The following is a 56,194-nucleotide window of genomic DNA, read 5'->3' on the forward strand; positions in this document are numbered from 1 at the left end:
CCCTGATCGACGGCGGCCGCAACCGCAACAACGTGATTCGCAGCGAAGCGGCGCTCGAGGAGTCGGTCGGTACCTACCGCCAGAACGTGCTGAGCGCCTTCGCCGAGGTCGAAGACAATCTGGCCGGCCTGCGCATCCTGGCGGGGCAGGGCGAGCAGATCGACGCCGCCCTGGTCTCGGCGCGCCGCTCGGCCGACCTGGCGCAGAAGCTGTACGACGCCGGCCGCTCCAGCTACCTGGAACTGCTGGACGCCCAGCGTAACCTGGCCGCGGTCGAGCGCACGGCGGTCCAGCTGCGCGGCAACCGGGCGGTGACGACGGTGGCCCTGATCCGCTCGCTGGGCGGTGGCTGGGATGGCGCGGGCGTGGAAGGGAAGACCCTGGCCCAGCACTGATCCAATCTCTCTCCCCAAGGCAAATCCGATTTGCCCTTTGCGGCGGTGCGCGCAGGCGCCCGCCGCTTTTTTATTGCCGTGCCAGATTCGGACGTTGGTGCAGAAGTAGCGAAACTACATAAAACTGTGAAATTCGTTTGACATGCGTATGCCGTAAACGCCAGAATCGCCCTGCATTCCAGCCCGTATTGACGGGATGCGAGTAGTTTAGCTACCTCATGTTCGTGTAATAAAGAAACTTGCAGTTTCTGCTTTTTTGAAGGAAACGACACCAACCGCTCTACACTCTCGGAGGAGACATGCAGAAAAAAGTGCGCATCAGCGCCATGCTTGCAACGATCACCCTGGCCTTCTCGGTCCAGGCCCATGCCGCCACCCCTGCGGCCCAATCCGGCAACAGCCAGGCCGTCCTGCTGCAGGGCTTCCATTGGAACTCTGCCAATTACAGCAATCCGAACTGGTATAACACCGTCCTGAACAACGTGGCCGACCTGAAGGGCATGGGCTTCACCCACGTGTGGTTCCCGCCGCCTTCCGACTCCGCCGCGGCGGAAGGCTACCTGCCGCGCCAGCTGAACAACCTGAACTCGAAATACGGCAGCTCGGCCGAACTGACCAACGTGGTGCGCGCCTTCACCAACAACGGCATCAAGGCGGTGGCCGACATCGTGGTGAACCACCGCGTCGGCAGCACCGGCTGGTCCGATCTCACCAACCCCAACTGGACCACCCACGCGATCGTCAACAACGACGAGTGCAACTGCGGCCTGGGCAACGGCGACACCGGCGACGGCTTCGGCGCCGCGCGCGACATCGACCACCGCAACGTGGGCGAGGTCCAGAACGGCATCACCACCTGGCTGAATTCCACCCTCAAGCCGGTGGGCTTCAGCGGCCTGCGCTTCGACTACGTGAAGGGCTTTGGCGCCAGCTACGCCGGGCAGTACGCGAACGCCTTCGGCGCCGAGTTCTGCGTGGGTGAACTGTGGACGGATTTGAACCTGAACGACGTCAATCCGCACCGCCAGGCGATCATGAACTGGATCAACGGCACCAACAACAGCTGCGGCGCCTTCGACTTCACCACCAAGGGCTTACTGAACGACGCGCTCGCGAACGGGAACTACTGGCGCCTGAAGGATTCGCAGGGCAAGCCGCAAGGGGCGGTCGGCTGGTGGCCGGCGATGTCGGTGACCTTCGTCGACAACCACGACACGGGGCCGTCCGAGAGCTGCGGCAATGGGCAGAACCACTGGCCGGTGCCCTGCGGCGCGGTGATGCAGGGCTACGCCTATATCCTCAGCCACCCGGGCATCCCGACGGTCTACTACCCGCACATCTACAACTGGAATCTGAAAACGCCAATCAAGGCGCTGATGGCGGCGCGCAAGGCGGCCGGGGTGCATTCGACCTCGGCGGTGGCGATCCAGCAGGCGACCCAGGGACTGTATGCGGCGATCGTCACGGGGTCGACGAAGCAGCTGGCGATGAAGATCGGGCCGAACAGCTGGAGCCCGGGGGCGGGGTGGACCTTGCAGACGTCGGGGACGAACTACGCGGTGTGGATGAAGTGAGAGTTTAGCTAGTCCAAAAACCGTCATCCCCGCGAAGGCGGGGATGACGGTTTTAAGGCTAACTAAACTGTTTTAGAAGCTCGCCTTGAACTGCACACCATACGTGCGCGGTTCGTTGACGATACCGGTCAGGTTGTTGAAGTCGATCGCGCCCAGCGACTGGATACGGTTGGTGATGTTGCGGCCATAGGCTGCCAGCTCGTACTTGCCGTCGTTCCAGCGGTAACCCACGCGCACGCCGCCTTCCAGCAGTTCCTTGGCCTTGTACTCGGCCGCTTCGTACAGGAAGAAGTTGTACGAGGTGCGGTAAGCCCAGTCGGTGAAGGCGTAGATCTCGCCATTGCCCAGCGGCTGGCTGAAGCGCAGGGTGAAGTTATGCTGCCACTTCGGTGCGCGCGGCAGCGGGTTGCCGTCGATGATGGCGGCGGAGCCGATCACGTTGCCGTTCGCGTCCGTGAAGTTGCGGCGCGGGTCCAGGGTGGTGCAGCCGCTGCCGCAGGACTGCACGAACAGGTTCGGGTCCTTGATCTCGGTATCGTTGTAGCTGGTGCCGAAGGTCATGCTCCAGGCGTCGCTCAGGTTGGCCTGGAAGTCCAGTTCCACGCCGCGGCCGGTGACCTTGTCGGCGTTGACCAGCTGGTTCATGTTGACGGTGCCCGAACCCGCGGTCAGCTGCTTGTCCTTCATGCGGTAGTCGAACACGGTGGCCGACATGCGCGCACGGCGGTCGAACAGGTCCTGCTTGACGCCGAATTCCACCGACACGATCTTCTCGGCGTCAGCCTGCGACGGCAGCGAGGTCAGGTCGAACAGGCGGCCCTGCATCGACGCGGCGCGGTAGCCGGTTGCGATACGGCCGAACAGGTTGGTGTCCTTGTTGAGGGTGTAGGTACCGCTCAGGTCCCAGCTCACGTTGCTCGACGAGTCGTGCAGCGGCAGGAAGGTCGAGCCGCCGGTCTCGATGCGGCGCGCCACGAAGTCCTTCTTGTCCTTGGTGTAGCGCAGGCCGGCGCGCAGCTTGAAAGCGTCGGTCACGGTGTAGTTCACGGTGCCGAACACCGCCCACGACTTGGAATCCTGCTCCTGGGTGGCGTAGTTGAAGTTCTGCGGGTTGCCCGGGGCCAGCGAGTCGAAGGAGATCGAATCGATCTGGATCTGCTCGTCGAAGTAGAACAGGCCGGCGATCCACTGCAGCGGGCCGGTGTTGTTGGACTCGACGCGGAATTCCTGGGTCAGCTGCTTGTGGTCGGGAACCAGGTCGGCGGTTTCGACGACGAAGGGGATGAAGCCCGGGCCCATCGGCTGCGCGTAGACCGCGCCGTAGCCGCCATCGACGTCGGCGCGGCTGAAGAACTCCAGCGACTCGTAGCCGGTGATCGAGTGGAAGGTCATGCCCGGGGTATCCCAGCGCAGGCGCAGGTTGCCGCCCTTGTTCTTCAGGCTCTGGGTATTCAGGCCGTCGGTCGGGTAGGAGTCGTAGTCGAAGTTGTCGACCAGCTCGTTGGTGCCCTTCTTGAGGATGTTGGCGCGGAACAGGGTCGCGTTGCCGTCCATGTCGCGCGCGTGCAGGTTCAGCAGGGCGCTGAAGTCCTTGTTCGGCTTGAGCAGGAACTGGATGCGGCCGGCGTTGTCCTTGTAGCCTTCGAAGTCGCGGGTCGGCGCGTTCGGACGGTCGTTGTGCACGCGGTCGCCGCGGTGCTGCGACTGCACCGAGATGCGGGTCGCGAAGACGTCGTTGGCCGGCAGGTTGATGGCGCCTTCGACGTTGCGCACGCGGTCCTTGCCGAAGCCGACGTTGACGTAGCCTTCCTTGCGGAACACCGGCTTGGCCGAGTCGAACTTGATCACGCCGGCCGGGGAGTTACGGCCGAACAGGGTGCCCTGCGGGCCGCGCAGCACTTCGATCTGGTCCACGTCGAACACCGGGAAGCCCTTCAGCATCGGGTTTTCCTGCACGATGTCGTCCATCACCAGGCCCACCGGCTGCGAGGCGTTCAGGTCGAAATCGGTGTTGCCCAGGCCGCGGATGTAGAAGCGCGGGAAGGTACGGCCGTAGTCCGATTCCACGGACACGGACGGCGAACGGCCGCTCAGGAAGCGGATGTCCTGGCCGCCGGAGGTCAGCACGTCCAGCTTCTCGCCCTTCACGGTGGCCACCGACATCGGCACGTCCTTGATGTTTTCCGCGCGGCGCTGCGCGGTCACGATCACGGTCTCCAGTTGGCCGGGCTTCTTCGCCTCTTCGGCCGGCTGGGTTTCTTGCGCCTGGGCGGCGTGCAGGGGGAAGGCGCTGGCGACGGCCAGGGCGAGCAGGGAGTGCTTGAAGCGGATATCCATACCTGAGGGTCCTATCAATAAAAAATCCGGTTGTCGCAAGGTGGGCGGCCGGACATGTCGTGTCCGCGCTCTCGGCCGTTGCATAGACAAGATGGGCAATATTGCAGTTTGACCAATCGGTAAGGGGTTGATCAAGCGTAAATATGAAAAAGCCATGGTTGCGTTGTGGGAATGCAACGATCTGGCCGGCGTGCATAGGGGAGAAAGCGGCGTCGCGGACCGCGTCTGCATGGCCGGCGCCGCTAGAATGGCGCCATGCCGACCGCTCCCTCTTCCATTCTCACGGGCCTGGCGCCCGTCATCGACGCCGGCGTGCGCATCCTCGTGCTGGGCAGTTTCCCCGGCGCCGCCTCGCTCGCCGCGCAGCAGTACTATGCGCATCCGCGCAAGATAGGGTGCTCAGTTTGACACCTCGTCGAGGTATAATCTGTACCTTAGATTCCCAGCCTGACGACTTGTGCCAACTGCTTATTCTTACGTTCGTTTCTCGACACCTGACCAAATAAAAGGCGACTCTCTTCGGCGCCAACTTGACGCGTCAAGACGATATGCAGCCGAGCACGGGTTAGTTCTTGACGAAAGCTTAACAGTCCGTGACCTTGGTGTCTCAGCGTTCAAGGGAAAGAACTTCGAAGTTGGCGCGTTAGGTCAATTTATGGATGCGATTGATAAAGGTCGCATTGCTAGTGATTCGTATTTGCTCGTGGAATCGCTTGACCGGATATCTCGACTACCTCCATATGACGCGATGTCCATATTGCAGAGCATCATCAATCGCGGTGTAACAGTGGTTACGCTTACCGACTCCGCTGTCTACAGTCGTGAACGGTTGACGACGGATTGGGTGAGGTTGGTTGTAGCGTTGGCATCCATGTCACGGGCCCACGAAGAATCGGCAGTGAAGTCCGAACGTGTGCGTGCAGCATGGGCAGCGAAGAAGCTTCGCGTGAAAGAGAGCAAGGAGGTCATGCCAGGACGAAGCCATTGGTGGCTTCGAATTGGCGATGATGGTACTAGCTATGAAGTGATCGAAGAGAAAGCCGAGATTGTACGTTTGATCTTTTCGCTGGCAAAAGATGGGATGGGAAACACGGTGTTAGCTAAGTACCTAAATCATCGAGGAATTCCTACTCCTTTTAGTGCGAAACTCTGGCAGAACAGTACGCTACAGTACATGCTACGTAACGTAGCAGTGATTGGCGTTCTCCAGCTCGACCAAGACAACAGCGGGAGAACGACGACCGATACGTTTGTCGAAGACTACTACCCGGCCGTGGTCGACAAAGCCTTGTTCTATGAAGTTCAGCAAATTCGGACATCGCGGAAGCGACAAGGGCTAGCGTCGAGTGGCGGAAGAAAAGGGATGTGCTACAACATCTTTCAAGGGACGGCGAGGTGTGGTTACTGTGGCGGACCGGTTCATATACGGCGCAAACCAGGCATAAACTCAGGCTTTTTATACTGCGCGAAGTCGCTGATGGGAGGTGGCTGCGTATCGGTGTCATACAACTTACGCAACCTCGAAGCAGAGTTCCTCAGCTTTACATCCGAAATCGACATCGCAATGGTGTTAGGCGACATGACGTCTTACGAAAAACTCGGATCGAAGAAAGCTGAGCTTGCACTGTGTACCGCCGAGACGGAAGATCGTGAGCAAAAGCTGTCAAACTTGATGAAAGCGTTGGAGCTGGGCGGCGATATTGCTGTGCTAGTTCAGCGTCTGCGAGACCTCCAGGACGAGGTCAGCGCTCTCAAAAGAAAGCGCTTGGAGCTTCAGTCAGATGTCCAAACACTTGGCAATATTGCACCGAATGATCAGGCATTCCTCGACAACATGTCCCGTCTTCTTGCCGATCTAAACTCAAAGGACATCGATCTTGACGAGAAATTTAGAATTCGGTTCAGGCTGTTATCTGAAGTCCAAAAAGTAGTAAAGCGACTTGATCTGTTCCCTGGAGGGCTATGGGATTCGCCGGAAAAACTAGCCGTTCTCGCTACCGAACTTCGAAGCGATGGGTACAGCGAAGAACGAATTAGTTCGTTCATTCAAAGTGCGTCCACCAAGCCGAATCGGGATGAGCGATTCTTCATCGCCTACCTTCGCAACGGTATCGAACGAGTGGTAAGAGGAGGAAGAGTGCTGCTAGAAACTGATCGGTCACTTGGGACTAGGGCCCGGGCTTTGATTGACGAGGCGAAGCGCAGAACGGTCATAGAGGAAGTGGCAAAAAGCTAATATGCGTAAAAAGTGCTTCGCTCCCGTCGTTGATGAGCGTACTCGTCTGCTGGTTCTAGGCAGTCTCCCCGGCGAAAAATCGCTAGCTCAGGGCGAGTATTACGCGAACCGTCAGAACTGCTTTTGGCACCTTATGTCTTCGGTGATTGATGCCGATTTGGTAACGATGTCCTATGGCCATAAGCTAGATGAACTGCGTCGCTGTGGTATTGGTCTTTGGGATGTAGTCGCTGAGGCGACGCGCGAAGGAAGCCTGGACAGCCGGATTAGAGCCCACGAAAAAAACGATCTGTTAGGCCTGATACAATCTCTACCGGAGCTTAAAGCTATCGCTTTCAATGGAGCAAAGGCACTTAAGCTAGGTCTCAAAGTCATCGGTTCCAATGCAGAACAGTTCAGCCTATTAGCTCTTCCATCGTCGAGTGCTGCGTATACGCTAGCGGTTTCGACGAAAGTCGAACGATGGCGTGCACTGCGCGACGTACTGATCGTCCCGACATAGCTCATTTTAAGAAACCTTCTACATCGGAGTGAGAGATTCACTACCGAAATTCAGTGCCAAAAATGAGTCAGAATGCCACGGGCCTGTGCGCCCATCTTCGTATTCGCGCTGAGCAACCTGCCAAAGAACGCAGCTGATCGGGTTGGTCTCGAGTAGATTCTCCAACATGCGAAGCGCATTTGCTTGACGAATTAGTACGTCAAGCGGGCCAGGCGATGAGTCATCCGAGACAGATTTGTCGACTACGATCAAAGTTGGTTTGAACGACGATACGAACGCAAGAAAGTGTTGCTCGACCTCAGCATCTCCGCAATCATCAAGGTTACAGACGTCGATCCACATCTTCCCGACCTGCTCGTGTGCGTACTTCATCTTGCACAGCGCGGCTGCGTCCAATGCTATCTGATTACCAGCTTCAACAATCTCAAGCCCAGCTGACCTAAAGACCAATTTTCTACACAGCGCGTGCATGTCGCTTGTCATGCCTACCCAGACGACATGGCCACCGTCGGCACAAAAGCGCTCGACCAGCGTCAACGTCTCGGCATCCGTATCCCGGGGCATGTTGCGTTGGATGTAATAGCTGGCGCCGAGTTGCAAATCTAGCAAGTATTTCGCGTGTTGGTTGGTATGTGAGCTTGACAATGGAAGTCCATCTAGCCACTCCCGGGCAAGGTTTCCAATCGATTCTTGTGAGGATGAGGAGTGGGACGTTGTTGCGAATTTGACCATTTTTTTTGCTGCCTTTCGATCTGCGGTTGAGTGATTTTTTTTGTGTTGACGTATTTATCAGCGGTCTTCGCGGCGATTTTCGGTGGTAAACATTAATTTTTTCCGAACCCATTGACGAGGCAGATTGGCGTCGGATATTCTCTGCGCAGCGTTAGAACTTCAACCCATCTACGCTGCCAGATTTTGCGGGCAAACCCCGCACCCCTTGGGTAACTCGGCCGACGAAACTGATCGGTACCATCCTTCAATGTGGATGGGGGGGCAGGCTCGAAATTCCTACATTCGGTATTCCGGATGCAGGCGTTCGGCTGCGAATCTGACAGAGTTTACGAAGATGGTATCTATCACCCTTCCGCTTCTCCTCACGTTCACTGGCGTTCTGCCTGCTGTTACACCGGTTTCCTGATTGAATCGTCAACGTTGGCTTCGTTCGCGCGAATGCATAGTGGCGATGGAATTTCATTTTTAATTTACTTATTAAATCTGAAAAAGGCAGGAATATCATGTCAAATTGTCATCAAATTGACCAGGAAATTGCGAACTACGACGCTGAGATCACTCGGTTGAAGAATGAGCGTCAACTCCTAATCGCCAAACGAGTAAGCGTTATGGAGACCGAACTCGCGGAAGCCGTCGCGAAGGTCATTGCCCTGGGCGGCTCTGCATCAACTAGTCTTTCGCTCGAACAGAAAAAAACTGCACGCAAAATCCGACATCGGAAATATCGTGACCCCGAAACCGGAACTGAATGGTCTGGACAGGGAACGATGCCAAGTTGGATCGAAGATGGTCGCAAAGAGCAGTTCTTAAACCCGGCCTGGATTGCAGATAATCCAGGTAAAGCAGCCAAGTCGGCCGTTAAAGCTAGTCAAATCTCTGCAGTCATTGCAAGCGTTCCCGGTTCGGAACGGGAAGAGGCAACTCAGCCAACCGTTCTCCCGCAAAAGATGCAAGACGTTGATCGAGCGGCAGAGCACATTCGAGAACAGATCTTCCTAGCAGCAGATTCACTGAACTCGCATATTTCCGTCGTTCCCGCTAAACGTCTAAGACATTCAGCGTCGGTTGGCCTATCAACGCCGTCAGTCAGTTTCGCTAGCAGAAATCCTTCGGGTTATACGCTCGCCAACCAGAGCACGGCGAGTCCTGCCTGGGACTCGGTCACAGTGCAGGGCGCTTAAACGGCGTACCTAAGACGACGGTAGAAACAATTTAAAGCACGGCAGCCTTCATTTGAGCAGGTAGAAGTATGCGCGAAAGCGTATCGACCTGCCTCAGCGTGGCATCGTCGTGCGCCCCCCCTGTCCGCAAGCAAAGAACACATATGGAACAACTGCTTAAACTCGCCATCAATCGGCACATTATTGGAAAAATCGAATGTGACTCGGAACAAAATCAAGAACCAGACCCGCGTTGGGAAATTTTCACTTCGATGTGTGAGAACGTTGAAGTGACGCCAGCAGAGTTCGCCGATTATATTAATAAAGGCTATGCATTTTGCGCTCAGCACAAGAAACGCAAACGCAACGCCAATTTCACCGGAACGAACATCCTAACCGTAGACATAGATAAAGGCATGACGACTGAGCATGCTCTCGCCGATCCATTCGTTCAGAGGTACGGGACCATCCTGTACGTAACGGCATCGCATACACCTGAGCGTCATCGGTTTCGAATCATCTTTGCTCTTGAACGAACCATCACTGATGCAGAAGAGATGCGAATGGCGTATCAAGGAATTATCCGAAAGTTTGGGGGGGACGAGTCGTGCAGCGATGCATGCCGCGGGTTTTTTGGATCGCTAGGATGTAATCCGATCCTTCTAGGGAACGCTCTGCCTAACGAAGAGTTGTCGAAAATTATCACTCGGGGTGCAGACAGGCGAGTTTCCGACCGGGTTTGCGGTGACAAAGGAGGAGAGATCGGTGGAAAAGCGACACAGACTTCGCATGAGCCGCTAGAGAAGAACCAAATGGTGCGATTAGCCCGAGAGGGTGGACGTATGACCCCATTGGCTGGCTTGCCAAAATGGACGGCTATCCATTGCCCGATGCATACCGATCATAGGCCGAGTGCATTCGTGGTTACCAATAAGAATGGCGTAAACGGCGTTCGTTGCCAGAGTTGTGCCGCCAGCTTCTGGCCAGAAACTGAGATACGGGAAAAGCGAAAGCCTTACAATTTTTACGAAATCGAGTCGTTCATCTACGACGAGGACTATCATCAAACACCCGCAAATTTCTATGATATGGATGCCGCAGATGCAGACCCAACCCTGCTGGATGAGCTGCCAGGTGAACGCACAAGTCACATCTTGAACTCGAAGTATTTGCCGAGCATTCCGCTACAGGATGGAGTGACCTTCGTGCGCAGCCCGAAGGGTTCTGGTAAAACAGAATGGCTAAAAAAAATTGTAGATCGCTGCCGACAACTTAATCAATCCGTGCTATTGATTGGCCATCGTCAAACACTGATCCAAGGAATCGCACAGCGTCTTGGCCTAATCTGCTATTTCTACATCGAGGGCGACAGAATTAAAAATAATCGTTCAGAGGAATATTACGCGATTTGCGTCGATAGTATCGGGAAGCTCTTACGCCCAAATCTTGATCATTACGACATCGTGATTATTGATGAGTCTGAGCAAGTATTCTCCCACTTGACGGCCGACACATTGCGCAGCAAACGTCGGACTTGCTATCAAAAACTGATCTACTTTCTACGGTCGGCAAAATCCATCATTGTCACAGATGCGGATCTCGGCCCAATAACGGTAGTAGCAGTATGTGAGGCTGTGAAGAGGGAAACACCGTATCAGTTCTACTTGAACAGATACAAAGAAAGCCGGTGCGCTTTCTACTACTTTCAGAGCGACGACCACCTTATACATGACATGATCGAGGCAATCAGGGCAGGCGGGCGGCACTATGTTGCCACCAACTCAAAAATCAAGGCTGAAAATTTGCTTGAGATGATTCGCTATGAATTCGGCGACCACCGCCGGACCATGTTGGTCACGTCCGATACTACTGGCGACGCGAACGTAAAGAATTTCGTCAACAACATCAAGAAAGAGATCTTAAATTACGACGTGATAATTGCTTCACCGACGCTTGGCACCGGCGTTGATATTACGTTTGACGATCAGGCTCAACTCATCGATACAGTGTATGGATTTTTTGTGGCCCGAGTGAACACCCATTTCGACATCGACCAACAACTTGCGCGCGTTAGACATCCCAAGTTGATTAAGGCATGGGTTGCACCGGAACGGTTCGGATTTGAAACGGAAGCGGAGGTCATTCGGAGTGAGATATTGGACAGTGCCGCGCTCAACGACGTGCTCATCGGCTACGAGAATGATGGAACGCCGAAAATGGATGAGGGATATCTCAGTGTCTATGCCAGCGTCACCGCAATGTCGAGAGCATCGAAGAACAATCTGCGCGCAAACCTGCTGAATCTCCGGATACGCAATGGTTGGACCGTCGAACATGTGGCAGCTGACGAACAATCTGCGAAGAACGGCCAGCAACGGACGAAGGAGGCGAAGGCTGTCTTGGCTGAAGAGCGGATGCGACAAATCTGCCAAGCCGAACAGATCACACCGGAGGCATACGAGGAGCTCCGCGCTATCGCTCAGCAAGGCACCAAGCTGACCAAGTCCGAAGAATACTCAATGCGCCGGCAGGAAATCGAATCGTTTTACCGTGAAGAGATTTCACCTGAATTAATCGATCTCGACAATCACGGCAAGTACCGGGAACAGGTCAGGATGATGCAAATTTACCTTTCTCCGTGGCAAGATTTGGCTGAAAGATCGGTGGCAGAACGTAGAGCTGATCGCTTCCTCACGGATATGGGTTCCGAGCCTTTGAAAAAAGCGATGATGTTTGATTTGCTCGCTGCTGCCGGACTCGCTGATGAGAGCACGCCTATCAAAACTGGCGTCGTCGTTTCGAAGCACTCGCTGGCCGCGTTTGCTGAAATTTGCCAAGCGAGGAGCTCGAAAATTCAGGAGCTGTTTGGTCTAAACGTTCGTACTAAGGACTTGCACTCTAAAGCGGTTCAAAAGCTTAGCAAGGTTCTAGAGCTGATTGGCCTAAATAACCTGCCAGCGGTGCGAAGGAAAGCGGAGGGCGACTCAACCCATTACTACACGCTAGACACAAGCTCACTCGACCAAATTCGTAGCATTATCGCAAAGCGTGTAGGTACTTCTACAAACGCTGCTCCGATCCTAACCGATACACGATATCCCAAAGTTCGTGAACTGAAGCGGATGTGGGGTAAGCGAAAGACAGAGAAGGAGGGCGTTCGGAACTAGCAAGGTCAGGTGCTAACCCAAGTTCAGAATAGTTAAATACTAGACTGCTCGCGTTAGCACTCCAGCAGAGACTTTTCCAAAAAGTAGAACTCACCAGCTAGGCTAGGGGGGGCAGCTAGTACTCTATTCAGGACATTCACATGAAGATACGATTTGCCGAAACTACGTGGCATACGCTCCAAGATCTCGTGCGTAGCCCCGCCGAATATCCGGTGGGACGACCAGTGGTCAAACCGGCTCGGAAGGATATGATAGAAAAGGCAATGTCTGGTATCTATCGTGCAATAGAGGCTGAACTCACGCGTATGCACATGAACGGAGAAACGCCGGACGGGAGTGTTGTCTTGTCAATGGACATCGAGATCGAGACCACGCCATACGGCGGCCATTCGCCAAAGAAGCCCAAAAGCTTGATAGCAGAACTAGATGACGTTCTCAACAAGCGTGCACCAAGGAAAAAGCTGGTCGAATACTAATCGCACAAATATAGCATAAATGCATTTCTGGTCGAGAGGCAGACTCTTCAGAAGATGTCCGTACAAATTTGCTTGAGCCGCAGTGGGTTATCCTCAACATATTGTGCGGTCATCGCGATAGACGAATGTCCCATCAATGTCGATACCGCCTTTATATCCACGCCTTTTTCGATGAGCATCGTGGCGAACGTGCGTCGCCCGCTGTGGCTCGACGCGCCCTGCAATTTTGCTTCCGAGTACATGCGGTGAAAAAGTTGCTGTAAGCTGTTTGCCGAAAATGCGCTCCCTTTCTGCGACTTGAATAGTGGAGCTTCTAGAGTGAACAGAATGCCCTCGTGCTTCTGTCGATCGTTGATGAAGTCGCGAAGTGCATTTACTACTTTGGGGTTGGTCAAGTAAGCGTGTCGCTGCTTATTCCCCTTAGTCATTGTCCCGACAAGGTTGATTTCTTCGAGCAGAGACCCTTCAGTACCAAGTACATGCTTGATGCGTAGGGCTGCCATTTCTTTAGCGCGTAAACCAAGTCCGAACGAACAGTAGAGTAGTGCAATATTTCGCTTCGCGTGTGCTTTCCTCTTTACAACATTGATGACGCGGGATAGCTCCCGTTCATTCAGTACTTTGGCTTTACCTTCCCGCATAACTGTTCCAGAATGTTTAATTGTTGCAAATATGCAATATTTTCAAACTATTCTAACTAGTCTTCAAGGCCTCGTACATCTCAAGAGTGGCTCAGGCAGCCACTTCATTTACTAATTGCATTTAGTAAACATTCCTTCCGTGCTTGCGTAACTGCCATCTCTCTAGCTCATGACCGCCCAGAACGGCGCTAGGGAGATCCGGGCGGCGTGGCTTATATCACTAGACCTCACTGATCCTGGGGCCAACTCTGAATCTTATTGCTCCTAGGGAAGGGATTTGTGTTAGCGTTTAGGCTCGGCCGAGAGGCAACACCAGCGGTGGCTCTGTAAGCTAGCTCATCACACCCCGGAATTTAAAGCTAAGTGACGTGAGTCACATGCGTTATGAATAATCTCGCGAATTCGCTCTTGATTGGATATGTATGGAAATCGATTCGGTAACTCTTAAAGGATATCGTAACTTCAAAGACGCTGTCGTTAGACTGAACCGTCAAACACTAATTATTGGGGGTAACGATGTCGGGAAGACTAATTTTCTGTATTCTTTAAGGTTACTTTTGGACAAAGGTCTGTCGGACCTTGATATTGAACCTTCAGAGCTGGATTTTCATATTAACGAAGACGGTAGCTTCGAGAAGAATTTAGAAATCACGATCAAGTTCATAGACGTGAAAGAAGATGCGGTTCTGTCTCAACTGGCAGGGAAAGTCGATGATGACGGCACCACGTACTTTCGGTACTCAGCCTCGCGAGATAGTCTCGAATACAAACTACATGTCGGCCGCGATCTAAGCAGCATGGAAGAAATCACTTCGCGGTTTTACCTCAAGCATCTGAACCTAAAATATGTAAACTCCCAACGTGACCTTACCAAATTCATTCAGACTGAGAAGAAGCATCTACTGCGCCTTTCTCAGGAAAAGCGTACCCTTCCTGAGCAGGAAAACGACAACTTAATCTTGTCACGGGTTAGCGCATCTTTGCTCCGTATTAACAAGAGAATACGTAAGTTAAATTATGTGACAGCTGCAACGGATGATGTGAATGCTGAGTTGAAAGCAATGGCTTATCACAATTCTCCATATACGGTGCAGTTGGATACCGGTGCAATTGAAATCGAACAGTTCGTAGAAAAGCTAGAGCTGGCCGCGAGTGCAAACGGTGCGAAGATGATGCTCGGTGGCGATGGAAGGAATAACCAAATACTTCTCGCGCTCTGGAAAGCAAAGAGCGCGCGGGAACACGATACGGATAACGAAGTAGTTATCTACTGCGTTGAAGAGCCTGAGGCTCATTTACATCCACACCAGCAGCGGAAGCTCGCTTCCTATTTAAGCGAAAACCTTCCTGGGCAATCGATCGTAACTACGCACTCCCCTCAAATCGCATCTATTTTCTCTCCAAATTCTATTGTTCGCTTGTTCGCTAAAAAAGGCGTAACCGTTGCCGCTAGCCAAGGTTGCTCTGATTGTATTAGCGACGCATGGGATGATATGGGTTATAGAATTAGCATCCTACCGGCCGAAGCATTCTTCTCTTCTGTCGTCTTTCTCGTCGAAGGCCCGTCCGAGCTACTGTTCTATCGAACGTTGGCAAAGAAGCTAAAAATCGATTTAGATTTTTATAATATATCGATTCTATCTGTCGATGGTGTTCAGTTCGAGGTATATTCATCAATTCTGAACGCCATGGAAATTCCTTGGGCAATCCGAACCGATAACGACATTTCAAATATATCTACAGGGCCTCGAACCGCCCCAATCATACTTCGACAACTAGCCGGCTTTAACCGCTGCTTATATTTGTCGAAGCAGGAAAAATTAGATCACAAGCCGACTCCGTACGCGCAAATCGACAGCGTTGCTGACGGTACTTGGAAAGTGGTTTCCGATCTCGTGAACCCTCACGGTTTGTTCTTGTCGAAAATTGATCTGGAAACAGATTTGGCAGACGAGCTTCCGGCAGAGATGGTTGCGTTTAAGGGGCCAACTGTAAAAGATGCAATTAGCTACCTTCAAGATCAAAAAGCAGTGCGAATGAGGGAGTTTTTAGTTAACCATGCCTCTGCTCTAGAGAGTAAAGGTGCAGGCGAATTAGCGCGTCCATTACATTACTGTGTCGCAAAAGCCATTTCGGTGGTTGCATGAAAAAATTTATACCCACTCCCGAGCAGCAAGCGGTCCTTGACTATCCTTCGCACATGGTTGTTACAGCCTGTCCAGGAAGTGGAAAGACGGCCGTCATCGCAGCCAAAGTGCGACAGATTTTGCCATCCCTTCCATCGTATCGCGGGATTATTGCGATTTCGTACACTAGAAAAGCTAGCGCAGAGTTGAAGCGGCGCTGTGAGTTCGATGGCGTTGATACGAAAAAATCATTTTTCGGAACAATCGATGCGTTCTCGATATCAGAAATTATTGCTCCGTTTTTCGGTCATGTTTGTGGAAAAAATCCTAAAAAGCTGGAGGTAAAATATTTTTCGTCGTTCACCGAAGGCGAAAAAGCGGCGTTTGACGATGTCTCAATCCATGCGTTAACCACAGGTCATGCTGAGTCGCTCAAAGATAGACTGACGGTGTTGTATGAAAACGGCGTAATATTGATGGAGTCGGTTGGCGTCTTGGCCCATTATGTCCTTGAGAATTCTCCGGCATGCAGACGCTATTTGAAGTCAAAATATTCTGCTATTTTCATAGATGAGTACCAGGACTCGGGGGAACCTCAGCATAAATTGTTCGTTAGGTTCCGAGATCTGGGAATTCTTTCTATTGCCGTTGGAGATGTAAATCAATCGATCTTCGCTTTCGCCCATCGAGATCCGGTCTATCTAAAATCGCTTTGTTTGAGTAATAGCGGGTATCAACATCTTGAGTTGACCATCAATCATCGCTGTCATCCTTCGATAATAAATTATGCAAATAGATTGCTTGATCAGTCATGTGCTCTACAGCCGGCGCAGAGCATACAGGTCTTTCGGCGACAAATCACCGGAACTCAAGTAGAAGTAGTAGCTTGGATAAACTCAATTCTTGAGCAAGTGAAGGTTCATTTCGGAGTTGTGCACAACCGGGAAATAGGGATTCTAGTTCGTAATTCAAGCACTGGGGTTATAGTAAAGAGCAATTTATCTTTTCCCTCCAGGCTATTTAATGATAACGTGCTGACTCAGTCAACTGCGCTTTGCTCGACAATCTTTTGCGCGCTGCTGAGTTTTCGAAGGGACATTCGCCTAACTGCACAATCGATTATTGATGAGTTCTGCTTGCGAAGTATCAAAAGAAGTGAGCTAGTTAGTCTGAGAAAATTTGTCATTGCTTGCCGAAAGTGCAATGACGAGGGGCTGGCCGCTGCGCTGATCCAAGCGGCAGAAGCATTAGTAGCCGAGGCAGTACCTGCGAAGTCATTAGAGGAACTCACGGCAGTCTTGGCTCAGCCGTCCGAGATGCAAATTTTCGATGCGATTTCCGATCACGAAGTTCAAATATTAACTCTCCATAAAGCAAAAGGATTAGAGTTCAAAGTGGTATTCCACTTGGACTTGTATGATTGGATTATTCCTAGGCGCGTTTTCATACAGGGATGCTACGACGAAGTCTTCGAGAACGAGCAAGAATGTCTTAATTTACATTACGTAGGCATTACCAGAGCTCAAGCAGCTTGTGTTCTACTCACCTCCACTCAGCGGTATAATTTTGCTAATCAGGTTAAAAACGCTCGCTCTTCGCAATTTTTCGACAAGCCTGGCTTAGCAGGCCTTTATCAGTAATGCCGCGATAAAGGCGATTAGATAGTGTATTAATCGGGCCAGGTTATCTCTAAACTTCCGGCGCTGGCCGCGTGATCAAAAGCGGCTAGACCGCGAAGAGTTTGCAAAAATCAGAGTGTTGCCCTATAGTATTGAGATTCACATATAGGAGCACAGACAATGAGATGGCTGCGAACGTTGGTAGTTTTTAATGAAGGCGACGTTATGTCTTCGGACGGTTGGAGAACGGTTCACAACAGCTATAAAAATGCGATCGAGAATATCCATCATCCTTTGAATAGTGGTGCACTTACGATCAGGAGTAAGGCTCTTCGCCCTGACAGCACTCAATTCAACCGGAACGGTGTCGGCTACTTACGTAGTCACTTTTTACGCAATATGGTCGATGTTGAGGGGTGGCGTTCAGAAGGTGACGTAGACTTGGGACGGGATCGACAACAACCGGCGATAATGCTATATCCGTCCGGCGAGGATTATCGCGAACCTATTTCGTCTGGCTTCGGTGGCTTCGATTTCGTGACCACCACTGAAGATGGATTAAAAGTAGCTATCGAGTGGGAGACTGGGAATATCTCTTCCTCCCACCGTTCAATGAATAAACTTGCAATTGCATTGAAAACCGGGATTATTCAGGCGGGCGTGCTTATTCTTCCAAGTCGAGATCTCTATCTTCATTTGACGGATAGGATTGGTAACATCGCTGAGCTCTCAGGTTATCTAGAGATGTGGGAGAGCCTGAGGCAAACAGTTCAGCGAGGGTTGCTGGCGATTACTGTCGTAGAGCACGATGCATTGTCTAACGACCAGAATCTACCGTACTTGCCTACCGGTAATGACGGAAGAGCTGCGCAAGGTAGAGCCAGAGGGTGATTAAATCGCGTTGCAGTTGAAGATTATTTGTTCCCGCAGACACAGGTATCGTCGCTCTGTTCGATGCGATAATCTTTAGACAGTTTCTTTCCAGTCTTCCGCTGCTTCGCGAGATCTTCTTCTCGAAAGAGAATGTTTTTTGCACCGTGAATTTCTTCAAGGTGATCTTTATCGCCTTGGATAGTTTCAAAACGTTCGGTGATTGCTGAGCAATCAAGTTCTGCCCCAATCCAGCGTCGCCCGTTCAGCTCTGCTGCAACAAAAGTAGTTCCCGATCCTCCGAATGGATCAAGGACCAATGAGCCCGGATCGCTGGCCATAGATATGATTCGATCCATTAATTTTAACGGGAGAGCATTCGCCTCCCGCTTTTTATATTTTGCATGGCGTACTGGCGGGATATCAGTCCAAACATCAGCTAAACTGACGCCTTTGGGGTTCATTTTATTCTTATAGCCGCCGTAGTCCCGAAGTTCGCCGCCACAATGTCGGCAACACGTAATTGGTGTGCGATCCGGATGGAAGATTGCTGGCTTATCGCCTTTCACATAATACAGAAGTGAGTAATGCGACGGGTACAATCTATTAGCTATAGGAAGTGAATATTTGATATCAACGGATATCCAGTGGCGGAAATTCAAAGATTGACTAAGATGCATTCCAAGCGGGATGTTCCACTTAGGCAAATTCCACAGAAACAACGAGCCTCCGGGCTTTAAAACCCGAATCATTTCGTCAAGCCAATCCTTGCACCATTCAAGGTAATCAGCTTCAGACTTTTGATCGTTTATCTTTGAACTATATTTTTTGCCTAAGTTGAATGGCGGATCTGCGAAAGCGAGGTCAACAGTGTTTGCTGGCATTGATTGCATCATTGTTATGCAATCGTCCTCAAACAGCTGCCCAAGAGCAGTTTGTAAAATTGGTTTAGATGTCGAAGTAGCGTCGCCTACGATTGGTCGCTCTACATCAGGGGAGATTTTTTCTTTAAGCAACTTCACTTGCAAGCTTTCAATCTAATATTCTTTGAGGCGCCTTAGTAGTGAGGTATCTCGTCTGGCTTTTCGACCGATACATGAGCTAAGGTGGTTCGTTGGTGCTGCCGTAGTGGGTAGTAATACGTCAGCAATTTCGCACTCATTATAAACCTCGATCACACGTCACGACCGTCACTAGGTTTGATACTAGCGTGAAATGTGAGTGTGATCGCTGTCTGTTGACGGCTCGCGACGCTCTTTAGTCAGAGCTCGATAATTTGGTGAATAATCGCTTGGATGTCGCTTGGATTTTTCATAAGAAGTGCGAAAAGAGTGACAATCATCCGGTTCTTCTTCGTCTCCAGTTTGTTGATCTCTCGCACAACACTAGAATCGAATGGCCGCCCTGGCCTAATATTTTCGATAGTCTTCGTAACTAGTTCGGTTCGCTCAGCGTCGAGAGCCTTGATTGCCTTACGAAGTTCGTCTGCTGACTTTTTCTGAGAAGAGGGTACAGGCAGCAGATTGTCCGACATTGCAATGTCGGTAACATTTGTGATGGCTTTTTTATCAGAGGCAGATAGGGACTTCTTGTCGGAAGGAAGGTTCATCGCATTCTCCTGTGTTGTAAAAATAACAAGAGAATCATATCTTGCTTCTTGGGAAGCGTACATGATTTTTGATGCCTCAGTGCAACATTTCTCCTGGGTTACGCGGTGCTAACTCATGCTCGAGACAGTCTAATACTAGAGATGTACGGGTTAGCACCTCTTCCTCAGCAAAGCACGTTCGCATCAGGCAGGGTGTCAAAATGAGTACACACGCCATGCCTTTAATAGTTCGAACTAGCAAACAGAAGGATTTTAACGGATTGGGTCGTCTGCGAGAATGTCTTGGATGAAGACTTGATTAAGGGCAAACTGAAGTGCCGCGGTTGGATAATAAACGCGCGACTAACTGAATCGAATGAAGACTCGTTCCGATATTGATTTAGAAAGGCGGGGAGATGTCAATTAGCATTTGACTGCTTTCAGCCAATGGCTTGGCTGAAAGCGTTCCGCATAAAGCAGCGATAACCTGGATTATTTTTTCTTTATGATTCCAAGATTGGAAAGCCGAAATTCCATAGCTTTGTTCGATGCGCCCAACCGTTTGGCTAGCAGATCAGTAAAGACTGAGGTTGACACATCGTCGCCGTGCTCCTCTTTATAAGAGCTGATGATCTTATTTCCTTCGGATATGATCAGCTGCTTTGGCATAAGCAGTTCGGCTGCAAAGTTGTTTGCTTCGGATTCATAAACGTCCCAATATGATTCGGTACGGTTCATAGTCGTCTTTGTATCAACAAAAGATTTCCTCGACTCGGACAAATGCAAACAATAATGGCCTAATTCATGTGCCAGAGTAAAGCGACGGCGTGGAGTGTAGCTGTTTTCAAGCGGATTGATCCAAATTTTCGGGCCATTCTCAGTCAACGAGATTTTACCAACTGAGGACATGTTCCCGAGGTCGACGAATTCCTCCACTTCAACTCCAACAAGCGCAGCAATCGCGTCTAAATCAACTGGCGCAGTTAGTTGGAAGCCATGCTCAGCTTCTAAATGCTCGAATAATGCTCGTGCTGATGGAAATCGAGCATTGTTCGCTTTTGGGGATTCAGTAATATCGCTCATCGGCTATGCTCCTGACTTTAATTTTTTGGATAACTCGTCAGCTGCAGCGTGATCGTTTTTCGCACTTTCTCTCAGGCTGTTGATGAGTTGCTGAAGTTTAGACTCCAGTATCTCTTGAACATGACGCGAAACGTCCTGATTGGAAAAGGCTTTGTCGACCAACTTTACGCCAACCTCGTCATCGTTATCAGCCAACTTCTGTTCGATCTCTGAGATTAGATGTTTGATTTGGAGTTCTTTGCTCGCTGCAAACTGTTGTGTGAACCAGAGACCAGCAACAGTAAGAAACAGCGTGATTGCAACGAATATGATTGTTGTAAAAACAATGTATGTGTTGGCAATTGAAACAGCATCTGAGAGCGAAGGGCGTGTCACTACGGTACAGAAATAGTTCATGATACCGAAGGTCGCAGCCCCAGAGAGAAGCCCGCCCACTATCCCTGAAAACAAACCAGCTTTGTGAATTGCCATTTGGTACCTGTCTATTTATACAGTGAGAGGGGCTCTAGGTCAAGCGTGCATGCGCTGTTTGGACCTCGCAGCCAAATCTCGCGATTTTACCAAATTCCCAGCAGCAAGGCTTAGTACTTGCAGCTCGGCTAGGGCGTTCGCCCACCCCTCATATGCACATAACCTTCTGTAGGGTGGTGTCAAACTGAGCACCCGTGCAACCAGTTCTGGCGGCTGATCTCTGCCGTGACCGGCGAGGACCTGGCCTCGCTGCCCTACGCCGAGCGCCTGCCGCGCCTGCTGGCCCATCATGTCGGGCTGTGGGACGTGCTGGCCGCCTGCGAGCGCGAAGGCAGCCTGGATTCCGCGATCCGCAAGCCGGCCGCGAACGACTTCGAACGCCTGCGCGTGCTGTGTCCGCGACTGGAGACGGTGGGCTTCAACGGCCAGGCATCCGGCAAGTTCGCGCCGCAGTTCGCGGCGCATGGCTACCGCACGGTGGTGCTGCCGTCGAGTTCTCCGGCGCACATGGCGCAGACATTCGGCCAGAAATTGGCGGTCTGGGAAAAATTAGGGCAAACAGGACCGGGATATCTGCATGCATCGTTTTTCTAAAAGCGGTATCTGGCTGGTTTGAAGAGCTTGTAAGGATTGTTGTGTGCCCTTGCGGCGCGCTTGGCTATGCCGCTTCAGGTTTCTCGACATGAACAGACTCTCCTAGGAAACATTTGAAGTTGGTGCAGAGAAGCCTGTTGATACCGGTCATATGCCTCTTGGCAGCCTCCGATTAAGGTGTTCGCTGAACATTTTCTTCACCTCGGCCAAGTCGTGCGGCCATCGGAGGCAATCAATGGGAAAAATCTCGGCCATCGCGGCCGATGCCTTACTGCTGGCGTTCAGCGGTGCATCCCAGCACAAGCGGCTCATGCGGCTGGACTTTCCCTTCGAAGACGGCCCACCAGCGATTCTCCTGCCGAACAAGCTGGTCTTTCACGAAGCAGTCTCGTGCTGCTTCCGGGGTGTGGCCGAGTTACTGTCCAATGATCCGCGCATCCCGCTGAAAGTCGCGATTGGAAAAATGGTCACCATTTCCTTGGTGCGGGAAGATGGGTCGCTACGCTACTTCAACGGCTACATCACTGAATTCCGTTTCCTGCGCAGCGACGGCGGCTTCGCCTTTTACCAGATGGTGTTCGAGCCCTGGCTTGCATTCGCTCGGCTGCGGAAGGCATGCATGTCGTTCCACAACAAGAACGTGCGCGAGATCACCGAGCAAACCCTCAAGCACTACCGCCAGGCGGAATGGCAGATGCGCCTGACCGGCGACGATCCGCAGATTACCGTCGCGAACCAGTACAACGAGACCGACTACAACCATTTGCATCGGCGCTGGGAGGCGCTTGGACTCTACTACTGGTACGAGCACGATTTCGGCTGCCACAAGCTAATGCTGTCGGACAGCAGTTTGCTGGCCGCGCCGATCGACGAGGAAGCGTACGTGATCTCCTTCCACGACCAGAGCGGCTCGCGCGAGGACGACGGCATCCACGAGTGGTCTGCAGTCCGACGTATCGGCTCGGGCCAGACCACCCTCACGAGCTTCGACTACAAGAATCCTAGAGCCCAACACGTCGAAGCACTTTCCATGAATAGCCAAGGTGACTTCCCGGCTTACGAGATCCACGAAGATCTTGGCGCCTATGGTTTTCGCCTGCACAGCGATGGCGGACAGGTGGCAGCGCGGCGCATGGACGAAGCGGACACGGACACGCAGTACTTCGAGGCGGCGGGCAATGAGCGGTGTGTGCTGCCCGGGCGCACCTTTAAGCTCGGCGGACACTTCAGCGCCGAGTCGCGCTCACCGGAGTATAACCGCGAGGCGCGCGGCAACATCATGGACCGCTTCTACCTGATCCTGTCCGCCGACCATGAGGTATCCAATAACTACCAGGCCGGCCCGAGTGCACCGTCCCACTATAAAAACCGCTTTACATGCATCCGCAAGGACATCCGGTGGCGCCCTGGCCTGCACTACAACAGCGAGCCCGCGATCTATACGGGATTGCACACGGCAATCGTCGTCGGACCGGCCGGCGCCGACATCCACACGGACGGGTACGGGCGCGTCAAACTGCAGTTCCATTGGGACCGGCTGGGCAAGTACGACGAGTACAGCTCGCCATGGATCAGGATGATGACGCCGGCCGCCGGCAACGAATTCGGGCAGATCCGCCTGCCGCGCGTGGGCGAGGAAGTGGCCGTCGTCTATCCCAACGGGAATATCGACCATCCGCTGATCCTTGGCGCCCTCTACAACCAGGCACATATGCCGCCGTGGTCGCTGCCGGCGCAGCAGTCGCTTGCCGGTCTGCGCAGCCGGGAACTGGGAGGGGGGGCACGCGGCAATCACCTCGTCCTCGACGATACCAGGGAGATGATCCAGGCGCAGCTGAAAAGCGATCACCAGTGCAGTCAGCTCTCGCTCGGCCACGTCACGCGTATCGAGGACACCGCCGGCCGCAAGGATGCGCGTGGCGAAGGCTGGGAGCTGCGCACCGATGGGCACGGCGTGGCGCGTGCCGCCAAAGGGCTCCTGATCACGACCGAAGCGCGACAGGCCGCCCGCGGGACGATCAAGGACATGGGCGAAACGACGAAGCGACTGGATGCCGCGCACAAGCTGCACGATGACCAGGCGACTGCCGCACTGCAGGGGCTGGCCCAGGAAGGCGGGCAGCAGCACGACGTTGCCGATGTGCTTAAAGCGCAAAACGACGCCGTGCGCGGTGCTGGCGAACCATTCCCCGAGCTATCCCAACCCCATCTGGTCCTGGCCAGCCCGGCCGGCATCGAAACGACGTCCGCACAGTCAACCCATATCGCCAGCGCCGAGCACACGGCGCTCACGGCCGGACGCAGCCTCTCGATCGCAACAGGTGATAGCCTGTTTGCAAGCATCAAGAGAACCTTCCGCCTGTTCGTCCACAAGGCGGGCATGAAGCTGATTGCGGCGTCCGGCAAGATCACGGTGCAGGCACATGACGACGATATCCAGCTTATCGCCCACAAGGTCCTATCCGTGATCAGCCAATCCGACTGGGTCGACATCAGGGGGAAGAAAGGGGTGCGCCTGCACGGCCCCGGAGCCATGGTCGAAATCACCGACCGCATGCAGGTCTTCGCGCCGAAGCCGGCACTATTTCACGGCAACCTTGAGACCCTCGCGCCCCAGAACCGGCCGCAGCCATCGGCGAAGCACAAGATCACTATCACGGAGCCGAAGACGCCGGAGGATCCGAAGCAGCTGCTCTTCATGCTGCAAACGCATTCTGGAAGCGGACGCCCGTTCGCGAACGTCCCTTACGCACTCTACAAGAACGGCAGCCAGGTCGACGAGGGCATCACCGACGACCTTGGGCGTATCGCCATCGAGCATGCGAGCGGCACCCAGGGATACACGGTCGAGCTGGCGAACGGCGACAAGTTCGATCTGAAAGCCTGGGAGAAGTTTGATCCGACGGATAAAGCCTTGTACCACGAGCAGCTCCTCTCCAACGAGGGCTTGCGCTCGCTCGACGGCTCAGCGGAAGGCCGCACCTACTTCTGATCGCTGTGAATAAAACAGGGAACATCATGAGCTCTGAAAAAAATTTGCGAACCGAACAGGTCCATATCGATGAGGTGAGCTGCAAGGCGACATCCACCATCCAATGGTTTGTGGAAGACAAGAACAAAAAGGGCAACGCCACCCATCCCATTACTCACAACAACAAGCTCAGCATCCATATCTGCGGGAAAGACGGTTTCGCGGCCATCGCGAGGGACATCGCGGCAGCGAAGGGAAGCATCGACCTGGTGTGCTGGGGTTTCGATCCGGGCATGGAATTGGTGCGTAACGGTTACAACTGGCCGCGCGCCGAGACCTATGGCGACCTCCTGATTGCGGCGGGAAGGCGCGGCGTGCGGGTACGCCTGCTGGTCTGGTACAGCTACAGCGGCGGCAAGGTGCAACAGCACATGCCGGGTCATACCCACGGGACGAGTCCCTGGACCATCCAGACTGGCGATATCGCAGTCCAGCAACTCAACGCGGCTCGGAGCCTGCAACTGATACGTGAACATGCCCGGGAAAACCGACATAAGAAGGAGTGGAATATTCCGGGCGACAAACTAGCGGCGATGGCCAGGGAAGAGTATTGCTGCAGCTGGTACAAGGCGGCGTTCGCAGGACGGCTGCAGGGCATCAGTATTCGCACGCGCGATGGCGATTCCGGCAGCATCGGCGAGTCGCTTGGCCAAGAAGCGAGAAGGCCCGACGCCATAGAGCGCAAGCTGTTCACCTTGGGCGGCACCCATCACCAAAAGCCGATCCTGATCGACTTCGCCTACGACGACGGCAAGAAGGCGGTGGCTTACGTCATGGGCCTGAACTCCCTGACCGATTATTGGGATACCCCGGAGCATTGCGTCGAGAATCCCTTGCGTGAGCAGGGCGGCGCCAAGACAAAGCAGGAGCGCGCCGAGGGCGTCAAGGACTGCTTCGATTTCGACACCCTGAAGCCCTACCGCGACTATGCCTGCCGCATCGAGGGTGGCCGGGCGCTCATCCCGGTCCACGAGAATTTCGAGCGGGCCTGGGAACGTGCGGGTGGCGCTGCCCCGGCAAAGCCCTACGTGTGCAGCGCGCCACCGTCAGCCTTACTGCGCAAGGCCGCCCCCGGCAACTCGACTGTGCAAATCGTTAGGACGCAGCCAGAGGAAGGCGACTTCACGATCAAGGACATCTACTTCAATGCGACCCGCGTCGCCGCTGCGGGGACGGGCTACCTGTACATGGAAAACCAGTATTTCCAATATCAGGACTGGGCCGAGCACTTGCTGGCGATTCGAAAGAAGGTGATCGCCGGCTGGAACCGCAACTGCGCCAAGATCGGAAAGACCAACGAGGACTTGCCGGTAATGCACGTCTTCGTTGTCATTCCGGCGCCCGAAAAGGCGCAGATGGTTCCGCGCACCTACGATACCCTGGCGACGCTGGGGCAGCAGGATGGCATGACCGGACAGGTCAAGATGATCGACGAAGCAAATGAAAAGGCTAGGCGTGACGAGGCGGCGTCCAGGCAGTACGCGTTCAGGGGCGTGACCGGCATGCGGGCGACCCAGGAAAGCTTGCCGGACGTGATCTCGACAGCAAACCGGATCGACAAGCCTTCCAAGCTGATCCTCGAGAAAACCTATGGCTTGCAGGTGTGCCTTGCGGTGCTCAACGCCTGCGAGTTCAACCAGGCGCGGCGCCAGTGGCGCTATCGCGAAATCTACATCCATTCCAAGCTGTTGCTGATCGACGATGGATTCTTCACGCTCGGTAGTGCCAACTTGAACCAGCGCAGCATGGCGGTGGACAGCGAGATCAACCTGGCCACAAATGATCCGCGGCATACGACTGCACTGCGCAAAAGAGTTTGGGCGCAGCTCGCCACCGAAGAAAATAACGGCGGGAACGCTACCCCGCAGGAAGTTGAGAAAACGTTCAAGGAATGGGTAAAGCTCATGAATCGAAACAAGAAGAGGCAAAAGTCGCTGTCAAATGACCCGATCGACAAACAGATGAAGGGCCTCATCGTCCCGCTGGACGACGGCCGGAGCTCAACCATACGTTTCGGCTGAACCATGGATACCTTTGCCGCTTATTCCCCGCCGCGTTGTCGCCATCTGGCGACCCTCTTGATCACGCTTACTCTTCTGACGGCCTGCGACATGAACAAGACCAAGCTTTCCGGATACATGCAAGAACTGCCGCCTTTCGATCCGCACATCGCTTCCTTCGAATGCCAGACCGAAGCGGGCCAAGTGCCGCCGATTGACGCCCAGGCCGACGACTGGTTCCTTGAAGCGCGCGCGCTTGAAGACGGTACGACCTACGTTGACGATGTAGATTATAAAAAGGTCGTTCGGCTGACCCGCCAGGCCGCCGAGCGGCATCACTGGAAGGCGATGCTGAACCTGGCCAGCTTGTACGTGGAAGGGCGTGATCCGCCCAATGGCGAGAACGAGGCGGTGGCGCTGGTGTCGCAAGCCATCGATCTAGGGGTGCCAGCCGCCTACGACAGGATGGGCACCTATTATCTCAACGGCACGGGCGTGAACGCCAGTGCCGACCGCGCCTACGTTTTTTTTCAGAAAGCGGCACAGATGGGTAACCCACAGGCGATGGCCTTCCTCGGCGAGAAGATGGATGCTGGGGCAGATAACCTTAAGCCTGGCTACTGGGGCAACATCCCGATCGCGATCAAGATGTTCGAGTGCGCGCTGGCCCAGGGCTACGGCCCGGCCGCGCAGGAACTGGAATACATGTATGAAGTCCCTCGGGCGCCAGATGGAACGCAAATTGGAAAAAGAACTCCGGAAACCCTAAATCGGGTAATGCGGGCCGTGCATGAGGGCGTGAAGGGCGGCTGTGAGTATTGCGCGAACAACTTGGCGAGTGAATTCGACCGCCCCAGTGACTTGGCAAACATGTTCGTGCCTTTTATCGACAAGGCACGGGGCCAACGCTACGACATGCTTGGTGACGCACTCAGCTTCAATCCTGACCGCCGCTTCCCCAATCTCGACAAGATCCTGCCGTTGCCGCCAGCACCGCTGCCGCCCTGGGACGGCACGCGCGCAAGTCTGCTTGCCGCAGCAATGGCCGTGGTGCCCGCGCCGAGCATCCCGGCGCCGACCGAAGCCTCGCTCAGGAAGGGCCGGTACTTCCTCGACAAGGCCTATGTGTTCCGGCCGATCAAGGAAACAACCGACGCCCTGCAAGCGCCCGTTGCCGGCTACTGGCAGCCGACAGCACCGCAGGAAGCGGCCGAAGTGCGTTCCTTCCTGGCCAGCATCGCACCCGGACTTTACGGCAAAGGCGAAACGTTCGAGCAGCCGCGCTTCCCGGACGGCATGGGATCGAAAGCCATCGCCGGTATTGTCTGGCAGCGTGTGCTCACCGTGCGCAACGATGGTGGCGCAGTCGCGCCGCGTACGGCGCTCAGGTTATCGCGGCAAGTCCAAAGTCTGGCACCGTCCGTGGAATGCGCCGGCAACAAGGCCTGTCCAGTAACGGGCACGTGGCAGCCATGGGTTGCGCCGGGCCATCCGCTGGAACAGGAGGTCAATCAGGCTTGGCGGCAGCGCTGGCTGACTGCTGGACAAGCCTTCCCCGACCCTAAGCGCGATTGGATGCTTCCGCTGGAGAGCGCCGATTTAAAGTGGCATTTGCTGGAGCGGGAAATGGCGATCGAAAAATAGCTCACGCTGGCGGATTGAAACGTCGCGTTTGCGGACATCGCAGCGCAGCGGTCGGCTCATCAATTAGCACTGGGAGGAGTTGAAGATGAAGCATGAGGGGCGTGGCATCATTCGTTTGAATGACAAGACGGACCACGGTGGGCAGGTCATTTCGGTTTCATCCGGGACTGTCGTGATGGGTGTAGAAGCTGCGCTTGCAGACGATGTGACGTTTTGCCCCAAATGCAAAAATAACTTTCCCATCAAGCCGGATGGTGCCGGCGCCAAACACAAGGGTCGTCCCTACGCCTATGACAACGATCTTACCGCTTGCGGTGCAAAGCTGATCTCCTCGATTTGACCGATGTTTCGATCGGTAGATCTGGCTTGGTGTCAAGGGCATGGCGAGGCAGCCTGAATGCCGCCATCCGCAAGCCGGCCGCGAACAAATTCGGGCAGAAGCTGGGGCGCTGGCAGAGGGGGCGATAGGCTGGCGCGTCACACCCAGCCGCCGCTTACATCTGCCGGAAGTGATGCAGGTAGCTGCGGCTGACAGGCAAGACCTCGTCGCTGCCGCGCACGTGCACGTCCACCGTCTCGTTGATGCCCCTGACCACTTCGCGCACGCATCCAAGATTGACGATCACCGAGCGATGCGTCCGCACGAAGCGCTCCAGATCCAGCTGCTCCGCCAGTTCCCGAATGCTCTTGCGAATCAGCGCCTCTCCTTCGTCCCACACGACGCGGGTGTACTTTTCCTCGGCACGGATGAAACGCACCTGGTCGACAGGAATCAGTCGCACGCTGTTGCCCACCGATGCCTTGAACCATTGCAGCCACTGGGAAGGGGGCTGGATGCGCTGCCCCAGCCTGCCCGTGAGCTGGTCGAGCATGGCATCGAGCGTGTGGCTGGCGTGGAAGGGCAAGGCCAGCTGGCGCTGCAGGCGTTCGACCGTATCGGCCAGGCGCGCCCGGTCGATCCGCTTGACGAGGTAATCGAGGGCGCCTTGCTGGAAGGCCTGCGCCGCATCTTGCTCATAGACGGTGACGAATACCAGATGGGCGCGACGGGCTAATTGGCGCGCGGTGTCGATGCTGTTCAATCCGGGCATGTGGATGTCGAGGAAGACGATGTCCGAGCGGTGCAGCTCGAACAGCTTGAGGGCCTCGGCGCCATTGCGCGCGTCGTCGACCAGTTCGAGCCGGGGCCACAGTGCGCCCAGGTGGCTGCGCGAGGGTTCCCGCAGCAGCGGTTCGTCGTCGGCGATGGGCGCGGTGGCCTGTTTCATGGTGTGTCTTCAGGGTGAAAATGCAATTCGACGAGCACGCCGTGCGGGGCCGCTTCGTGCAGCTCGATACGGGCGCTGCTTCCATAAAAGCCCTGCAGGCGCTTCCTCAGCTTCGCGAGCCCGACGCCCGGCTGGGCCGTCTCCTGCATACCGGCGCCGGTGTCGCCGACCCAGGCGGTCACCTTGCCGGTGGCCTGGTCGCAACGGGCGCCCACGTCGATATGGCCGCCTTCGGTGCTGGGGTCGATGCCGTGCCGGACCGCGTTCTCCACCAGGGTGAGCAGTGCCATCGCGGGGAAGCGCAGGCTGCCCGCCATCGGCGGCGCAGATACCGAGAAGCGCAAGTGGTCGGGCATGCGCAGCTGCATCAGCTCCAGGTAGGAACGCACCAGTTGCAGCTCCGTCTTGAGGGTGGCGTCCGCATCGTTCAGGCGCGCATCCAGTTCGCGCTCCAGCCGGTTCTTTTCCAGTTCGATCCCAAGGCGGTCGGCCCGTTCGCGTTCCTTGCGCTCGCCCCGCATTGCGAGCAGCGAAAACAGCAGGCTGAACACGATCGCCAGGAACACCATCAAGAAGTGGCCGTCGGCGGGGTCTGGTTCTTCCGCATCGGCCTGATGCTCTGGCTGTCGGTCCACCGCGCCCCTGTGGGTTTCGATCTCGACCGCTTCGAAGGTCCCTTCCTGAGCTTCCTCGCTTTTGCCCGATTCCTGGCACCGCTCGGGCATGTGGCTGCCGAAGCTGTAGACGGCCTGGCTAGTGGTGCGGCGTCCTGACCCGGACCCGTTGCTTGTCGTGGACGCCGCCGCGCGGGCAGGCCGTCGGCTTGAGTCCCTTGTCGAGGCAGACCCAGACTTCCTTCAGGCGGCTGCCGGAAGCCACGTTGACGCGCAAGCTGTCCGGCGGCAGCGCGGGATTGAGCTTCAGGAAGGATTGCTTGATCGCGCCCGCCGTGGTCTCGGCCAGGGAATCCGGCGCCGCCTGCGCGGCCGCGCCCAGCATGGCGGCCGTGGCGGGCCGGTGCAGCCGGGAATAAACCTTCTCGATGTCGGCGAAGTAGCGGTCCGGCGTCGGCCAGCCGCAGGTGCCGTGGGCCTGCCATTCGTTCTGCATCAGGCTTGCGCTCGGCATCATGCAGACGTGGCGCTTGAGCAGCGCCGGCGGCAGCGCGTTCGATGTCCTGCAATGGCGGGGGTGGTGCTTGCCGGACGAAGCGCTTCGGTTCTGCGGCCACAGCCCGTGGACGACCCACTCGAAGCGGTTCCCGGACGAACACTGGAAGGCATCCTTGTTCCCGCCGCGCCGCTTGCGCGCTCCCTCGCAATACTGCGGCGACCAGGACAGCACCAGCGCGTGGTAGTCGACCGGCAGGTCAGCGTTGACGTAATCGGGGCGGCGCGGCGCCGGGCTCTCGATACTGGCGGGCAGGGCGCAGGCTTCCTGCGCGCGCGCCATGCCAGCGCTCTGCGCCAGCGCGAGCGCCAGCAGGGCGGTTTTCCAGCGCATTCACTTCTCGGCGGTTGCGGTCAATCCGCCATGGTATCAGCGGATCCGCGTCCCCGTCTGCACCAGGGTGCGCAGGTAGTTGAGCTTGGACGAATACACCTCGCGCATGTCCCTGCTGGTGCTGTTGTTCACGGCCAGCGTGATGTGCTCGCGCGCGTCGCTCATGTGGCCCAGGCGCAGGTGGGCGATGCCGAGCCAGAAGCGGAACTCGTCGTTGAAGGGTGCGCGCTTGACCTCGCGTTCGAACAAATCCCTGGCGCCGTCGAAGTCGCCCGCCTTCAGCGCCACCATGCCCTGGTCGAAGAAGTGATAGGGCGGATAGGGCTCGATGGCGGCGATGCGTTTTTCCAGCTGCTGTGCTTCGAGCGGACGGCCCAGGGTCACCAGCAGCGGCTGCAGGTTGCGCAGCACGGCCAGGTTCTCGGGCTCGCGCGTGAGCGCGGTGCGGAAGGCCTGTTCGGCCAGGGCCAGGTCGCCATGGCGCTGGTAGACCACGCCCAGGGTGTTGAGCGGCGAAGCGGCGCTAGGGCGCGCCGACACCGCGGCCTTGGCCCACCAGTAGGCATCGTTGGTGCGCTGCTGCACCAGGGCTTCGGCGGCCCGGTTGTTCAGGTAGAGCGCGACGATGTCTTCTTCTTCCAGCTGGCGGGTGCGCAGCTTGGCCGCGTCGTCGCGCGGGATGAAATCGACCACCAGGTGCCGGTCCGGATCGTAGCCGCGCTGGATGTCGGTGGCGCGCTCGCCCAGGCTGATGTTGACGTGGTTGCTGGCGAGGTAGAGTCCGCCGGCGCGGCTCCACAGGTCATCCACGTTGACGCTCTGGAAATGCACCGGCATGCCGAGCTCCTTGGCGAACGCGGCCGTCATGATCACCAGCGACAGGCAGTTGCCCGAGCGCGCCTCGTAGGTCTGGGCGGCGGTGCGCGTGACCTTGGATTCGTATTCGAGCTTGAGGTCGGTCTTGCTGTACAGCGCCTCGATCAGGCCGTGGCGCGCGCCGCGGTTGCGCAGCAGCTGGTTGAAGGTGGGACTGTTCAGGTAGGCGCGCATGGCCGGGCTGAGCTTGAACAGGTCCGCGGCGCTGACGGGTTCGGAGGCCGGCGCGAAGCCGGCGTCGGCGAACAGTGCGGGCGGCGCACTGGCCGGCATGACGCTGGCGCATCCGGCCAGGGCTGCCGACAATAGCAAAACGATCAGGCGCTTCATGACTCCTCCGGCGTAGTTACTTTTTGTCTCAAGTATCTGCCTGCCGGGGGACTCTGTCAAAAGTATGTATTGAGCGCGCTTATTCTTCGTGGAAGGCTTCGAGCAGTTCGTCCAGCAGTTCGGCGGTTTCCTCGCCGGACAGGCCGAGGTAGGCGCAGGCGGCCTCGCCGCCCTTGCCCCACTCCAGCGACTCGGACTGGCCCTGGTAGCTGCACAGGGCGCTCTCGGCGAGCACCGACAAGGCCACCAGCGAGCGCACGGCGGGCGCGGTCGCGCTGTCGTCGAGGACATCGAAGTCGTGGTGGTGCAGGATGGCCCAGCCGACGTCGCCCGACAGGCCCCAGTTGCGCGCCAGCAGGCAGCCGACGGCGGCATGGCTGGTGCTGTGGCGTTCGTCTTCCAGCGCCGTGAACGGACGCAGCGCCTCGAGCGAGGCGTCGGCGTAGGTGGCGGCGTAGTCGGGGAAGCGGTCCATCAGCAAGGGGACGCCGGTGTCGCAGAACAGGCCGAAGGTATGGGCCACGTCCGGCTCGCCCACGCGCAGGCGGCGCGACAGGAAGACCATGGCTTCGGCACGGCGCGAGGAAATGTCCCAGAAGCTGGCCAGGGCCGCGCTGTTGGCGGGAATCGCCTGGCGCGCCAGCAAACCCGTCATCAGGGCTGCCACCTGGTTGATGCCCAGGAACAGGATGGCCTGCTCGACCGACTTGGCCTTGCGGCGTCCGCCATAGATCGAGGAGTTGGCCAGCTTGAGCAGGGCGCCCGACATGCCGACGTCGCTCGCCACGATCTTGCCGATGGCTTCCGGCGACGGGTCTTCCGAAGCCAGCTCGCGCTGCAGGTCGGCCAGCAGGCTGGGCCGCGGCGGAATGCGGATCGACTTGATCAGGGCATCGACCTGGTCGATCGGCTGGATGGGCTCGGCGACGGTGTTCATGGGGAAAATTTGGTGCTTCTGGGAAATGCGGTGGAGGCGTCACTATACCCCAGCACCGCTTGACTTGCAGCAAAGCAATTCGCCAAGTGTGTCGATTTCACCAAAACGCCGGGTCAGGCTGACCCGGGATAAAATCGATTCATGGCTATTTCGATAATTGCAGGAATTGATTTTTCAGCACCAGCAGAGATCGTGGCGCGCCAGCTGATCGGCGTCACCGTGCTGGTCGACGGGGTAGGCGGGCGCATCGTCGAGACCGAGGCCTACGACCGCGAGGACCCGGCCTCGCATGCCTATTCCGGGCCGACCGAGCGCAACGCCTCGATGTTCGGGCCGCCGGCGCATGCCTATGTCTACCGTTCCTATGGCATCCATTGGTGCCTGAACTTCGTGTGCCGCGAGGCGGGGCACGGGGCCGGGGTCCTGATCCGGGCGCTGGAGCCGGTGGCGGGCCTGGACGTGATGCGCGCGCGGCGCGACGCCGACGACGAGTGGCTGCTGTGCTCGGGGCCGGGCAAGCTGTGCCAGGCGCTGGGGGTGACGCGGGCGCACAACGGCATGGCCTTGTCGGCGCCGCCCTTCGAGTTGCTGCCGGCGCCGGCGGGGTTGCCGCTCATCGCCGGGCCGCGGATCGGGATTTCGAAGGCGGTGGATGTGCCGTGGCGGTTCGGGCTGGCCGGCTCGAAATTCGTGAGCCGGCCTTTCCGGTAGGGTGGACGGCTCTGCCGTCCACGCGTTCAACCTGCATCGGCCGGTTCGTGCACGACAACGGAGCCGATAACTATCACCGCGTGGGCGGGGGACCCGCCCACCCTACGATCTTTGCCGCACCGCGGGTAAGGCACGCACCGCCTTCGGCCGCATCGGGCTGCCCGCCGCCCGCCGCTCGCCCACGCCCTGGAATGCGTCGTCTTCCTCGGCGGCCGGCGGCGCCGCCCCCACCTCCGCCACGCCACCCTGATCCTGCGCGATCCGGAAGATCGACACCGCCTTCGCCAGGTTGACCGTCTGCTCGTGCAGGCTTTCCGCCGCCGCCGCCGCCTGCTCGACCAGCGCCGCGTTCTGCTGCGTCATGCCGTCCATCTGGCCCACCGCGCGGTTGACGTCGGCGATGCCCTCGGCCTGCTCGGTGCTGGCCACGCTGATGCGGCCGATGATGTCGTTCACCTGGCGCACCGAGGCCACGATGTCGCCCATGCTGGCGCCGGCCTCGCTGACCGAGGCGTTGCCGCCCTCGATGATCTTGACCGAGCCCGCGATCAGGGCCTTGATCTCCTTGGCCGCGGCGGCCGAGCGCTGGGCCAGGGTGCGCACTTCGGCGGCCACCACCGCGAAGCCCCGTCCTTGCTCGCCGGCGCGCGCCGCTTCCACGGCCGCGTTCAGCGCCAGCAGGTTGGTCTGGAAGGAGATGCCGTCGATGACGCCGATGATCTCGACGATCTGGCGCGAGCTGGCCTGGATCGATTCCATGCTCGTCACCGCGCGTCCCACGGCCTGGCCGCCCTTCGCCGCCAGCTGGGCCGCCTCGGCCGCCAGGTCGGAGGCCAGGCGCGCATTGTTGGCGTTGTCCTTGACCGCCGTGGTCAGGGCTTCCATGGCGCTGGCGGTCTGCTCGAGCGAGCCGGCTTGCATCTCGGTGCGGGCGGAGAGATCGAGGTTGCCGCTGGCGATCTCCTTCGAGGCGGTGTCGATCGAGCGCACCGAGGCCAGGATGCTCTGCAGCGCCACGTTCAGGCGGGCGATGGTGTGGTCGAGGGCGCGCGAGGTGTCGGCGATCTCGTCGCGCCCGGTGCTGGCGCCGGGCGGCGCATCGAGCCGGCCCTCGGCCAGCTCGCCGACGGCGCGCGCGATGGCGCGGATCCCGGCCAGCATCGAGCGCCGCACCAGCACCGTCACCACCAGCGACAGCGCGATCGACAGCAGCACCAGTCCCGCCATGCTCAGGCCGAGCGCGCGGAATTCGTCCTTGGCGGCGGCGTAGGCGTCTTCGCTGAGCTGCTTTTCGCGTCCCGCCAGGCGTCCCAGCTCGGCGTCGAGGGCGACGAACTGCTTTTCGGCCTTCTGCATCGAATTGGTCGCGATCGACTGGTCGACCTGGGCCAGATCGATGGTCTCCAGCACCGCCTTGCGGTAGGCCGCCAGCGCGGCGAGCGAGGCGTCGATCGGCGCGCGCTCGCTGGGCTCGGCCAGTTCGGCGAGCTTGCCCAGCTTGTCCTTGATGGCGGCGTGCTTGCGGTGGATGTCGGCGGTGAGGGCGTCGAGGCGGTTCCTGGCGAAGCTGCCGTTGACCCAGGCCAGCAGCTGGTAGATGTTCGCGTGCGCGAAGCGCGCGTCGCCCGCCACGTCGGCCACGGCCTGCAGGCGCGCCGCCCGCACCTGCACCATGTGCTCGAGCGAGGCGTTCTGGCGCACCATGCCGTAATACGCCGCCGCCGACAACAGGGTCAGCAGCACCAGCACCATCCCCGGGGCCAGCAGCAGCTTCTGCCCGATCCGCAATTTATTCAGCATGGTCCACTCCGCCTATCTACCGTCACCCCCGCGAAGGCGGGGGCCCAAGTTCCTTCGCACCGCCATACGCTTATTTCTTATAGATCCCCGCCTCCAGCACCACATCCTCCACCCGCAAGATATAGGTGGTCTTCGGCTCGATCTTCCCCGAGGTCGGATTCTTGTACTGGTAATCGACCCAGCCCTTGCCCCTGGCCGCGGCCAGCTCGATGATCTCGCGCCGGTACTTCTTGCCGTTCGCATCCGGCACGTCGGTCAGGTCCTTGCCCACGATCGAGGGGTTGTAGGGGTGGGCCAGCACGATGCCGGTCTTGATGTCGCGGATGTCGATGTAGAGCGCGCCCTGGACGAAGTCCGGATCCTTGGCGTTGATGCGCTTCATCATCTCGTCCTTGCCCTTGGCCTTGATGAGGGCGGCGCCACGTTCGCACATGGCGATGGCGTCCTTCTCGGTCGGTTCATTGGCCAGAACGGCGGTCGGCATCAGGCCCAGACCCAGGCACAGGGCGGCGGTGGCGGTCAGTTTCATGAGGCTTCCTTTCGTGAAATGCATTGAGATATTTCCTAAGTGCACTCACTAATGTACCGAGGCGTTTCGACGGCAAATTGCGTTCGCTCAAGCACCTCGCGCCCGCGGCCTGCGCGCGGCCGCCATTCTGCACGTTTGTCCTACTCGCACCACCTTTGTTTCAAGCCATTTGCTAGGAACAGTCTGATTGACGAGCGGCAATTTCCTTTGCTTTTGCGGTCCTACCATGGATTCTTCGCGGCACCCTGCCGCGGTTCTTCATCCTTCCTCCTGGAGAATTCCCGTGACCACGCCAGAATCGACGCCCGCCAAGTTCAAGCCCTATACGCGCCAGAGCATCGTTGCCGCGCGCCAGTGGGAGTGGCTCACTCCCGAGCTGCAGGAAGCGGTGCAGGTGGTATCGCACGTGCTGCCTTTCCGGACCAACGCCTATGTGCTGGAAGAGCTGATCGACTGGAGCAAGGTGCCGGACGATCCGATCTACCGCCTGACCTTCCCGCACCGCGACATGCTGCCGGCCGCCGAATACGAACAGCTGCGCGACCTGGTCCTGACCAGGAAAGACGAGGCGGCCATCGCCCAGCTGGTGCACCGCATCCGCATGCGCATGAACCCGCACCCGGCGGGGCAGATGACGCACAACGTGCCGCGCGTGAACGACGCGCCGCTCAAGGGCCTGCAGCACAAGTACAAGGAAACGGTGCTGTTCTTCCCCAGCGCCGGCCAGACCTGCCACGCCTACTGCACCTTCTGCTTCCGCTGGCCGCAGTTCGTCGGGATGGACGACATGAAGTTCGATGCGCGCGAATGCACCGAGCTGGTGGCCTACCTGAAGAACCACCCTGGCGTCACCGACGTCCTGCTCACCGGCGGCGACCCGATGATCATGAACACGCGCTCGCTGGGCGAATTCCTCGAGCCCCTGCTGGACCCCGAACTGGCGCACATCCAGAACATCCGCATCGGCACCAAGTCGGTGGCCTACTGGCCGCAGCGCTTCGTCTCGGACAAGGACAGCGACGAGCTGATGCGCCTGTTCGAGACGGTGGTCCGGGCCGGCAAGAACCTGGCCATCATGGGCCACTACAACCACGCGGTGGAGCTGCGCCATCCCATCGCCCAGCAGGCGGTCAAGCGCATCGTCGGCACCGGCGCCACCCTGCGCATGCAAGGTCCCCTGATCCGCCACATCAACGAAGACCCGAAGAGCTGGGCCGAGCTGTGGACCACCGGCGTGCGCCTGGGAGCGATCCCGTACTACATGTTCGTCGAGCGCGACACCGGCCCGCGCGACTACTTCGCGCTGCCGCTGGCGCGCGCCCACGAGATCTTCCAGGAAGCGTATTCGATGGTGTCCGGCCTGTCGCGCACCGTGCGCGGGCCGTCGATGAGCGCCTTCCCCGGCAAGGTCGTGATCGACGGCGTGGTCACCATCAACGGCGAGAAGCTGTTCGCGCTGCAGTTCCTGCAAGCCCGCAATCCGGACTGGGTGCGCCGCCCCTTCTTTGCCCGCTACGATCCGGACGCGACCTGGCTCGACCACCTCAAGCCGGCCTTCGGGCGCGACCGCTTCTTCTTCGAAATGGAAAGCGGCGGTCCGCTGCGCGGGCCCGGCGGACGGGTGATTCCGCTGGTGCCGGGCGGCCAGCGCGGCGCCGAAGCGCAACCCGACGCAGCCTGACGCGGCCCGCCATGGCCGCGGCGCCCGGTACCACCACCACGGCGACCGCCATGCCCCGCTTGTCCGGCGTGGCGGTGTTTTTCCATGTGTTCCTGCCTTTCGCGCTCGGGCACTACCTGTCCTCGCTGCTGCGCAACGTCAATGCCGTGCTGGCCTCGCACCTGGTCGGCGAGCTGGCGCTCACGCCCGGCCAGCTAGGCCTGCTCACCAGCGCCTTCTTCTTCGCTTTCGCGCTGGCGCAGCTGCCGGTGGGGATCGCGCTTGACCGCTACGGCCCGCGCCGGGTGCAGCTGGCGATGCTGCTGGCGGCCGCCTGCGGGGCGCTGCTGTTCGCGCGCGGAACAGGCCTGGTCCAGCTGCTGCTGGCGCGCGCCGTCATGGGGTGTGGCCTGGGCGGCTGCTTCATGGCGGCGGTGAAGGCGGTGTCGACCTGGATCGCCCCGAATAAACTGCCGTCGGTGCACGGCTACCTGATCGCGGTCGGCGGCCTGGGCGCGGCCACGGCCACCATGCCGGTGCGCACGGCGCTGGAATACACCGACTGGCGCGGCCTGTTCCTGATCCTGGCCGCGCTGGTGGCCTGCACCGGCTTGCTGGTGGCGCTGCTGTATCCGCGCCACGATGCCGCGGCCAGCCAGCGCGGGCCGCTGCTGCCGGCGCTGCGCGAGGTATGGCGCGCGTCCAGCTTTCGCAGCGTGGTCTCGCTGGTGCTGCTGCCGCACGCGGTCTTCTTCGGCGTGCAGGGACTCTGGATCGGGCGCTGGCTGTCGGACGTCGCCGGGTTTTCCGACGCCGCCGTGGCCTACCTGCTCTACCTGAGCATGGCCGGCGTCATCTTCGGGGCGATCGCGGTGGGCATGATCACCGAGTGGGCGGGACGGCGCGGCATGCCGCCGCTCGACGTGGCCGCGGCCGGCGTCACCATCTTCGTGCTGGTGCAGGCGGGCTTCGTGGTCGGCTACCAGCCGAGCTTCCCGATGCTGTCGGTGCTGTTCAGCCTCGTGGGTACGATCACCGGCATCGAATACGCGATCGTGGCGCAATCGATGCCGCGCGCGCTGACCGGGCGCGCGGCGACCTTCCTGAATTTCCTGATCTTCATCGGCGCCTTCCTGGTGCAGGCCGGCTTCGGCCTGGTGGTGGACTTGTGGAAGCCGGACCTGGCGGGCAGGGCTCCCGCCATCGCCTACCAGGCCGCCTTCGGCCTGCTGGTGCTGATCCAGCTGCCCGGCCTGTGGGCTTTCGCGCGGCGCCGCAAACTGGCCCCCGCAGCGGAAGAAGAAACAGCAGCGCCGGCGTGAGCCGAATGCCTGCTTTCTTGGCGGTAACGTACGAAGTGTAATTTTTTGTCTATATAAAATGTCATCTTCACTTCCCAGAGGATGACCATCATGCGCACCGCTCCCGGGCGCCTGCTTGCAGGCGCGACCTTGCTGCTCCTTGCCGCCTGCGGCGAGAAATCGCTCATTCCGTCCGGGGCCGATGCCGGCGCCCAGCCGGTGATCAAGGAGCCGGTCAAGACCCTCATCCCCACCGTGGACATCGCGCCGGCCAAGGGCTGGCCCTCGGGAGCGACGCCCAGGCCGGCGGCCGGCCTGGCGGTCAACGCCTTCGCCACGGCGCTCGACCATCCGCGCTGGGTCTACGTGCTGCCGAATGGCGACGTGCTGGTGGCCGAGAGCAATGCGCCCGAGCGTCCCGAGGACGGCAAGGGCATCAAGGGTTACGTGATGAAGAAGGTGATGAAGAAGGCGGGCGCCGCCGTGCCCAGCCCCAACCGCATCAGCCTGCTGCGCGACGCCGATGGCGACGGCGCGGCCGAGCTCAAGCGCGTGTTCATCAAGAACCTGAATTCGCCCTTCGGCATGGCGCTGGTGGGCGACACGCTGTATGTCGCCAACACCGACGGCATCGTGCGCTTCGACTACAAGGAGGGCATGACCGAGATCACGGCCAAGCCGCAGCCGGTGGCGCCGCTGCCGGGCGGGCGGCTGAACCACCACTGGACCAAGAACATCATCGCGAGCAAGGACGGCAGCAAGCTGTACGCCACCTCGGGCTCGAACAGCAACGTGGCCGAGAACGGCATGGACAAGGAAGTCGACCGCGCCGCCATCCTCGAGGTGGATGTCGCCACCGGCAAGACCCGCCTGTTCGCCTCCGGCCTGCGCAATCCCAACGGCCTGGCCTGGCATCCGCAGACCGGGGCGCTGTGGACGGTGGTGAACGAACGCGACGAACTGGGCAGCGACCTGGTGCCGGACTACCTGACCTCGGTGAAGGACGGCGGCTTCTATGGCTGGCCCTACAGCTACTACGGCAAGCATGTCGACGGGCGCGTCAAGCCACCGCGCCCGGACCTGGTCGAGAAGGCCATCGTGCCCGACTTCGCCCTGGGCTCGCACGTGGCGCCGCTGGGGCTGGCCTTCTATGAGGGGGCGCTGCTGCCGCAGTTCGCGGGCGGCGCCATCATCGGCCAGCATGGCTCCTGGAACCGCAAGCCGCTGTCGGGCTACAACGTGGTGTTCGTGCCCTTCCGCGACGGCATTCCGAGCGGGAAACCGGTCGAGGTGCTGGGTGGTTTCGTCGACAAGAATGGCGACGCGATGGGACGCCCGGTCGGCGTGGCGGTCGACAAGGGCGGGGCGCTGCTGGTGGCGGACGACGTGGGCAACGTCCTCTGGCGCGTGACGCCGGCGCGCTGATCCGCCGGCGGCCAGCCTGCCGATGCTGGATATCCTGCAGGAGCTGATGCGGCCGCCCGCGGGCATGGACTTCGATTTCAGCCGGCCGGCGGGCGAGCCGGCGCTGACTCCCGCGCACGGCGTCTCGTGGCGTGTGTTCGCCAACCCGGTCTCCCTGTTCGTCGGCGGGGTCGCGGCGGTGCTGCTCGAACTGGCGGAACCCTCGGTACGGACGGGCGTGTGGGAGCATGGCGGCTTCCGGAGCAACCCGGTCATGCGCCTGCGGCGCACCGGCTTTGCCGCCATGATGACGGTCTACGGCCCGCGCTCGGCGGCGGAACAGCTCATCGCGCGCGTGGTGAAGATGCACGACCGGGTGCAGGGCACGACTCCCGGCGGTCTTGCCTACCGCGCCAACGATCCACGCTTGCTCGACTGGGTGCATGCGACCGCCGCATTCGGTTTCGTCGAGGCTTATCATCGCTACGTCGCTCCCTTGTCGGGGATGGAGAAGGATGCCGCCTTCGCCGAGGGCGTACCGGCCGCCAGGCTGTATGGCGCGGCCGGTGCGCCAGGCTCGTGGGCCATGTGGCAAGCCATGCTCGCGCGGACCGCGCCGGAGCTGGAGGGGTCAAGCATCCTGGCCGAGTTCCTGCGCTTGATCGCAGCGGCGCCGCTCCTGCCGGCCCCGGTGCGCGGACTCCAGCGCCTGCTGGTGCGCGCCGCTGTCGACATCACCCCCGAGCCGGTGCGTTCGCTGCCGCAGTTGCGCGGCCGCGGCTTGCGCCTGGGCGAGGCGGGGCTGGTGCGTGCGCTGGCGCGGGCAGCCGCGCTGCTGCCGCTGGGCGACGCGCCGCCCGCGCAGGCAGCCCGGCGGCTTGCCCGTGAGACGACTTGAGCAACCCGTCATCCATCCCGGCCTCAAGCATGCGCCGGCGCGCCGGTATCGACGATATGATTTGGACAACAGCCATCACTGTCGAGGAGTCGCCAATGTCTTCCGTTGCCACCGCCGGCCCAAGCTATCGAAGCGCGCCAGGGCCGCTGCACACGATCCTGCTTGCCGGAGCCGTCCCGCTGTTTCTCGGGGCACTGCTGAATGACATTGCTTACTTCAAGACCTACCAGATCCAATGGAGCAACTTCGCCTCCTGGCTGATTGCCGGCGGCCTGCTCTTCGGCGGACTGGCTCTTCTGTTCGCACTGGTCAATCTCTTTCGTGCGGAGCGCAAGGCGGGACGCCCGCTCATGTATGTCCTGTTGCTGCTGGCAAGCTGGGTGCTTGGACTGGTCAATGCCTTCGTCCATGCGAAGGACGCATGGGCGGTCATGCCGGCCGGACTGGTGCTGTCGGTGATCGTGACCCTGCTGGCCTGCGCCGCCGCCTGGGCCGGCCTCGACCGGCGTTCGGGAGGTGTCCAATGAAGCGCTCGAACAGCCTGGCATTGATCGGCATCGCGCTGCTTGCAAGCGCATGCACCAGGGAGGGCGGCGGCACGCAGGCATACGGAGCGGATCCGGCCATGCCGGAGCCACAGCGCGGCCTGCTGCCCAGCATGAAAATCGCCGAACCGGCGGCCTGGGGCGACCAGCGGCCGACCGTGCCCAAGGGTTTTACCATTACGCCGATCGCGACGGACCTGAAGATTCCACGGCAAACCCTGGTCCTGCCCAATGGCGACATCCTGGTGGCGGAAGGCCGTGGCGGCGGCGCGGCGAAGCTGAAGCCGAAGGATGTGATCGCAGGGTATATCAAGGCCCAGGGCAACACCAAGGTCAAAGGCGGCAATCGCCTGACTTTGCTGAGGGATGCCGACGGCGACGGGGTGTACGAGCTGAAAACCGTGTTTGCCGAAGACTTGAACGCTCCTTACGGCCTGGCCTTCGCGAACAACAAGCTCTACGTGGCGAACCAGGATGAGCTGGTCAGCTTCGACTACCAGGAAAACCAGACCAGGGCCAGCGGCCCGCCGACCAGCATCGCCAAACTGCCGTCCGAGATCAACCATCACTGGACCAAGGCATTGACCGTCAGTCCCGACGGGCGCTTCCTGTATGTCGGCATCGGTTCGAACAGCAATATCACCGAGCGCGGCATGGAGGCGGAGCTCGACCGGGCCCTGGTGTGGCAGATCGACGCCCAGACCGGCGCCCATAAGCCTTATGCGACCGGCCTGCGCAATCCGACGGCGCTGGCGATGCACCCGCAAACCGGGCAGTTGTGGGCGGTGGTGAATGAACGCGACGAGCTGGGGCCGGACCTGGTGCCGGACTACCTGACCTCCGTGCGCGAAGGCGGTTTCTACGGCTGGCCTTACAGCTATTGGGGGCAGAACGTCGACACGCGCGTCAAGCCCCAGGACCCGAAAAAGGTCGCCGCCGCCATCAAGCCCGATTACAGCCTGGGGTCGCACGTGGCGGCCCTCGGTGTGAGCTTTTCGCTGCCGGCCATGGGCGACGCCTACGCCAGCGGGGTGTTCGTCGGGGAACACGGCAGCTGGAACCGCGACAAGCCGGTGGGCTACAAGGTGATCTTCGTACCCTTCGCTAACGGACGTCCTTCCGGCCAGCCGGTCGACTTCGTGACCGGCTTCCGCGATGCCGACGGAAAGACGCGTGGACGGCCGGTCGGCGTGACGGTCGACCCGCGCGGGGCGCTGATCGTCGCGGACGACCTGTCCAATACGGTGTGGCGGGTGGTCCGCAATCCTTGACGGTAGCCGGGATGCCCTGCCGTCAGGCGCATCCCGCCACCATCAGCAGCGGCATGCCGCTCCAGGCGATGCCGATCACGGCCAGCAGCGCGCTGGCCACCGCCGCATAGCCGGACAGCCCCACGCTTGGTTCGCGCAGCCGGCCCCGCGCGCGCCACCCCAGCCACACGCATGCGCCCAGCGCCAGCACCGTCGCCACCCCCAGCAGCACCCGGTCCGGACCGCCGGCGCGCATCCCGCCCGGTGTGCACTGGGCCGCCGCCAGGCCGTAGCACAGCGCGAAGTGCAGGGCCCAGATCACCAGGGGAGCGGTGGCGCGCGCGAGGCGCACGAAGAAGTGGTCGTGCATGCTCAGTCCATCAGCAAGGGCAGGCCGCGGATCACCGCGATGGCGGCGATGCCCTGCAGGGTGGTGTAATGCCAGATCAGGACGATGTTGTCGAGCGTCGCCAGGCTGGTCTCCGTCAGGTGGCCGCGCCACGCGCGCAGGCACAGGTAGGGCGCGAGGATCGCCAGCAGCACGATGTGCAGCCCCTGGTAGCCGAGCAGGGTGGCGATGGCGGCGCTCCAGGCGTCGACCGTGCCGTCCAGGCGCACCAGCCGCCAGCCCTGCCATTCGCACAGGAAGGAGGCGAGCGCGCAGCCCAGCGCCGCCAGGGCGGCCCAGGGCAGGAAGCGGCGTTCGAAGCGTCCGCCCAGCCACAGCAAGGCGGAGCCGGCCGCCAGCAGGCCGGCGGACAGCATCGGCCACAGCGCGTCCGGCAGCGAGGCGCCCGGCGGCGGGCAGATCTCCAGCCGCATCGAGATGTGCACGTAGGCGAAGGTGAAGGAGGCGAAGATGCTGGCGTCGACGACCAGCATGATCATCGTGCCCCACCACGACTGCGACGCCGTGCCGCGGGCGTTCACCGGCAGCACCAGGTCGCGCGCTACCCGGGCCTCGCTTGCCGGCGGCGGGCGGTCCGACTGCCACAGCCAGCCGATGGTGGCGCCGACCGCGACGATGCCGAAGACCCATGCCAGCCAGACCAGCTTCACGGTCAGCAGCAGGAAAAAGCCGGCCGTGCCGAGCGCCGCCAGCACGGTCAGCCAGCTGTCGCCGGGCAGGATCATCAGGTAGCGCGGTTCGGCCGCGACCGGGCTGGTGGCGATGGTCTCGCGCCGGCCGGTGGCGGTGTAGGGCAGGTAGTGCCGGCCTTCCTCGACTTCCTTCGACAAGGTCGGCTGGTCCCACAACGGATCGGCGGACGTGACGCGGGCGATGCTGCGGTTGCCGTAGTCCTCGGACGGCAGCCATTCGAGGGTGGCCGCATCCCAGGGATTGCCGACTTCGCGTTCCGGGCGGCGCAGGGTGCGCGCGACGTCGATGGCGAACAACAGCACGCCCGCGGCGAACAGGAAGGCGCCGACCGTGGACACCATGTTGAGCAGGTCCCAGCCCATCTCGGGCAGGTAGGTATAGACCCGGCGCGGCATGCCGTAGAGACCCGTGATGTGCATCGGGAAGAAGGCGACGTTGAAGCCGCCGAACATCAGCCAGAACACCCAGCGCGCCAGCCCTTCCGACATCCGGTTGCCGTTGATGAGGGGCAGCCAGTAGTAGATGGCCGCGAACACGGGGAACACCATGCCCCCGATCAGCACGTAGTGCAGGTGGGCGACGATGAAATAGGTGTCGTGCACCTGCCAGTCGAAGGGAATCACGGCCACCATTACCCCGGTCAGGCCGCCCAGCACGAAGATGAACATGAAGCCGAGCAGGAACAGGGTGGGCGCGTGCATGCGCACCTTGCCGCGCCACAGCGTGGCGATCCAGCCGAACACCTGGATCGCGGTCGGCACCGCCACCGCCATGCTGGCGGCCGAGACGAAGCTCATCTCCAGGATGCCCAGGCCCGCGGTGAACATGTGGTGGGCCCACAGCCCGAAGCTGAAGAAGCCCACGCCCACCAGCGCGACGATGATGGCGCGCCGTCCCACCAGCGGCGAGCGGGCGATGGTCGGGATCATGGTCGAGACCATGCCGGCGGCGGGCAGGAAGATGATGTAGACCTCGGGGTGGCCGAAGAACCAGAACAGGTGCTGCCACAGCAGCGGATCGCCGCCGCGTTCCGGATTGAACAGCGGCCAGTCGAAGGCGCGCTCCAGCTCCAGCAGGGCGGTGCCGGCGATCACGGCGGGGAAGGCGAATACGATCATCACGCCCACCACCAGCATGGCCCAGGCGTAGACCGGCATGCGCGCGAGCGTCATGCCCGGCGCGCGCGTGAACAGGATGCCGACGATCAGTTCGATGGCGCCGGCGATCGCCGAGATCTCGATGAAGCCGATCCCCAGCAGCCAGAAGTCGGCGTTCAGGCCGGGAGAGTATTTCATGCCGGTCAGCGGCGGATACATGAACCAGCCGCCGTCCGGCGCCAGGCCGACGAACAGGGTGCAGAAGAAGGCCAGGCCGCCGAAGGCATAGGCCCAGTAGGCATAGGCGGACAGGCGCGGGAAGGGGAGGTCACGCGCGCCCAGCATGTTGGGCAGCAGGTAGACCGCGAGCGCCTCGACGATGGGAATCGCGAACAGGAACATCATCACGGTGCCGTGCATCGTGAACACCTGGTTGTAGGTCGAGGCGCTGAGCAGGGTGTTCTCCGGCACCGCCAGCTGGACCCGCATCAGGAGGGCCAGGATGCCGGCCAGGATGAAGAACAGCAGGGCCGTGCCGATGTAGAGCAGGCCGATGTTGGTGTTGTTGACGGTCTTGAAAAAGCGCCAGCCGGTGGGCGTGCGCCAGACCTCTTCGAGGCGGGCGAGTTCGCCGCCGGGGCGGGGCAGGGAATTGGGCAGCGAATCCGGCGCGTGGGTGTCTGGCGTCATTTCAGGTGTTCGAGGTAGGCGGCGAGCGCGCGCAGCGATGCGCCGTCGAGGTCTTGCGAGGCCGGCATGAAGACGCCCGGCTTGATGGCCTGCGGGTCTGCGATCCAGCCGGCCAGCGCGCCGCGGTGGGTGCGCAGGGTGCCGGCGCCGATCTGCAGGCGGCTGCCCACGTGGGTCAGGTCAGGGCCCAGGCGCGAGCCGTCGGCCACGCCGCGGATGGTGTGGCAGGCCTGGCAGCGCTGCTCCAGGAAGGCGGCGCGGCCCTGGGCCAGCACCGCGGTGTCGGCGGGCCTGGCCGGCAAGGCCTGGCGCGCCAGCCAGGCGTCGAATTCCTCGGGGCTGGAGGCCACCACGTGCAGCGCCATCTTGGCGTGCTGGGCGCCGCAGTATTCGGCGCACTGGCCGCGGTAGACGCCGGGCTTCTCGGCGCGCAGGGTGAGGCCGGTGACGCGGCCGGGAATCATGTCGCGCTTGCCGGCCAGGCTGGGCACCCACAGGCTGTGGATCACATCGGAAGCGTTCAGGCCCAGGTAGACCGGGGTGCCGACCGGGATGTGGATCTCGTTGGCGGTGACGATCTCGCGCCCGCTGCGCGGATCGCGGTAGCGCACTTCCCACCACCACATCTTGGCGGTGACCGAGATGGTCAGGGCCTTGTGCGAGGACTGCGGCACCAGCTGGGCGCTGCGCCAGGTGCTCCAGGCCAGCAGGGAAGTGAGCAGCACCACCGGGAAGGCCACGCCGGCGCCGGCGATCCACAGCGCCGGGCGCACCGGGCGTTCCTGGCGCCGCATGCTGAGCAGGAGCAGGAGCATGACGGCCACGAAGATCAGTGCCCCTGCGCCGAACAGGACCCAGGCGAACTGGCTGATCACGGCGGCATCAAGGCCGGCGGGATGGAGGACGGATTGCAGGGGCGCACTCATCGCAGGGTGTAAAGAAAGGCGGCCATATGGCGTGCCTCGTCTTCCGACACGCCCATCGAGGGCATGGCGGTGTCGGGCTTGAGCGCGGGCGGGTCCTGCAGCCAGCGCACCATGTTGGCGGGCTGGTTCGGGATGCGTCCGGCGATGTAGCCGAGGCGTCCTGCGTAGGCAAGCGAAGGGCCGGCGTCGCCGCCCGCGCCCGGCACCTCGGGGATGGCGTGGCAGGCGCCGCACTGGTACTGGCGCACCAGCTGCAGGCCGCGTCCGGCGTCGCCGCCGGTCACTTTCACGACCGGTTCTTCCTTGGCGCAGCCGGCGATCAGGCCGGCCAGCACGATGACGCAGCCTGCCCGGAGGGACAGCGTGGCGACAGCGTGATGGAGAGAAGGGTAGCGCACGTATCGTTTCTCGCTATTTACCTGTGGCTTTTATAATACTAAAAAAATGATGTAATTTTTTCAATAGAACGGACATCTGCATGCTATCGAATCGCGCGCGACTCGTCCTCAAGACCGTACTGTTCACCGCGCTGGCCGGCGTGGCGGCGGGCGGCGCGCTGGGCCTGATGGTCCTGTTCGGCGGCTGGTACAACATCGGCGCGACCAAGCAGCATTTCCCCATGGTGTACACGGTGCTGGAGCAGGGCATGCGCTACTCCGTCCAGCACCATGCGCAGGACGTGAAGGTTCCGGCCCTGGGCGCTCCCCAGCAGCTGCGGCTGGGCGCCGCCCTTTATCGCGACAACTGCGCCCAGTGCCACGGCGGCCCGGGCGTGGCGCAGGCGCGCATCGGCATGAGCATGCAGCCCGTGCCGGGGCCCTTGTCGGACGCCACCGTGCGCTGGAAAGCGCGCGAGCTGTACTGGATCACGCGCCATGGCGTGAAGATGAGCGGCATGCCGGCCTGGGAAGTGCACCTCGACGAAGGCGAGCTGTGGGCGGTGGTGGCCTTCGTGTCGGCCATGCCGGGCATGTCGGCGCGCGACTACCGGCGCCTGACCGCATTGCGGGAGGAGGAAACACCATGACGCCGATGCGCTGCGCGATCCTCATGACGCTGGCTCTGCTGGCGGGCTGCAAGGGCAAGGACAGTCCCGCGCCGGGCGTGCAGGGCGATCCGGAGCGCGGCAAGATGGTGCTGACGCAGTACGCCTGCCATGCCTGCCACGTCATCCCGGGCATCGCGGGTTCCGAGGTGTATGTCGGCCGCCCGCTCGACGGCCTGGCCAGGCGCAAGTACATCGCCGGCCAGCTGCCGGCCACCCAGGCCAACCTGGTGCGCTGGATCCGCGACCCGCAGTCGGTCGACCCCGAGACCGCCATGCCCGCGATGGGCGTGACCGAGCGCGACGCCCTCGACATCAGCGCCTATCTGCTCAGCCAATAGCGATCCTTGGTATCATCGCCCCCTTGTATTCACGACAAGGAAGAACACAGCATGAGATTGGTGCGCTATGGCCGCCCGGGCAAAGAGAAACCGGGCCTGTTCGACGAAGAGGGCCGCCTGCGCGACCTGTCCGGGATCATCGACGACATCGACGGGGCCGTCCTGTCGGACAAGGCGCTGCGCAAGCTGGCCAAGGTCGACTGGAAGACCCTGCCGCTGGTGCGCGGCAACCCGCGCCTGGGCGTGCCGGTGAAGGGCATCGGCAAGTTCATCGGCATCGGCATGAACTACGCCGACCACGCGGCGGAAACCGGTTCGCCGGTGCCGAAGGAGCCGGTGTTCTTCACCAAGGCGATCAGCTGCCTGTCCGGCCCGGACGACCCGATCCGGCTGCCGAAAGGCTCGAAGAAGACCGACTGGGAAGTCGAGCTGGGCGTGGTGATCGGCGCCCGCGCGCAGTACGTGTCCGAGGACGAGGCGCTCAAGTATGTGGCCGGCTACTGCGTCGTCAACGACGTGTCGGAACGCGCCTTCCAGTTCGAGATGGGTTCGCAGTGGGACAAGGGCAAGGGCTGCGACACTTTCGGCCCGGTCGGCCCCTTCCTGGTGACGCGCGACGAGGTGTTCGACGTGCAGGACCTGGACCTCTACCTGGAACTGAACGGCAAGCGCATGCAGACCGGGAATACCGCGAACATGATCTTCTCGGTGGCGCAGATCGTCAGCTATGTGTCACGCTTCATGACCCTGGAGCCGGGGGATGTGATCACGACCGGGACGCCGCCGGGCGTGGGAATGGGACGTTCGCCGCAGCGTTTTCTGAAGAAGGGCGACAAGCTGCGCCTGGGGATTGCGGGGCTGGGGGAGCAGCAGCAGGAGGTTGTGGCGTTCCTTAAGGCGAAATAGGCGGTTCGGCTGTTCATGCAAACTTGGGTCCCCGCCTTCGCGGGGATGACGGATCAAGCGAAAGTGGCAAGCGCTTGCACGTCATCCCCGCGCAGGCCGGAACAATGCCACTGGCATTGTTCCGCCCAAGTTCCCCAGCACTCCCCTCACTCCGGCAACACCCACTCCTTCCCCGTCGGCACCGCCGTCCTCGCCGTATTCATCACCATGGCCAGGAAGGTGTAATACCCACAAATCCCCATCAGGTCGACCACCCCCTGTTCCCCGAACAGCGCCAGCGCATCCGCATACACCGCGTCCGACACCGCCTTCGTCTCGTGCAGCTCGACGCAGAAGTCATGCACCACCGCCTCGTCCACCAGCATGCCCCCGGGCCGCTGCCGCTGCGCGATCGCTGCGATGACGCCCGGCGGGATCCCCACCTTCTCGGCGATGGGCGCGTGGATCGCCCATTCCACCTGCTGGTCCCATTGCCTGGCCGTGACCAGGATCGCCAGTTCCGATAGACGTATGCCCACCGCGCTGCGGTAGCGCAGGTATTCGCCCATGCGCTGGGCCAGGCCCATCAGCTCGGGACTGCGCAGCAGGGGCACGAAGGGGCCGTACACGGCGCCGCGCGGACCGTCGATGATCTCTTGCGCGGCGGCGCGCTGGGCGGCGCTCATGTCCGCGAGAGGGATGGGGCCGAGGCGGTCAGTCATCTGTTGTGCGGGATTATTTGCATGACGTACGGAAAAAATCAAAGAAAGCGAACCCGGGCACCCTTATCGTCAAGTGTCGGTCAATCGTCGTACTCTCCTGGAGGATTCGTCATGAGCCATATCATGCACCGCAACTTGCGCCAGGTGCCGCCCGTCGCGGTGGGCGCGGACGGCATCACGATCCGCGCCAGCGACGGCAAGACCTATATCGACGCCAGCGGCGGCGCCGCCGTGTCCTCGCTGGGCCACGGCCATCCCGACGTCATCGCCGCCATGCACCGCCAGATCGAGCGTTGCGCCTATGCCCACACGGGCTTCTTCACCACCGAGGCGGCCGAGGAACTGGCTGAGCGACTGGTGGCCGGCGCGCCCGAGGACCTCACGGGCGTGTACCTGGTGTCGGGCGGCTCGGAAGCGATGGAGACGGCGCTCAAGCTGGCGCGCCAGTACTGGGTCGAGATGAACGAGCCGAAGCGCCGCCTGTTCCTGGCGCGGCGCCAGAGCTACCACGGCAACACCCTGGGCGCGCTCGCGGTGGGCGGCAACGAGTGGCGCCGCAAGGCCTTCGCGCCGCTGCTGATGGACGTGGTGCGGGTCGCTCCCTGCTACGAGTACCGCGACCGCCTGGCGCGCCAGAGCGTGGACGACTACACCGCCTGCCTGCTCGACGAACTGGAAACCACCATCCTCAAGACCGGCCCCGAGAACATCATCGCCTTCTGCGCCGAGCCGGTGGTGGGCGCCACCGGCGGGGCGATTCCGCCGACGCCGGGCTACTTCAAGGGCGTGCGCGAGATCTGCGACCGCTACCGCATCCTCTTCATCGCCGACGAGGTAATGTGCGGGATGGGGCGCACCGGCACCATGTACGCGATCGAGCAGGAAGGCGTGGCGCCCGACATCGTCGCCGTGGCCAAGGGCCTGGCGGCCGGCTACCAGCCGATCGGCGCGGTGCTGGCGCATCACGCCATCGTCGACTGCATCCGCAACGGCAGCGGGGCCTTCCAGCACGGGCACACCTACATCGGCCACCCGGTGGCGGCGGCGGCCGCGCTGGCGGTGCAGCAGGTGATCGAGCGCGACGGCTTGCTGGCCCGGGTGCGCAGCCGCGGCGCGACCCTGAGGCGCATGCTGGGCGACGTGTTCGGGGTGCACGAGCATGTCGGCGACATCCGCGGACGCGGGCTGCTGCTGGCGCTGGAGTTCGTGCAGGACCGGTCGACGAAGGAGCCGTTCGCGCCGGAGCGCAGGGTGCATGCGGTGCTCAAGCAGAAGGCGATGGAGCGGGGGCTGATGGTGTATCCGATGGGCGGGACCATCGACGGGCAGCGCGGCGATCACGTGCTGCTGGCGCCGCCCTTCATTGCGACGGCGGCGGATTTGTCGGAGATCGTGTCGCGGCTGGAGGAGGCGGTGGGGGCGACGTTCAAGCAGTGATGCTGGTGGTGTGCTGCGAACTTGGGTCCCGGCCTTCGCCGGGACGACGTTGGTTTAGTAGCCAGCAAGCAGCATCTGCAACTTCGGATACGTACCTACGCACGTCGTTCCGGCGAAGGCCGGAGCCCAAGTTTGCATGCAGCCCCGGAACGTCAACTCAGGCAATCACCTTCCGAATCCACCCCGAAATATCCTGCACCTCCTCCATGCACAGCGAATGCTGCATCTGGTACTCATGCCACTCCACCTGGTAGCCCAGCGCCTGCAGCGCATCGCGCGACTGCTCCGCGCGCAGGAAGGGCACCACCGGGTCCTGGCGCCCGTGCGCCATAAACACCGGCGTCTGCAGGCTGGCTTCGTTGCGCTCGGCGCCGGCCACGGAAGCCAGCGGCAGGTAGCCCGACAGGCACAGCATGCCCGCCAGCTTCTCCGGATGGCGCAGGCCGGTCTGCAGGGTCATCGCGCAGCCTTGCGAGAAGCCGGCCAGGATGATGCGCGAAGCGGGAATGCCGCGCGCCTTCTCGCGCGCGATCAGGGCCTCGACCTCGCGCTGCGAAGCGCGCAGGCCGGTTTCGTCCTCGCGGCGGGTCAGGTCGGTGACGACGATGTCGTACCAGGCGCGCATCACGTAGCCGCCGTTGATCGTCACCGGCATGGTCCTGGCGTGCGGGAACACGAAGCGGATGCCGGGCAGGCCCGCCAGGTCCAGTTCGCGCACGATGGGCACGAAATCGTTGCCGTCGGCGCCCAGGCCGTGCAGCCAGATGATCGCCACTTCGGGATTCGGCGCGGTTTCGATCTCGATGTTTTCCAACAGCTGGGTCATGCGTTAATCCTTGTTAGTTCGCGGGCGGGCGCAGGGCCGACTTGGGACGGAAGGTCTTGCTCACGCCCGGGTCGGTTTCCATATAGGGGCCGCCGATCAGGTCGATGCAATAGGGGACCGCGGCGAAGATGCCGCCCACGATCACCTTGCCCTGGTCGTCCTTCAGGCCTTCCAGGGTTTCCTTGATCGACTTCGGCTGGCCCGGCAGATTCATGATCAGGGCCGCGTGGCCGGCGGTCTCACGGATGACGGCGGTCTGGCGCGACAGGATGGCGGTCGGCACGAACTGCAGGCTGATCTGGCGCATCTGCTCGCCGAAGCCCGGCATTTCCTTGGTGCCCACGGCCAGCGTCGCCTCGGGCGTGACGTCGCGCCGCGCCGGGCCGGTGCCGCCGGTGGTCAGCACCAGGTGGCAGCGCGCCGTGTCGACCAGCTCGGTCAGGGTGGCTTCGATGCCGGCGCGTTCGTCGGGGATCAAACGCGTTTCGATGCGGTATGGCGTGGTGATGGCTCGCGCCAGCCACTCCTGCAGGGCGGGAATGCCCTTGTCCTCGTAGACGCCGCCGCTGGCGCGGTCCGAGACCGACACCAGGCCAATCACGAGCTCCTGAGCCAGCATGTCACTCGCCGGATTCGTCATCCGGCGCTTCCTCGTCGTCGGCCTGGGCGGCTTCCTTGGGCTTCTTGCCCAGGTCCTTGAGGATCTGGAAGATCTCGCGGAAAGCCTTGGGCGGCTTGTTCTCGGCCTGTTCCTTGCGCGCGTTGCGGATCAGGGTGCGCAGGTGCTGGGCGTCGAGCTGCGGCTGCTCGGACAGCAGCTGGGTCAGGGCCTTGTCGTCGGCCAGGAGTTTCTCGCGGCGGCGTTCCAGGGCGTGCAGGGCGGCCGTCTCGGCTTTCGAGGCGCCTTTCCAGCTGTCGATGGTGCGCTTGATGACATCGACCTCTTCCTCGGTCAGGCTGCGCATCTTCTTGCCCACGAACTGCAGCTGGCGGCGCCGGCCTTCGTGGTTGGTGATGGTCTGGCACTCGAGGATGGCGTCCTTGACGTCGTCCGGCATGGGGACGCGCTTGACGCGGTCGCGCGGCTCGTCGACGAGCTGCTCGCCGAGCTTCTGCAACTCGTTGACCTGGCGCTTGAGTTCAGACTTGGACGGGCGTTCGTATTCTTGTTCAAACTCGTTGGACTGGAAGCCCACGGAGCCGCGGTTTGGATTAGGCATGATATCGATTGATCCGGTTGGCACGGGGCTACCGGTGAAAACAGTAAACGGCTGCTATGATAACTGTTTTAGGGCTCGCCACGAAAAACACGACATGAACGATTCCTTTTTTACCCACAGCCAGGATCAGCTGAAACAGCTCGCACGCGACGTGCTGGCCATTGCCCGGGAACAGGGCGCGACCGATGCCTCGGTCGAGATCAGCGAGGGCAGTGGGCTATCGGTTTCCGTTCGTAAAGGAAATATCGAGACCATCGAGCAGAACAAGGACAAGGGCCTGGGCGTGACCGTCTACTACGGCCAGCGCCGCGGCAACGCCAATACCTCGGACTTCTCGCCCAGCTCGCTCAAGGCGACGGTCGAAGCGGCCTGGAACATCGCCCGCTTCACCGCCGAGGACGACTGCGCCGGCCTGCCGGACGCCGAACTGCTCGAGATGAACCCGCGCGACCTGCGCCTGTGCTACCCCTGGCAGATCTCGACCGAGGAAGCGGTCGAGCTGGCCAAGCGCTGCGAGGACGCCGCCTTCGCGGTCGACCGCCGCATCACCAACAGCGAAGGCGCCAGCGTCTACGTCCAGCAGTCGCACTTTGTCGGCGCCAACTCGCGCGGCTTCATCGGCGGCTACCCGTTCTCGCGCCACACCCTGTCGGTGGCGCCGATCGCGGGCAAGGGCAACCAGATGCAGCGCGACGACTGGTACACGTCCTCGCGCAATCCCAAGGAACTGGCCGAGCCGGAAGCCGTCGGCCGCTACGCCGCCGAACGCGCCCTGGCGCGCCTGAACGCGCGCAAGCTCGATACCCGCACCTGCCCGGTGCTGTTCGAGGCGCCGCTGGCGGCCGGCCTGCTCGGTTCCTTCGTGCAGGCGGTGTCGGGCGGCTCGCTCTACCGCAAGTCGAGCTTCCTGCTCGACACCCTGGGCAAGTCGATCTTCCCGAGCCACATCCAGGTCGTCGAGGACCCGCACCTGATCGGCGCGGTCGGCTCGGCCCCCTTCGACGAGGAGGGCGTCAAGACCGTGCGCCGCAAGGTGGTCAAGGATGGCGTGCTGCAAGGCTACTTCCTGTCGTCGTACTCGGCCCGCAAGCTGGGCATGCAGACCACCGGCAACGCCGGCGGCTCGCACAACCTCGAACTCGTTTCCACCCAAACGAAGCGCGCCGACGACTTCGCCGGCATGCTGCGCAAGATGGGCACCGGCCTCCTGGTGACCGAACTGATGGGCCAGGGCGTGAACTACGTCACCGGCGACTATTCGCGCGGCGCGTCCGGCTACTGGGTCGAGAACGGCGTGATCCAGTACCCGGTGGAGGAGATCACCATCGCCGGCAACATGCGCGAGATGTTCCAGCAGATCGTCGCGATCGGCAGCGATGTGCTGACGCGCGGCAACAAGTCCACCGGCTCGATCCTGATCGAGAAGATGGTCGTGGCCGGCAGCTGAGCGGAGGGCTCATGAACCGATTCGTACGTATCGACAAGGAGGGCAGCAACAAAACCGTGCTGCTCAATCTCGACCTGGTGGCCACGGTCGAGCTGGCGCAGGCCTCGGACCTGCTCAGTTCCGGCAACGACAGCCGCAAGGTCTACGCCACCTTCATGGCGCCGGACAAGACCACCATCGCCACCTTGCATTTCGACAGCGCCGAAGACGCCAACTCCTGGGTGGCGGCGCATCTCGGCGTCCAGCTCTGAGGCCGTGGCCGGCAACAAGACCACCGCCAGCGACGCCAGCGTCCAGGCCTACCTCGACGCGATCCCCGACGCCGCCCGGCGCCAGGACTGTGAAACACTTGCCGGCCTGATGGGCGCGGCCGTGGACGCGCCGCCCGTCATGTGGGGCGGCAGCATCGTCGGCTTCGGCAGCTACCACTACCGCTACGACAGCGGCCGCGAAGGCGATGCCTGCCTGGTCGGATTTTCCTCGCGCAAGAACGACATCAGCATCTACCTGATGGGCGCCTCGCCCAACCAGAACGCGCTGCTGGCGCGCCTGGGCCGCCACAAGATGGGCAAGGCCTGCCTGTCGGTGCGCAGCCTGGCCGACCTCGACCTCGACGTGCTGCGCCAGCTGGTGCAGGACTCGGCGGCCGCCACGCGCGCGGCCTATCCTGCAGCCTGATCAGGACAGAAGCCTTGGAGAGGATGGTGGCGGCAAGCTCATGCGCAGCGCCGGCCATGAGGCCGTGCTGTGGAGCTTGACCAGTACGCGCCGGCAGGGCACTGGGCATGGTAGGGGCGGGCTGGGATAAGCAGCACAGCCGGTTTGCGTCGGGCTAGGGTCTATCTGACTGAGTCTGCGCCGCAGTGAGTTTTTCGTAGGGTGGACGGCTTTGCCGTCCACGCGGTGATAGTTTGCATCGAGATCATCCCGCACGAGAGCGCAGCCTCTACCTATCACCGCGTGGACGCTTGCGATTCGGGCCACTGGCCCGAATCACCCCGTCCACCCTACCGATCGCACCAATATTTGTCTTGTCGCCTCCGCGTTCAGTCACACAGACCCTAGCCCGCCTGCTCACTGCGGCTGAGCCGCTGCCCAAACACCACCCAGGTGCGCGCTTCGCCATCCACCGTGGCCTTCAAGGCCCAGCCGGTGCCGATCTTCTCGACCGTTACCTCGGTTTCCAGTTCCTTCGCGA

51 protein-coding genes and 2 pseudogenes (2 of these 53 only partly in view) are annotated in these 56,194 nt (G+C 60.5%); 30 read left to right on the forward strand and 23 right to left on the reverse strand.

Features of this window, described 5'->3' with window-relative positions; genetic code table 11:
- Positions 1-395: the final stretch of an efflux transporter outer membrane subunit gene (locus KBW98_RS02225; RefSeq protein WP_211518458.1), read on the forward strand. The gene continues 1,099 nt to the left of window position 1, outside the view; 395 of the gene's 1,494 nt are visible here — the last part of the coding sequence; its start codon lies off the left edge, out of view; its stop codon occupies positions 393-395.
- A 299-nt stretch (positions 396-694) separates the two neighbouring features.
- Positions 695-1,969, forward strand: coding sequence for a glucan 1,4-alpha-maltotetraohydrolase domain-containing protein (locus tag KBW98_RS02230; protein WP_229428933.1), 1,275 nt, complete (start codon positions 695-697; stop codon positions 1,967-1,969).
- A 72-nt stretch (positions 1,970-2,041) separates the two neighbouring features.
- Here the strand turns inward: KBW98_RS02230 and KBW98_RS02235 are convergent, their stop codons facing one another.
- A complete protein-coding gene (locus tag KBW98_RS02235; protein WP_211518459.1) occupies positions 2,042-4,306 on the reverse strand; it encodes a TonB-dependent receptor in 2,265 nt (754 codons plus the stop codon).
- Positions 4,307-4,561: 255 nt separating this feature from the next.
- On the opposite strand from KBW98_RS02235, the pseudogene KBW98_RS02240 reads away from it, so the two are divergent.
- From KBW98_RS02240 to KBW98_RS02250, 3 genes and pseudogenes are all read left to right on the forward strand, one after another.
- Positions 4,562-4,693, forward strand: a pseudogene (locus KBW98_RS02240) (DNA-deoxyinosine glycosylase); the annotation flags it as partial.
- Positions 4,694-4,763: 70 nt separating this feature from the next.
- Positions 4,764-6,542 (forward strand): recombinase family protein, encoded by a 1,779-nt coding sequence (locus KBW98_RS23830; RefSeq protein ID WP_211518460.1) that lies wholly within the window; start codon positions 4,764-4,766, stop codon positions 6,540-6,542.
- Position 6,543: 1 nt separating this feature from the next.
- Positions 6,544-7,044 carry a DNA-deoxyinosine glycosylase gene (locus tag KBW98_RS02250; protein WP_211518461.1) on the forward strand — a complete coding sequence of 167 codons (501 nt, stop codon included), beginning with the start codon at positions 6,544-6,546 and terminating at the stop codon, positions 7,042-7,044.
- A gap of 18 nt (positions 7,045-7,062) precedes the next feature.
- Here KBW98_RS02250 and KBW98_RS02255 read toward each other — a convergent pair whose 3' ends face one another.
- Positions 7,063-7,776 (reverse strand): hypothetical protein, encoded by a 714-nt coding sequence (locus KBW98_RS02255; RefSeq protein ID WP_211518462.1) that lies wholly within the window; start codon positions 7,774-7,776, stop codon positions 7,063-7,065.
- Between the two features lie 608 nt (positions 7,777-8,384).
- Between KBW98_RS02255 and KBW98_RS02260 the strand changes: the two genes are divergently transcribed.
- From KBW98_RS02260 to KBW98_RS02270, 3 genes are all read left to right on the forward strand, one after another.
- Positions 8,385-8,957, forward strand: coding sequence for an H-NS family nucleoid-associated regulatory protein (locus KBW98_RS02260; RefSeq protein WP_373888889.1), 573 nt, complete (start codon positions 8,385-8,387; stop codon positions 8,955-8,957).
- Positions 8,958-9,100: 143 nt separating this feature from the next.
- Positions 9,101-12,103 (forward strand): plasmid replication protein, CyRepA1 family, encoded by a 3,003-nt coding sequence (locus tag KBW98_RS02265; RefSeq protein WP_211518464.1) that lies wholly within the window; start codon positions 9,101-9,103, stop codon positions 12,101-12,103.
- Positions 12,104-12,243: 140 nt separating this feature from the next.
- Positions 12,244-12,579, forward strand: a complete 336-nt coding sequence (locus KBW98_RS02270) for a hypothetical protein (protein WP_211518465.1) — start codon at positions 12,244-12,246, stop codon at positions 12,577-12,579.
- 47 nt (positions 12,580-12,626) lie between these two features.
- On the opposite strand, the gene KBW98_RS02275 is transcribed toward KBW98_RS02270, so the two are convergent.
- Positions 12,627-13,220, reverse strand: a complete 594-nt coding sequence (locus tag KBW98_RS02275) for a site-specific integrase (protein WP_211518466.1) — start codon at positions 13,218-13,220, stop codon at positions 12,627-12,629.
- A gap of 422 nt (positions 13,221-13,642) precedes the next feature.
- Between KBW98_RS02275 and KBW98_RS02280 the strand changes: the two genes are divergently transcribed.
- From KBW98_RS02280 to KBW98_RS02290, 3 genes are all read left to right on the forward strand, one after another.
- On the forward strand, positions 13,643-15,367 hold the full coding sequence (locus KBW98_RS02280) for an ATP-dependent endonuclease (RefSeq protein WP_211518467.1): 1,725 nt from the start codon (positions 13,643-13,645) through the stop codon (positions 15,365-15,367).
- Positions 15,364-16,986, forward strand: a complete 1,623-nt coding sequence (locus KBW98_RS02285) for a UvrD-helicase domain-containing protein (RefSeq protein WP_211518468.1) — start codon at positions 15,364-15,366, stop codon at positions 16,984-16,986. The genes KBW98_RS02280 and KBW98_RS02285 overlap by 4 nt, the downstream gene beginning before the upstream one ends.
- Before the next feature lie 159 nt (positions 16,987-17,145).
- On the forward strand, positions 17,146-17,856 hold the full coding sequence (locus KBW98_RS02290; protein WP_211518469.1) for a hypothetical protein: 711 nt from the start codon (positions 17,146-17,148) through the stop codon (positions 17,854-17,856).
- 23 nt (positions 17,857-17,879) lie between these two features.
- Here the strand turns inward: KBW98_RS02290 and KBW98_RS02295 are convergent, their stop codons facing one another.
- The 4 genes from KBW98_RS02295 to KBW98_RS02310 all read right to left on the reverse strand — a co-directional run bounded on the left by KBW98_RS02295 (position 17,880) and on the right by KBW98_RS02310 (position 20,977).
- Complete coding sequence (locus KBW98_RS02295; RefSeq protein ID WP_373888894.1) at positions 17,880-18,857, reverse strand: site-specific DNA-methyltransferase; 978 nt, start codon at positions 18,855-18,857, stop codon at positions 17,880-17,882.
- A gap of 239 nt (positions 18,858-19,096) precedes the next feature.
- Entirely contained in the window at positions 19,097-19,444 is a 348-nt protein-coding gene (locus tag KBW98_RS02300; RefSeq protein WP_211518471.1) for a hypothetical protein, read from the reverse strand.
- A gap of 471 nt (positions 19,445-19,915) precedes the next feature.
- Positions 19,916-20,506 (reverse strand): ImmA/IrrE family metallo-endopeptidase, encoded by a 591-nt coding sequence (locus tag KBW98_RS02305; protein WP_211518472.1) that lies wholly within the window; start codon positions 20,504-20,506, stop codon positions 19,916-19,918.
- 3 nt (positions 20,507-20,509) lie between these two features.
- Positions 20,510-20,977, reverse strand: a complete 468-nt coding sequence (locus KBW98_RS02310) for a hypothetical protein (protein ID WP_211518473.1) — start codon at positions 20,975-20,977, stop codon at positions 20,510-20,512.
- A gap of 189 nt (positions 20,978-21,166) precedes the next feature.
- Here KBW98_RS02310 and KBW98_RS02315 point away from each other — a divergent pair.
- The 5 genes and pseudogenes from KBW98_RS02315 to KBW98_RS02335 form a co-directional block, all read left to right on the forward strand.
- Positions 21,167-21,571: pseudogene (locus KBW98_RS02315) on the forward strand (DNA-deoxyinosine glycosylase); the annotation flags it as partial.
- 235 nt (positions 21,572-21,806) lie between these two features.
- A complete protein-coding gene (locus KBW98_RS02320) occupies positions 21,807-24,563 on the forward strand; it encodes a type VI secretion system Vgr family protein (protein WP_211518474.1) in 2,757 nt (918 codons plus the stop codon).
- 26 nt (positions 24,564-24,589) lie between these two features.
- Entirely contained in the window at positions 24,590-26,623 is a 2,034-nt protein-coding gene (locus KBW98_RS02325; RefSeq protein ID WP_211518475.1) for a phospholipase D-like domain-containing protein, read from the forward strand.
- 3 nt (positions 26,624-26,626) lie between these two features.
- Positions 26,627-28,246 carry a tetratricopeptide repeat protein gene (locus KBW98_RS02330; RefSeq protein WP_211518476.1) on the forward strand — a complete coding sequence of 540 codons (1,620 nt, stop codon included), beginning with the start codon at positions 26,627-26,629 and terminating at the stop codon, positions 28,244-28,246.
- Between the two features lie 85 nt (positions 28,247-28,331).
- Positions 28,332-28,586: a PAAR domain-containing protein gene (locus tag KBW98_RS02335; RefSeq protein WP_211518477.1), complete on the forward strand. Its 255-nt coding sequence runs from the start codon at positions 28,332-28,334 to the stop codon at positions 28,584-28,586.
- 154 nt (positions 28,587-28,740) lie between these two features.
- Here KBW98_RS02335 and KBW98_RS02340 read toward each other — a convergent pair whose 3' ends face one another.
- From KBW98_RS02340 to KBW98_RS02360, 5 genes are all read right to left on the reverse strand, one after another.
- A complete protein-coding gene (locus tag KBW98_RS02340) occupies positions 28,741-29,514 on the reverse strand; it encodes a LytTR family DNA-binding domain-containing protein (protein WP_211518478.1) in 774 nt (257 codons plus the stop codon).
- Positions 29,511-30,239 (reverse strand): sensor histidine kinase, encoded by a 729-nt coding sequence (locus KBW98_RS02345; RefSeq protein WP_211518479.1) that lies wholly within the window; start codon positions 30,237-30,239, stop codon positions 29,511-29,513. Before KBW98_RS02345 ends, KBW98_RS02340 begins: the two co-directional genes overlap by 4 nt.
- A 28-nt stretch (positions 30,240-30,267) precedes the next feature.
- Complete coding sequence (locus KBW98_RS02350; protein ID WP_211518480.1) at positions 30,268-31,017, reverse strand: ribonuclease; 750 nt, start codon at positions 31,015-31,017, stop codon at positions 30,268-30,270.
- A gap of 36 nt (positions 31,018-31,053) precedes the next feature.
- The gene (locus KBW98_RS02355; protein WP_211518481.1) at positions 31,054-32,223 is read right to left on the reverse strand and encodes a tetratricopeptide repeat protein; all 1,170 of its coding nucleotides are present in this window, start codon (positions 32,221-32,223) and stop codon (positions 31,054-31,056) included.
- Between the two features lie 79 nt (positions 32,224-32,302).
- Entirely contained in the window at positions 32,303-33,160 is an 858-nt protein-coding gene (locus tag KBW98_RS02360) for an HDOD domain-containing protein (protein ID WP_211518482.1), read from the reverse strand.
- Between the two features lie 141 nt (positions 33,161-33,301).
- On the opposite strand from KBW98_RS02360, the gene KBW98_RS02365 reads away from it, so the two are divergent.
- Positions 33,302-33,871, forward strand: a complete 570-nt coding sequence (locus KBW98_RS02365) for a DNA-3-methyladenine glycosylase (protein WP_211518483.1) — start codon at positions 33,302-33,304, stop codon at positions 33,869-33,871.
- Between the two features lie 102 nt (positions 33,872-33,973).
- Here KBW98_RS02365 and KBW98_RS02370 read toward each other — a convergent pair whose 3' ends face one another.
- Positions 33,974-35,671 carry a methyl-accepting chemotaxis protein gene (locus KBW98_RS02370; protein ID WP_211518484.1) on the reverse strand — a complete coding sequence of 566 codons (1,698 nt, stop codon included), beginning with the start codon at positions 35,669-35,671 and terminating at the stop codon, positions 33,974-33,976.
- Between the two features lie 70 nt (positions 35,672-35,741).
- Positions 35,742-36,200, reverse strand: coding sequence for a cache domain-containing protein (locus KBW98_RS02375; protein ID WP_211518485.1), 459 nt, complete (start codon positions 36,198-36,200; stop codon positions 35,742-35,744).
- A 283-nt stretch (positions 36,201-36,483) separates the two neighbouring features.
- Between KBW98_RS02375 and KBW98_RS02380 the strand changes: the two genes are divergently transcribed.
- The 6 genes from KBW98_RS02380 (at position 36,484) to KBW98_RS02405 (ending at position 43,279) form a co-directional block, all read left to right on the forward strand.
- Positions 36,484-37,881 (forward strand): lysine 2,3-aminomutase, encoded by a 1,398-nt coding sequence (locus KBW98_RS02380; RefSeq protein ID WP_211518486.1) that lies wholly within the window; start codon positions 36,484-36,486, stop codon positions 37,879-37,881.
- A gap of 50 nt (positions 37,882-37,931) precedes the next feature.
- Positions 37,932-39,182 carry an MFS transporter gene (locus KBW98_RS02385; RefSeq protein WP_211518487.1) on the forward strand — a complete coding sequence of 417 codons (1,251 nt, stop codon included), beginning with the start codon at positions 37,932-37,934 and terminating at the stop codon, positions 39,180-39,182.
- A 90-nt stretch (positions 39,183-39,272) separates the two neighbouring features.
- A complete protein-coding gene (locus KBW98_RS02390) occupies positions 39,273-40,586 on the forward strand; it encodes a sorbosone dehydrogenase family protein (RefSeq protein ID WP_211518488.1) in 1,314 nt (437 codons plus the stop codon).
- A gap of 22 nt (positions 40,587-40,608) precedes the next feature.
- Complete coding sequence (locus tag KBW98_RS02395; protein WP_211518489.1) at positions 40,609-41,463, forward strand: oxygenase MpaB family protein; 855 nt, start codon at positions 40,609-40,611, stop codon at positions 41,461-41,463.
- 95 nt (positions 41,464-41,558) lie between these two features.
- Positions 41,559-41,990 (forward strand): DUF2231 domain-containing protein, encoded by a 432-nt coding sequence (locus KBW98_RS02400; protein WP_211518490.1) that lies wholly within the window; start codon positions 41,559-41,561, stop codon positions 41,988-41,990.
- Positions 41,987-43,279, forward strand: a complete 1,293-nt coding sequence (locus KBW98_RS02405; protein ID WP_211518491.1) for a sorbosone dehydrogenase family protein — start codon at positions 41,987-41,989, stop codon at positions 43,277-43,279. Before KBW98_RS02400 ends, KBW98_RS02405 begins: the two co-directional genes overlap by 4 nt.
- 22 nt (positions 43,280-43,301) lie before the next feature.
- Here KBW98_RS02405 and KBW98_RS02410 read toward each other — a convergent pair whose 3' ends face one another.
- The 4 genes from KBW98_RS02410 to KBW98_RS02425 are packed head-to-tail and all read right to left on the reverse strand — an operon-like array spanning position 43,302 to position 47,471.
- Positions 43,302-43,628: a hypothetical protein gene (locus tag KBW98_RS02410; protein WP_211518492.1), complete on the reverse strand. Its 327-nt coding sequence runs from the start codon at positions 43,626-43,628 to the stop codon at positions 43,302-43,304.
- A 2-nt stretch (positions 43,629-43,630) separates the two neighbouring features.
- The gene (gene ctaD, locus KBW98_RS02415) at positions 43,631-46,147 is read right to left on the reverse strand and encodes a cytochrome c oxidase subunit I (protein WP_211518493.1); all 2,517 of its coding nucleotides are present in this window, start codon (positions 46,145-46,147) and stop codon (positions 43,631-43,633) included.
- Positions 46,144-47,022 carry a cytochrome c oxidase subunit II gene (gene coxB / locus KBW98_RS02420; protein ID WP_373888890.1) on the reverse strand — a complete coding sequence of 293 codons (879 nt, stop codon included), beginning with the start codon at positions 47,020-47,022 and terminating at the stop codon, positions 46,144-46,146. The genes ctaD and coxB overlap by 4 nt, the downstream gene beginning before the upstream one ends.
- A gap of 47 nt (positions 47,023-47,069) precedes the next feature.
- A complete protein-coding gene (locus KBW98_RS02425; RefSeq protein WP_373888891.1) occupies positions 47,070-47,471 on the reverse strand; it encodes a cytochrome c family protein in 402 nt (133 codons plus the stop codon).
- Positions 47,472-47,551: 80 nt separating this feature from the next.
- Between KBW98_RS02425 and KBW98_RS02430 the strand changes: the two genes are divergently transcribed.
- From KBW98_RS02430 to KBW98_RS02440, 3 genes are read left to right on the forward strand one after another with little or no spacing between them, the layout of a single operon-like run.
- Complete coding sequence (locus KBW98_RS02430) at positions 47,552-48,100, forward strand: cytochrome c (protein ID WP_211518495.1); 549 nt, start codon at positions 47,552-47,554, stop codon at positions 48,098-48,100.
- Positions 48,097-48,459, forward strand: a complete 363-nt coding sequence (locus KBW98_RS02435; RefSeq protein ID WP_211518496.1) for a cytochrome c family protein — start codon at positions 48,097-48,099, stop codon at positions 48,457-48,459. The genes KBW98_RS02430 and KBW98_RS02435 overlap by 4 nt, the downstream gene beginning before the upstream one ends.
- A 51-nt stretch (positions 48,460-48,510) precedes the next feature.
- On the forward strand, positions 48,511-49,365 hold the full coding sequence (locus KBW98_RS02440) for a fumarylacetoacetate hydrolase family protein (protein ID WP_211518497.1): 855 nt from the start codon (positions 48,511-48,513) through the stop codon (positions 49,363-49,365).
- A gap of 146 nt (positions 49,366-49,511) precedes the next feature.
- Here KBW98_RS02440 and KBW98_RS02445 read toward each other — a convergent pair whose 3' ends face one another.
- Entirely contained in the window at positions 49,512-50,066 is a 555-nt protein-coding gene (locus KBW98_RS02445) for a carboxymuconolactone decarboxylase family protein (protein WP_211518498.1), read from the reverse strand.
- 111 nt (positions 50,067-50,177) lie between these two features.
- Here KBW98_RS02445 and KBW98_RS02450 point away from each other — a divergent pair, with 111 nt between their 5' ends.
- Positions 50,178-51,503, forward strand: a complete 1,326-nt coding sequence (locus KBW98_RS02450; protein WP_211518499.1) for an aspartate aminotransferase family protein — start codon at positions 50,178-50,180, stop codon at positions 51,501-51,503.
- A 157-nt stretch (positions 51,504-51,660) separates the two neighbouring features.
- Here the strand turns inward: KBW98_RS02450 and KBW98_RS02455 are convergent, their stop codons facing one another.
- The 3 genes from KBW98_RS02455 to yjgA are packed head-to-tail and all read right to left on the reverse strand — an operon-like array spanning position 51,661 to position 53,549.
- Positions 51,661-52,329, reverse strand: coding sequence for an alpha/beta hydrolase (locus KBW98_RS02455; protein ID WP_211518500.1), 669 nt, complete (start codon positions 52,327-52,329; stop codon positions 51,661-51,663).
- Between the two features lie 13 nt (positions 52,330-52,342).
- Entirely contained in the window at positions 52,343-52,948 is a 606-nt protein-coding gene (mog, locus tag KBW98_RS02460; protein ID WP_373888892.1) for a molybdopterin adenylyltransferase, read from the reverse strand.
- Position 52,949: 1 nt separating this feature from the next.
- A complete protein-coding gene (gene yjgA / locus KBW98_RS02465; RefSeq protein ID WP_211518502.1) occupies positions 52,950-53,549 on the reverse strand; it encodes a ribosome biogenesis factor YjgA in 600 nt (199 codons plus the stop codon).
- Between the two features lie 94 nt (positions 53,550-53,643).
- On the opposite strand from yjgA, the gene pmbA reads away from it, so the two are divergent.
- Genes pmbA through KBW98_RS02480 form a run of 3 tightly spaced genes read left to right on the forward strand, consistent with a single transcriptional unit; the run spans position 53,644 to position 55,674 of the window.
- Entirely contained in the window at positions 53,644-54,996 is a 1,353-nt protein-coding gene (gene pmbA, locus KBW98_RS02470) for a metalloprotease PmbA (protein ID WP_211518503.1), read from the forward strand.
- A gap of 11 nt (positions 54,997-55,007) precedes the next feature.
- Positions 55,008-55,247 (forward strand): hypothetical protein, encoded by a 240-nt coding sequence (locus tag KBW98_RS02475; RefSeq protein WP_211518504.1) that lies wholly within the window; start codon positions 55,008-55,010, stop codon positions 55,245-55,247.
- Between the two features lie 4 nt (positions 55,248-55,251).
- Positions 55,252-55,674, forward strand: coding sequence for a DUF1801 domain-containing protein (locus tag KBW98_RS02480; RefSeq protein WP_211518505.1), 423 nt, complete (start codon positions 55,252-55,254; stop codon positions 55,672-55,674).
- Between the two features lie 383 nt (positions 55,675-56,057).
- On the opposite strand, the gene KBW98_RS02485 is transcribed toward KBW98_RS02480, so the two are convergent.
- A protein-coding gene (locus KBW98_RS02485) for a hypothetical protein (protein WP_211518506.1) crosses the window boundary here: on the reverse strand, positions 56,058-56,194 show its 3' portion. 100 nt of this gene lie beyond the right edge of the window; only the last 137 of its 237 coding nucleotides appear in the window; its start codon lies off the right edge, out of view — the gene reads right to left on this strand; its stop codon occupies positions 56,058-56,060.

The sequence above is a fragment of the Massilia sp. ST3 genome, assembly GCF_018119405.1.
GTDB lineage: Bacteria > Pseudomonadota > Gammaproteobacteria > Burkholderiales > Burkholderiaceae_D > Telluria.

What these genes read in the sequence shown, in the direction of transcription:
- KBW98_RS02410 (WP_211518492.1), bottom strand. Translation starts at nt 43,628, where the DNA reads ATGCACGACCACTTCTTCGTGCGCCTCGCGCGCGCCACCGCTCCCCTG.
- KBW98_RS02275 (WP_211518466.1), bottom strand. Translation starts at nt 13,220, where the DNA reads ATGCGGGAAGGTAAAGCCAAAGTACTGAATGAACGGGAGCTATCCCGC.
- KBW98_RS02270 (WP_211518465.1), top strand. Translation starts at nt 12,244, where the DNA reads ATGAAGATACGATTTGCCGAAACTACGTGGCATACGCTCCAAGATCTC.
- pmbA (WP_211518503.1), top strand. Translation starts at nt 53,644, where the DNA reads ATGAACGATTCCTTTTTTACCCACAGCCAGGATCAGCTGAAACAGCTC.
- KBW98_RS02390 (WP_211518488.1), top strand. Translation starts at nt 39,273, where the DNA reads ATGCGCACCGCTCCCGGGCGCCTGCTTGCAGGCGCGACCTTGCTGCTC.
- KBW98_RS02455 (WP_211518500.1), bottom strand. Translation starts at nt 52,329, where the DNA reads ATGACCCAGCTGTTGGAAAACATCGAGATCGAAACCGCGCCGAATCCC.
- KBW98_RS02325 (WP_211518475.1), top strand. Translation starts at nt 24,590, where the DNA reads ATGAGCTCTGAAAAAAATTTGCGAACCGAACAGGTCCATATCGATGAG.
- KBW98_RS02280 (WP_211518467.1), top strand. Translation starts at nt 13,643, where the DNA reads ATGGAAATCGATTCGGTAACTCTTAAAGGATATCGTAACTTCAAAGAC.
- KBW98_RS02365 (WP_211518483.1), top strand. Translation starts at nt 33,302, where the DNA reads ATGGCTATTTCGATAATTGCAGGAATTGATTTTTCAGCACCAGCAGAG.
- KBW98_RS02345 (WP_211518479.1), bottom strand. Translation starts at nt 30,239, where the DNA reads ATGCCCGAGCGGTGCCAGGAATCGGGCAAAAGCGAGGAAGCTCAGGAA.
- KBW98_RS02385 (WP_211518487.1), top strand. Translation starts at nt 37,932, where the DNA reads ATGCCCCGCTTGTCCGGCGTGGCGGTGTTTTTCCATGTGTTCCTGCCT.
- KBW98_RS02340 (WP_211518478.1), bottom strand. Translation starts at nt 29,514, where the DNA reads ATGAAACAGGCCACCGCGCCCATCGCCGACGACGAACCGCTGCTGCGG.
- KBW98_RS02355 (WP_211518481.1), bottom strand. Translation starts at nt 32,223, where the DNA reads ATGAAGCGCCTGATCGTTTTGCTATTGTCGGCAGCCCTGGCCGGATGC.
- KBW98_RS02440 (WP_211518497.1), top strand. Translation starts at nt 48,511, where the DNA reads ATGAGATTGGTGCGCTATGGCCGCCCGGGCAAAGAGAAACCGGGCCTG.
- KBW98_RS02405 (WP_211518491.1), top strand. Translation starts at nt 41,987, where the DNA reads ATGAAGCGCTCGAACAGCCTGGCATTGATCGGCATCGCGCTGCTTGCA.
- KBW98_RS02430 (WP_211518495.1), top strand. Translation starts at nt 47,552, where the DNA reads ATGCTATCGAATCGCGCGCGACTCGTCCTCAAGACCGTACTGTTCACC.
- KBW98_RS02360 (WP_211518482.1), bottom strand. Translation starts at nt 33,160, where the DNA reads ATGAACACCGTCGCCGAGCCCATCCAGCCGATCGACCAGGTCGATGCC.
- KBW98_RS02320 (WP_211518474.1), top strand. Translation starts at nt 21,807, where the DNA reads ATGGGAAAAATCTCGGCCATCGCGGCCGATGCCTTACTGCTGGCGTTC.
- KBW98_RS02435 (WP_211518496.1), top strand. Translation starts at nt 48,097, where the DNA reads ATGACGCCGATGCGCTGCGCGATCCTCATGACGCTGGCTCTGCTGGCG.
- KBW98_RS02260 (WP_373888889.1), top strand. Translation starts at nt 8,385, where the DNA reads ATGGAGACCGAACTCGCGGAAGCCGTCGCGAAGGTCATTGCCCTGGGC.
- KBW98_RS02445 (WP_211518498.1), bottom strand. Translation starts at nt 50,066, where the DNA reads ATGACTGACCGCCTCGGCCCCATCCCTCTCGCGGACATGAGCGCCGCC.
- KBW98_RS02235 (WP_211518459.1), bottom strand. Translation starts at nt 4,306, where the DNA reads ATGGATATCCGCTTCAAGCACTCCCTGCTCGCCCTGGCCGTCGCCAGC.
- yjgA (WP_211518502.1), bottom strand. Translation starts at nt 53,549, where the DNA reads ATGCCTAATCCAAACCGCGGCTCCGTGGGCTTCCAGTCCAACGAGTTT.
- KBW98_RS02290 (WP_211518469.1), top strand. Translation starts at nt 17,146, where the DNA reads ATGAGATGGCTGCGAACGTTGGTAGTTTTTAATGAAGGCGACGTTATG.
- KBW98_RS02285 (WP_211518468.1), top strand. Translation starts at nt 15,364, where the DNA reads ATGAAAAAATTTATACCCACTCCCGAGCAGCAAGCGGTCCTTGACTAT.
- KBW98_RS02255 (WP_211518462.1), bottom strand. Translation starts at nt 7,776, where the DNA reads ATGGTCAAATTCGCAACAACGTCCCACTCCTCATCCTCACAAGAATCG.
- KBW98_RS02310 (WP_211518473.1), bottom strand. Translation starts at nt 20,977, where the DNA reads ATGGCAATTCACAAAGCTGGTTTGTTTTCAGGGATAGTGGGCGGGCTT.
- KBW98_RS02450 (WP_211518499.1), top strand. Translation starts at nt 50,178, where the DNA reads ATGAGCCATATCATGCACCGCAACTTGCGCCAGGTGCCGCCCGTCGCG.
- mog (WP_373888892.1), bottom strand. Translation starts at nt 52,948, where the DNA reads ATGCTGGCTCAGGAGCTCGTGATTGGCCTGGTGTCGGTCTCGGACCGC.
- KBW98_RS02335 (WP_211518477.1), top strand. Translation starts at nt 28,332, where the DNA reads ATGAAGCATGAGGGGCGTGGCATCATTCGTTTGAATGACAAGACGGAC.
- ctaD (WP_211518493.1), bottom strand. Translation starts at nt 46,147, where the DNA reads ATGACGCCAGACACCCACGCGCCGGATTCGCTGCCCAATTCCCTGCCC.
- KBW98_RS02265 (WP_211518464.1), top strand. Translation starts at nt 9,101, where the DNA reads ATGGAACAACTGCTTAAACTCGCCATCAATCGGCACATTATTGGAAAA.
- KBW98_RS02330 (WP_211518476.1), top strand. Translation starts at nt 26,627, where the DNA reads ATGGATACCTTTGCCGCTTATTCCCCGCCGCGTTGTCGCCATCTGGCG.
- KBW98_RS02250 (WP_211518461.1), top strand. Translation starts at nt 6,544, where the DNA reads ATGCGTAAAAAGTGCTTCGCTCCCGTCGTTGATGAGCGTACTCGTCTG.
- KBW98_RS02400 (WP_211518490.1), top strand. Translation starts at nt 41,559, where the DNA reads ATGTCTTCCGTTGCCACCGCCGGCCCAAGCTATCGAAGCGCGCCAGGG.
- KBW98_RS02375 (WP_211518485.1), bottom strand. Translation starts at nt 36,200, where the DNA reads ATGAAACTGACCGCCACCGCCGCCCTGTGCCTGGGTCTGGGCCTGATG.
- KBW98_RS02370 (WP_211518484.1), bottom strand. Translation starts at nt 35,671, where the DNA reads ATGCTGAATAAATTGCGGATCGGGCAGAAGCTGCTGCTGGCCCCGGGG.
- KBW98_RS02350 (WP_211518480.1), bottom strand. Translation starts at nt 31,017, where the DNA reads ATGCGCTGGAAAACCGCCCTGCTGGCGCTCGCGCTGGCGCAGAGCGCT.
- KBW98_RS02475 (WP_211518504.1), top strand. Translation starts at nt 55,008, where the DNA reads ATGAACCGATTCGTACGTATCGACAAGGAGGGCAGCAACAAAACCGTG.
- KBW98_RS02305 (WP_211518472.1), bottom strand. Translation starts at nt 20,506, where the DNA reads ATGAGCGATATTACTGAATCCCCAAAAGCGAACAATGCTCGATTTCCA.
- KBW98_RS02230 (WP_229428933.1), top strand. Translation starts at nt 695, where the DNA reads ATGCAGAAAAAAGTGCGCATCAGCGCCATGCTTGCAACGATCACCCTG.
- KBW98_RS02300 (WP_211518471.1), bottom strand. Translation starts at nt 19,444, where the DNA reads ATGAACCTTCCTTCCGACAAGAAGTCCCTATCTGCCTCTGATAAAAAA.
- KBW98_RS02395 (WP_211518489.1), top strand. Translation starts at nt 40,609, where the DNA reads ATGCTGGATATCCTGCAGGAGCTGATGCGGCCGCCCGCGGGCATGGAC.